The 51,109-nt window shown below is 32.9% G+C and carries 52 protein-coding genes and 2 pseudogenes (1 of these 54 only partly in view); 21 read left to right on the top strand and 33 right to left on the bottom strand.

Features of this window, described 5'->3' with window-relative positions; translation table 11 throughout:
• Positions 1-132 carry the end of an ATP-binding cassette domain-containing protein gene (locus tag ACJQQZ_RS10180; RefSeq protein WP_075778285.1) on the top strand. The gene continues 2,127 nt to the left of window position 1, outside the view, so only the last 132 of its 2,259 coding nucleotides appear in the window; the start codon falls outside the window, past its left edge; it ends in the stop codon at positions 130-132.
• 101 nt (positions 133-233) lie between these two features.
• On the opposite strand, the gene ACJQQZ_RS10185 is transcribed toward ACJQQZ_RS10180, so the two are convergent.
• Genes ACJQQZ_RS10185 through ACJQQZ_RS10195 form a run of 3 tightly spaced genes read right to left on the bottom strand, consistent with a single transcriptional unit; the run spans position 234 to position 1,713 of the window.
• Positions 234-734, bottom strand: a complete 501-nt coding sequence (locus tag ACJQQZ_RS10185) for a GNAT family N-acetyltransferase (protein ID WP_145506485.1) — start codon at positions 732-734, stop codon at positions 234-236.
• 26 nt (positions 735-760) lie between these two features.
• Entirely contained in the window at positions 761-1,306 is a 546-nt protein-coding gene (locus ACJQQZ_RS10190; RefSeq protein WP_145506488.1) for an NAD(P)H-dependent oxidoreductase, read from the bottom strand.
• On the bottom strand, positions 1,303-1,713 hold the full coding sequence (locus ACJQQZ_RS10195) for a MerR family transcriptional regulator (protein WP_145506491.1): 411 nt from the start codon (positions 1,711-1,713) through the stop codon (positions 1,303-1,305). The genes ACJQQZ_RS10190 and ACJQQZ_RS10195 overlap by 4 nt, the downstream gene beginning before the upstream one ends.
• Positions 1,714-1,949: 236 nt before the next feature.
• Here ACJQQZ_RS10195 and ACJQQZ_RS10200 point away from each other — a divergent pair, with 236 nt between their 5' ends.
• Positions 1,950-3,515 (top strand): YfcC family protein, encoded by a 1,566-nt coding sequence (locus ACJQQZ_RS10200; protein ID WP_145506494.1) that lies wholly within the window; start codon positions 1,950-1,952, stop codon positions 3,513-3,515.
• 59 nt (positions 3,516-3,574) lie between these two features.
• On the opposite strand, the gene ACJQQZ_RS10205 is transcribed toward ACJQQZ_RS10200, so the two are convergent.
• Both ACJQQZ_RS10205 and ACJQQZ_RS10210 read right to left on the bottom strand, forming a co-directional pair.
• Positions 3,575-4,387, bottom strand: coding sequence for an alpha/beta hydrolase (locus ACJQQZ_RS10205; RefSeq protein WP_107533065.1), 813 nt, complete (start codon positions 4,385-4,387; stop codon positions 3,575-3,577).
• 49 nt (positions 4,388-4,436) lie between these two features.
• Positions 4,437-4,967 (bottom strand): VOC family protein, encoded by a 531-nt coding sequence (locus ACJQQZ_RS10210; RefSeq protein WP_145506497.1) that lies wholly within the window; start codon positions 4,965-4,967, stop codon positions 4,437-4,439.
• A 222-nt stretch (positions 4,968-5,189) separates the two neighbouring features.
• On the opposite strand from ACJQQZ_RS10210, the gene ACJQQZ_RS10215 reads away from it, so the two are divergent.
• The gene (locus ACJQQZ_RS10215) at positions 5,190-5,705 is read left to right on the top strand and encodes a YceI family protein (RefSeq protein WP_002451375.1); all 516 of its coding nucleotides are present in this window, start codon (positions 5,190-5,192) and stop codon (positions 5,703-5,705) included.
• A 60-nt stretch (positions 5,706-5,765) separates the two neighbouring features.
• Here the strand turns inward: ACJQQZ_RS10215 and ACJQQZ_RS10220 are convergent, their stop codons facing one another.
• Positions 5,766-6,737 (bottom strand): SMP-30/gluconolactonase/LRE family protein, encoded by a 972-nt coding sequence (locus tag ACJQQZ_RS10220; RefSeq protein WP_002451376.1) that lies wholly within the window; start codon positions 6,735-6,737, stop codon positions 5,766-5,768.
• A 333-nt stretch (positions 6,738-7,070) separates the two neighbouring features.
• Between ACJQQZ_RS10220 and trhO the strand changes: the two genes are divergently transcribed.
• A complete protein-coding gene (trhO, locus tag ACJQQZ_RS10225; protein WP_145506500.1) occupies positions 7,071-8,033 on the top strand; it encodes an oxygen-dependent tRNA uridine(34) hydroxylase TrhO in 963 nt (320 codons plus the stop codon).
• Positions 8,034-8,144: 111 nt separating this feature from the next.
• Entirely contained in the window at positions 8,145-8,783 is a 639-nt protein-coding gene (pcp, locus tag ACJQQZ_RS10230) for a pyroglutamyl-peptidase I (RefSeq protein ID WP_002451378.1), read from the top strand.
• Positions 8,784-8,835: 52 nt separating this feature from the next.
• Here pcp and ACJQQZ_RS10235 read toward each other — a convergent pair whose 3' ends face one another.
• Positions 8,836-9,399 carry a tubby C-terminal domain-like protein gene (locus ACJQQZ_RS10235; RefSeq protein WP_075778292.1) on the bottom strand — a complete coding sequence of 188 codons (564 nt, stop codon included), beginning with the start codon at positions 9,397-9,399 and terminating at the stop codon, positions 8,836-8,838.
• Between the two features lie 159 nt (positions 9,400-9,558).
• Here ACJQQZ_RS10235 and ACJQQZ_RS10240 point away from each other — a divergent pair, with 159 nt between their 5' ends.
• Positions 9,559-10,029: a DinB family protein gene (locus ACJQQZ_RS10240; RefSeq protein ID WP_145506502.1), complete on the top strand. Its 471-nt coding sequence runs from the start codon at positions 9,559-9,561 to the stop codon at positions 10,027-10,029.
• Between the two features lie 219 nt (positions 10,030-10,248).
• A complete protein-coding gene (locus tag ACJQQZ_RS10245; protein ID WP_075778294.1) occupies positions 10,249-11,667 on the top strand; it encodes an anion permease in 1,419 nt (472 codons plus the stop codon).
• 69 nt (positions 11,668-11,736) lie between these two features.
• Here ACJQQZ_RS10245 and rarD read toward each other — a convergent pair whose 3' ends face one another.
• Both rarD and ACJQQZ_RS10255 read right to left on the bottom strand, forming a co-directional pair.
• On the bottom strand, positions 11,737-12,639 hold the full coding sequence (gene rarD / locus ACJQQZ_RS10250) for an EamA family transporter RarD (protein WP_002451384.1): 903 nt from the start codon (positions 12,637-12,639) through the stop codon (positions 11,737-11,739).
• 193 nt (positions 12,640-12,832) lie between these two features.
• Complete coding sequence (locus tag ACJQQZ_RS10255) at positions 12,833-13,042, bottom strand: zinc ribbon domain-containing protein (RefSeq protein ID WP_002466596.1); 210 nt, start codon at positions 13,040-13,042, stop codon at positions 12,833-12,835.
• Between the two features lie 189 nt (positions 13,043-13,231).
• On the opposite strand from ACJQQZ_RS10255, the gene ACJQQZ_RS10260 reads away from it, so the two are divergent.
• Together ACJQQZ_RS10260 and ACJQQZ_RS10265 are read left to right on the top strand one after the other, a co-directional pair.
• Positions 13,232-14,287, top strand: coding sequence for a HoxN/HupN/NixA family nickel/cobalt transporter (locus tag ACJQQZ_RS10260; RefSeq protein WP_026088946.1), 1,056 nt, complete (start codon positions 13,232-13,234; stop codon positions 14,285-14,287).
• 78 nt (positions 14,288-14,365) lie between these two features.
• Positions 14,366-15,223, top strand: a complete 858-nt coding sequence (locus tag ACJQQZ_RS10265) for an SDR family oxidoreductase (RefSeq protein ID WP_145506505.1) — start codon at positions 14,366-14,368, stop codon at positions 15,221-15,223.
• A 62-nt stretch (positions 15,224-15,285) separates the two neighbouring features.
• Here the strand turns inward: ACJQQZ_RS10265 and ACJQQZ_RS10270 are convergent, their stop codons facing one another.
• On the bottom strand, positions 15,286-16,314 hold the full coding sequence (locus ACJQQZ_RS10270) for an SDR family oxidoreductase (RefSeq protein WP_124228062.1): 1,029 nt from the start codon (positions 16,312-16,314) through the stop codon (positions 15,286-15,288).
• 210 nt (positions 16,315-16,524) lie between these two features.
• Here ACJQQZ_RS10270 and ACJQQZ_RS10275 point away from each other — a divergent pair, with 210 nt between their 5' ends.
• Together ACJQQZ_RS10275 and ACJQQZ_RS10280 are read left to right on the top strand one after the other, a co-directional pair.
• On the top strand, positions 16,525-17,574 hold the full coding sequence (locus ACJQQZ_RS10275) for an ABC transporter permease (protein WP_107533073.1): 1,050 nt from the start codon (positions 16,525-16,527) through the stop codon (positions 17,572-17,574).
• A 14-nt stretch (positions 17,575-17,588) separates the two neighbouring features.
• Positions 17,589-17,993, top strand: a pseudogene (locus tag ACJQQZ_RS10280) (ATP-binding cassette domain-containing protein); the annotation flags it as partial.
• Here ACJQQZ_RS10280 and ACJQQZ_RS10285 read toward each other — a convergent pair.
• The 6 genes from ACJQQZ_RS10285 to ACJQQZ_RS10310 form a co-directional block, all read right to left on the bottom strand.
• Positions 17,932-18,201 (bottom strand): hypothetical protein, encoded by a 270-nt coding sequence (locus ACJQQZ_RS10285; protein WP_369008235.1) that lies wholly within the window; start codon positions 18,199-18,201, stop codon positions 17,932-17,934. The pseudogene ACJQQZ_RS10280 and the gene ACJQQZ_RS10285 overlap by 62 nt on opposite strands.
• Positions 18,202-18,266: 65 nt before the next feature.
• Positions 18,267-18,467, bottom strand: a complete 201-nt coding sequence (locus ACJQQZ_RS10290) for a DUF5079 family protein (protein ID WP_315850215.1) — start codon at positions 18,465-18,467, stop codon at positions 18,267-18,269.
• A 107-nt stretch (positions 18,468-18,574) separates the two neighbouring features.
• Positions 18,575-18,967, bottom strand: a complete 393-nt coding sequence (locus tag ACJQQZ_RS10295; protein ID WP_145506508.1) for a DUF5084 family protein — start codon at positions 18,965-18,967, stop codon at positions 18,575-18,577.
• A 1-nt stretch (position 18,968) separates the two neighbouring features.
• Positions 18,969-19,358 (bottom strand): DUF4064 domain-containing protein, encoded by a 390-nt coding sequence (locus tag ACJQQZ_RS10300; protein ID WP_145506511.1) that lies wholly within the window; start codon positions 19,356-19,358, stop codon positions 18,969-18,971.
• A 21-nt stretch (positions 19,359-19,379) separates the two neighbouring features.
• Positions 19,380-19,754, bottom strand: coding sequence for a DUF4467 domain-containing protein (locus tag ACJQQZ_RS10305; protein ID WP_145506514.1), 375 nt, complete (start codon positions 19,752-19,754; stop codon positions 19,380-19,382).
• 13 nt (positions 19,755-19,767) lie between these two features.
• A complete protein-coding gene (locus ACJQQZ_RS10310; RefSeq protein WP_408023132.1) occupies positions 19,768-20,241 on the bottom strand; it encodes a DUF5083 family protein in 474 nt (157 codons plus the stop codon).
• A 326-nt stretch (positions 20,242-20,567) separates the two neighbouring features.
• On the opposite strand from ACJQQZ_RS10310, the gene ACJQQZ_RS10315 reads away from it, so the two are divergent.
• From ACJQQZ_RS10315 to ACJQQZ_RS10340, 6 genes are all read left to right on the top strand, one after another.
• A complete protein-coding gene (locus ACJQQZ_RS10315; RefSeq protein WP_145506520.1) occupies positions 20,568-21,179 on the top strand; it encodes a DUF5067 domain-containing protein in 612 nt (203 codons plus the stop codon).
• Positions 21,180-21,282: 103 nt separating this feature from the next.
• Positions 21,283-22,767: a DUF6583 family protein gene (locus ACJQQZ_RS10320; protein ID WP_145506523.1), complete on the top strand. Its 1,485-nt coding sequence runs from the start codon at positions 21,283-21,285 to the stop codon at positions 22,765-22,767.
• 154 nt (positions 22,768-22,921) lie between these two features.
• Positions 22,922-24,088, top strand: a complete 1,167-nt coding sequence (locus ACJQQZ_RS10325) for an ABC transporter permease (RefSeq protein WP_145506526.1) — start codon at positions 22,922-22,924, stop codon at positions 24,086-24,088.
• Positions 24,085-25,005, top strand: coding sequence for an ABC transporter permease (locus ACJQQZ_RS10330; RefSeq protein WP_145506529.1), 921 nt, complete (start codon positions 24,085-24,087; stop codon positions 25,003-25,005). Before ACJQQZ_RS10325 ends, ACJQQZ_RS10330 begins: the two co-directional genes overlap by 4 nt.
• Before the next feature lie 15 nt (positions 25,006-25,020).
• Entirely contained in the window at positions 25,021-25,695 is a 675-nt protein-coding gene (locus ACJQQZ_RS10335; RefSeq protein ID WP_145506533.1) for an ABC transporter ATP-binding protein, read from the top strand.
• A 24-nt stretch (positions 25,696-25,719) separates the two neighbouring features.
• Positions 25,720-26,634, top strand: coding sequence for a hypothetical protein (locus ACJQQZ_RS10340; protein WP_075778321.1), 915 nt, complete (start codon positions 25,720-25,722; stop codon positions 26,632-26,634).
• A gap of 179 nt (positions 26,635-26,813) precedes the next feature.
• On the opposite strand, the gene isaB is transcribed toward ACJQQZ_RS10340, so the two are convergent.
• A complete protein-coding gene (isaB, locus tag ACJQQZ_RS10345; protein ID WP_145506536.1) occupies positions 26,814-27,356 on the bottom strand; it encodes an immunodominant staphylococcal antigen IsaB family protein in 543 nt (180 codons plus the stop codon).
• A 109-nt stretch (positions 27,357-27,465) separates the two neighbouring features.
• Entirely contained in the window at positions 27,466-28,860 is a 1,395-nt protein-coding gene (locus tag ACJQQZ_RS10350; protein WP_145506539.1) for a YfcC family protein, read from the bottom strand.
• 267 nt (positions 28,861-29,127) lie between these two features.
• Between ACJQQZ_RS10350 and ACJQQZ_RS10355 the strand changes: the two genes are divergently transcribed.
• On the top strand, positions 29,128-29,994 hold the full coding sequence (locus ACJQQZ_RS10355) for a hypothetical protein (protein ID WP_145506542.1): 867 nt from the start codon (positions 29,128-29,130) through the stop codon (positions 29,992-29,994).
• 321 nt (positions 29,995-30,315) lie between these two features.
• Here ACJQQZ_RS10355 and pflA read toward each other — a convergent pair whose 3' ends face one another.
• The gene (gene pflA, locus ACJQQZ_RS10360) at positions 30,316-31,071 is read right to left on the bottom strand and encodes a pyruvate formate-lyase-activating protein (RefSeq protein ID WP_002466792.1); all 756 of its coding nucleotides are present in this window, start codon (positions 31,069-31,071) and stop codon (positions 30,316-30,318) included.
• A 19-nt stretch (positions 31,072-31,090) separates the two neighbouring features.
• Positions 31,091-33,337: a formate C-acetyltransferase gene (gene pflB, locus ACJQQZ_RS10365; protein ID WP_145506544.1), complete on the bottom strand. Its 2,247-nt coding sequence runs from the start codon at positions 33,335-33,337 to the stop codon at positions 31,091-31,093.
• Positions 33,338-33,675: 338 nt separating this feature from the next.
• Here pflB and ACJQQZ_RS10370 point away from each other — a divergent pair, with 338 nt between their 5' ends.
• A complete protein-coding gene (locus ACJQQZ_RS10370) occupies positions 33,676-34,344 on the top strand; it encodes a M15 family metallopeptidase (RefSeq protein WP_408023133.1) in 669 nt (222 codons plus the stop codon).
• A gap of 56 nt (positions 34,345-34,400) precedes the next feature.
• Here ACJQQZ_RS10370 and ACJQQZ_RS10375 read toward each other — a convergent pair whose 3' ends face one another.
• Both ACJQQZ_RS10375 and pbp4 read right to left on the bottom strand, forming a co-directional pair.
• Complete coding sequence (locus tag ACJQQZ_RS10375) at positions 34,401-35,039, bottom strand: NAD(P)-dependent oxidoreductase (RefSeq protein WP_145506550.1); 639 nt, start codon at positions 35,037-35,039, stop codon at positions 34,401-34,403.
• Between the two features lie 175 nt (positions 35,040-35,214).
• On the bottom strand, positions 35,215-36,453 hold the full coding sequence (pbp4, locus tag ACJQQZ_RS10380; protein WP_408023134.1) for a penicillin-binding protein PBP4: 1,239 nt from the start codon (positions 36,451-36,453) through the stop codon (positions 35,215-35,217).
• 394 nt (positions 36,454-36,847) lie between these two features.
• On the opposite strand from pbp4, the gene ACJQQZ_RS10385 reads away from it, so the two are divergent.
• The gene (locus ACJQQZ_RS10385) at positions 36,848-37,204 is read left to right on the top strand and encodes a DoxX family protein (protein ID WP_145506557.1); all 357 of its coding nucleotides are present in this window, start codon (positions 36,848-36,850) and stop codon (positions 37,202-37,204) included.
• A 64-nt stretch (positions 37,205-37,268) separates the two neighbouring features.
• Here the strand turns inward: ACJQQZ_RS10385 and ACJQQZ_RS10390 are convergent, their stop codons facing one another.
• The 11 genes and pseudogenes from ACJQQZ_RS10390 to ACJQQZ_RS10440 all read right to left on the bottom strand — a co-directional run bounded on the left by ACJQQZ_RS10390 (position 37,269) and on the right by ACJQQZ_RS10440 (position 46,047).
• Positions 37,269-37,832: a PepSY domain-containing protein gene (locus ACJQQZ_RS10390; RefSeq protein WP_145506560.1), complete on the bottom strand. Its 564-nt coding sequence runs from the start codon at positions 37,830-37,832 to the stop codon at positions 37,269-37,271.
• A gap of 125 nt (positions 37,833-37,957) precedes the next feature.
• Positions 37,958-38,824 carry an NAD-dependent epimerase/dehydratase family protein gene (locus tag ACJQQZ_RS10395; RefSeq protein WP_145506563.1) on the bottom strand — a complete coding sequence of 289 codons (867 nt, stop codon included), beginning with the start codon at positions 38,822-38,824 and terminating at the stop codon, positions 37,958-37,960.
• Entirely contained in the window at positions 38,824-39,381 is a 558-nt protein-coding gene (locus tag ACJQQZ_RS10400) for a sugar transferase (RefSeq protein WP_145506566.1), read from the bottom strand. The genes ACJQQZ_RS10395 and ACJQQZ_RS10400 overlap by 1 nt, the downstream gene beginning before the upstream one ends.
• A 1-nt stretch (position 39,382) precedes the next feature.
• On the bottom strand, positions 39,383-40,249 hold the full coding sequence (locus ACJQQZ_RS10405) for an ATP-grasp fold amidoligase family protein (protein WP_241004991.1): 867 nt from the start codon (positions 40,247-40,249) through the stop codon (positions 39,383-39,385).
• A gap of 92 nt (positions 40,250-40,341) precedes the next feature.
• Positions 40,342-40,551 carry a hypothetical protein gene (locus ACJQQZ_RS10410; RefSeq protein WP_145506575.1) on the bottom strand — a complete coding sequence of 70 codons (210 nt, stop codon included), beginning with the start codon at positions 40,549-40,551 and terminating at the stop codon, positions 40,342-40,344.
• A 176-nt stretch (positions 40,552-40,727) separates the two neighbouring features.
• A complete protein-coding gene (locus ACJQQZ_RS10415) occupies positions 40,728-41,354 on the bottom strand; it encodes an ABC transporter ATP-binding protein (protein WP_145506578.1) in 627 nt (208 codons plus the stop codon).
• Positions 41,329-42,072, bottom strand: coding sequence for an ATP-binding cassette domain-containing protein (locus ACJQQZ_RS10420; RefSeq protein WP_145506581.1), 744 nt, complete (start codon positions 42,070-42,072; stop codon positions 41,329-41,331). The genes ACJQQZ_RS10415 and ACJQQZ_RS10420 overlap by 26 nt, the downstream gene beginning before the upstream one ends.
• An 8-nt stretch (positions 42,073-42,080) precedes the next feature.
• A complete protein-coding gene (locus ACJQQZ_RS10425; protein ID WP_145506584.1) occupies positions 42,081-42,851 on the bottom strand; it encodes an ABC transporter permease in 771 nt (256 codons plus the stop codon).
• Positions 42,844-43,803 (bottom strand): ABC transporter permease, encoded by a 960-nt coding sequence (locus tag ACJQQZ_RS10430; RefSeq protein ID WP_145506587.1) that lies wholly within the window; start codon positions 43,801-43,803, stop codon positions 42,844-42,846. Before ACJQQZ_RS10430 ends, ACJQQZ_RS10425 begins: the two co-directional genes overlap by 8 nt.
• A 1-nt stretch (position 43,804) precedes the next feature.
• Positions 43,805-45,346, bottom strand: a pseudogene (locus tag ACJQQZ_RS10435) (ABC transporter substrate-binding protein).
• An 11-nt stretch (positions 45,347-45,357) separates the two neighbouring features.
• Complete coding sequence (locus ACJQQZ_RS10440) at positions 45,358-46,047, bottom strand: class I SAM-dependent methyltransferase (RefSeq protein WP_408023135.1); 690 nt, start codon at positions 46,045-46,047, stop codon at positions 45,358-45,360.
• 515 nt (positions 46,048-46,562) lie between these two features.
• On the opposite strand from ACJQQZ_RS10440, the gene ACJQQZ_RS10445 reads away from it, so the two are divergent.
• Positions 46,563-51,109 (top strand): lectin-like domain-containing protein (locus tag ACJQQZ_RS10445; RefSeq protein WP_408023136.1); only part of this gene is annotated, 4,547 nt, incomplete at its 3' end.

Here is a 51,109-nt window from a genome sequence, read left to right on the forward strand (position 1 = left end):
TGGTTTATCGATATCGGTCCATATGCAGGTGATAAAGGCGGACAACTACTTTATAGCGGCGAACCACAAGGCTTACTTGATGTGAAACAATCTGTAACTGCTAAACATTTAAGAAGATATATCGAACAATAGTATATCAACGGCACACGAAACCAGTACGTGAAGACAAAAACGTACTGGTTATTTTTAGCTAACATGATTTAATAACAGCTTAGTCAGAGTGAGCTTCTTTATTAACTTTTAAAAAGACATATGTCCCCTTTATTGATGATATCGTCCCATTCCTTATCCCTCTTAAATCCCAATCTTTGAGCCAGTTTAATGGACGGAACATTTTGTATATTGGTTCTGACAATATGCGTTGTCTCATTATCTCTACTTAGCATCCATTCATCAATTCGACTAATCGCTTCATATGCATAATTACGACCAGTATATTCTGGCAGTAATCGGTAATAAAGATTTAAAAAGCGTTGGTCATTTATCGTTCTATATTCATACCCCATGATACCAACTACCACATCTTTATCTTTAGGTTGAATCAAGAAATAACCAAATTGATTATCTTGCCAATGTTGGTCCCATTGTTGAATGTAATGTGCTGTATCTTCAATATCTTCATGGCGACCTAAAGGTGTATATCTTGTCGCCTCGTCATTAGTATGTAATTGAAATAAGTCCTCTACATATTTCATAGACGGTTGTATTAATTTTAAATGTTCTGTTTCTATCATTGCCATCCCTCCATTTATTAAATCAACTATAATACTTTTTCAATTTTTTTGATTACTTTATTTACATTCCTATCACTAGTGGATTTATTCAAATTGTCTATATAGAAATGTTTAATATTTTTAATGCCTGCAAGCTTTAATGGGTATTTCATGACTCTATACCCTAATCTACCTTGTAATATATGAAACCATTCACTACCACCTAAAGTATAAATAATGATTGCTCTTTTATCTTTCCAAAGTCCATTTTTAAAATATTTTTTCCGCTTAAAACTAAAGGCATATTCTGGCCAAAATACCATGTCAATAAACCCTTTTAATATCATTGGTAAATTCAACCAATATAATGGATAAATAAAAATAAGTAATTCACTTTTATTCAATTTTTCTATACTTCTAATTTGATATTCAGACATTTTCGTATGATATCCCTTGCTAAGGGAATAAATTTCATGTTGGTCATTTTGCAAATTAAATTTTTGATAGTTTTGATCTAAAAGTATTTTTTCAACACTTTGAAGAATTTCTTTACATTTACCTTTTTCATTTCCAGCATAAATTAAACTAATCATATATTTTCCTTCCATCCCGATAATTCATCTAAAATCTTAGATTTATTTTCTTCATATTTCATGTTTTCAGACATAATTTTTATTTTTTCTACTCTTTTTAAAATTTGAATTTGTTCATCAATATTATCTTTTATTATTTGGATTATATTATCCAGGAATATTTGAGATTCATCATTACAACTTTGTGTTACTGGTTTTTGAAATAATGAAATAATATATTCAATATCTTTCAATTTTAGATTCAGTCTTTTCAAATCATTAATTATTTTCAATAGTTGAATATCTTCTTCTTTGAAATCTCTATAACCATTTTCCTTTCTTTGAACTTTAATTAAATCCATTTCTTCATAATAGCGAATCTTGGATTTAGAAAGACCAGATATTTCGGAAACTTTATCAATATTCATAAAACCACTCCTTATTTTGTAATTTTACATTATCATTAAAGCATACTTTAAGGTCAATTGATTTTTTAAAAAGTATATGAATTATACTTCTAGCAATTCTTAAATATTTTTTCTTTGTAAATGTTAATTTTTCCTCATTATTTTTCATAATTAATGTTATGCTTAATTTGTTTGAAATTATATGTATATTTATTTATAATTATTCACTAACAAAGTATGTATAGGGAGGAGATTTAATGGAAACGGAACACACGATGAACGATGGTCATACATCTTCACCAAAAAGAAAGTTTAAGTTAAAAATGCCTGGTGCATTTGCAATTTTATTCATCTTAACGATTTTAGCTGTTTTAGCAACTTGGATGATTCCTGCAGGTTCTTACTCTAAATTATCTTATGATGATCATGTATTAAAGGTCGAAAGTCCGCAAGGTAAAGTTGAAACACACAAAGCTACACAACATGAACTAGATAAGATGGGTGTCAAAATTGATATTGATCAATTTACTTCAGGTGCGATTAATAAACCTGTATCCATTCCCAATACATATGAGCGCTTAGATCAACACCCTGCTCATTTGTCTGATATTACGAGTAGTATGGTAAATGGTACGATTGAAGCTGCTGATATTATGGTATTCATCTTAGTACTCGGTGGTTTAATTGGTGTCGTTCAAGCTAGTGGTGCATTTGAATCTGGCTTACTAGCACTAACTAAAAAGACTAAAGGCAGAGAATTTTTATTAATCTTCTTTGTATCTATATTAATGGTTCTAGGTGGTACTTTATGTGGTATTGAGGAGGAGGCTGTGGCTTTCTATCCTATACTTGTCCCTATCTTTTTAGCTATGGGTTATGACTCTATTGTTTGTGTTGGGGCTATCTTTTTAGCAAGTTCGATGGGCTCGACCTTCTCTACGATTAATCCATTCTCAGTCGTCATCGCATCTAATGCGGCCGGCACGACATTTACTGAAGGTTTGTATTGGCGTATTGCTGGTTGTATTATCGGAGCACTATTTGTTATTGGTTACCTCTATTGGTATAGTAAAAAAATTAAAAAAGATCCTACCGCGTCTTATAGTTACGAAGACAAAGACGAATTTGATCAACAATGGTCTGTAATGCAGCACGATACCACACAACAATCATTTACAATGCGTAAAAAATTAATTTTACTACTCTTTGTGATTCCTTTCCCAGTCATGGTATGGGGTGTGATGTCACAAGGTTGGTGGTTCCCAACAATGGCTTCTGCATTCCTTATCTTTACCATTATTATCATGCTACTCACTGCAACTGGCCCTAATGGTTTAGGTGAACAAGGTGTCGTAGATGAATTTGTCAAAGGTGCTTCCAGTTTAGTTGGGGTATCACTCATTATCGGATTAGCACGTGGCATTAACTTAGTATTAAATAATGGTCGCATTTCAGATACGATTTTACATTTTTCTTCTTCACTCGTAGAACATATTCAAGGTCCATTATTTATAATCGCTTTATTATTTATCTTCTTCTTCCTAGGATTTATTATTCCATCATCATCTGGATTAGCTGTGTTAGCGATGCCTATTTTCGCACCACTAGCTGATACAGTTGGTATTCCTAGATATACTATTGTATCTGCCTATCAATTTGGACAATATGCAATGCTATTCTTAGCACCAACAGGTTTAGTCATGGCAACATTACAAATGCTCAATATGCGTTATTCTCATTGGTTCCGTTTTGTATGGCCTGTTGTCGTCTTTGTACTTGTATTTGGTGGTGGCATGTTAGTCGCACAAGTTTTATTACATTAATCGATTTAATATAAAAATAACCGGGATATGTGCCCTCATAGCACTATCCCGGTTTCATTCTATTGTGATACATGATGGTTTAACCAGTCTACTATTTCCTGGAAAATACTTTGATTATATGATGATTCATTAAATATTTCATGTTTTAGTCCATCATAAATATGCATTGATTTATGTTCGGAACTAATATCATTAAACAATTCAAGAGAATCTTGATAACTCACAAGTCCATCTTCCTTGCCATGTAATATCAATATAGGATCAGTAAACGATGCTGCTTGTGCTTTTAATAATTTGACGCCATCAAGCAATGTATAAATTAATCCAAAAGAGATGTCTTTAGCAACTAAATCGTCTAATTCATACTTTCGAATCGTATCTTCATCTGAACATACACCATCACCAAGTTCATTCGGTAAATATTTATCTTCTGGTTGACTACGGTCAGGTTCTCCAAATAATTTCAGGTTATAACGTGTTAATGCACCTGAAGTGACAATACCATCGACAAGCCCAGGGTGTTTTGTACCATATAATGTAACTGTATATCCGCCCATACTATGTCCAATAAGATAAACATTACCTTTATATGTTTCTTTCACAAATTGAATCATTGCATCTAAATCTTCCACAATTTCATCTTTATTACTATAATATACAGGTTTTCCTTCTGAACGACCGTGTCCACGTTGATCGTAACGAATGACGTTAAATTGATTATCATTTAAAAATGTAGTGATATGATCATAGCGTTCAAGGTGTTCAGCTAAACCGTGAACAACAATGATATTGGCCTTTGGTTCCGATACCTCGTTGACCTTCGCATATAGGTTAGTACCGTCTGCTGATTGAATGTATTTAATATAATTCATTGTCATCCCCCTTTAGTCCACTTATACCCACTTTCGAACAATAATGACATCAATCATCAATTTTATTCGGAATAAATACATCCGCTTCACTATCAGGAGGATAATAATAACCATTTGGTATCGTTTGTAACTCAATTAAGCTTCCCCACGGTGTCTTAACATAAACCGTTTGATTATCTTTCGTATCTTCATAACGTGTATTTAGATGAGGTTCAGATATAGGTTGTCCACCTGCACGTTTGATTTGTGACAAAGCTTTATCAAAGTGATCTACATAGAATGAAAGATGAGTAAAACCTATGTCTTGTAAAGATACGGCTTGTTGTTGTGATGCATCTTTAAATTCAAATAGTTCAATATTTGGACCATTACCAAAAACCATCATTCTTTTTTTAATAATTTTGGCACCTTTCTCAAGACCTAACACCTCTTCAACAAACTCACCCTCTCTAGGGCTATCATTTTGTGTTTGACTGTCATAAGCCACTTTCCCGTCTAATCCTTGTTTGAAAAATTCTGTCGCTACTTCAATGTCTGGAACTGTTAACCCAATATGATTGATACCTCTTGTGATACTCATCTTCGATAACACCCCTGTTTATAATAATTTTCCATTTTGTATAATTTTTCCCATTATGCTTTCATTCGACACATTTAAGAGTTAAATATAATCGAGAGTAGTAAAGGCATGCCATTTTGAAGATTTAATCATAAAAAGTTTGCTTTTCTATAACTAACGTGGTATATTCTTTATATCAAATATAAATGATATATTTAAAAAGAGAAAACGGAGGAGTTAATTATGACTCAATTTACATTCGATAGCGTACACAGTGCATTAGATTTCCAAATCAAACATTTAATGGTTTCAAAGGTGAAAGGTGCATTCGAAAAATTCGACGTTAACGTTGAAGGCGATATTAACGATTTAAGTACTTTAAAAGCAACTGCAACAATTGATCCTGCTTCAATCAATACTGGTAACGAAGACCGTGACAACCACTTAAAAACAGGCGATTTCTTCGGTACTGATGAATTCGACAAAATCACTTTCGTATCTAAAGAAGTAAGTGAAAATAGTGTTGTTGGTGACTTAACAATCAAAGGCGAAACACACGAAGAAAAATTCGACGTTGAATATAATGGCGTAAGTAAAAATCCTATGAACGGTGAACAAGTAACTGGTTTCATCGTAACCGGTAAAATCGATAGAGAAAAATATGGCATTAGCTTTAACCAAGCATTAGAAACTGGTGGCGTAATGTTAGGTAGAGAAGTAAAATTCGAAGTTTCAGCAGAATTTTCTATTCAAGACTAATATATATTTAAAAGCGGTTTTCTACATATACGTAGAAAACCGTTTTTTTCATACTCTTATTTAATGAAATTGAAAACTATGATGACCTTTAGCAAATCCATTTACCGTATATAACATCGATCCCCCACTCATTTCGATGTCATTTGAACAAATAATAAGTTGGTTTGTACCAGGAATAAATTGTGGATGCGTAGAGCGTAGCATATGACCTTCATCTCGACCTGGAATTAAAATTTGTCCAATAGGATAGCCTTTTTTATTGAATACTAAGACTCTTCCTTGTCCATACATCGCAACATACAAATTATCATCACTATCAATACAACAAGAATCTGGACCTTCATGGCCAGTAAAATAATAAGGAATCGTCGCGCCGAATGGTGCAATTGTCACACCATCTTCCTCTAATTCAATACGGTGTAATCGGTTCGTAGTCGTTTCTGTCACCCAAAGCACACGTTCATCTGTACTTAAGGCTACACCATTTGCGACACTAATATTTTGAATCACAGGTATCACCTTTTGAAAATCTGGTGATACATAATATACACCGCCTTGCGGATGAGTTGAATAACCTCTAAAATCAGTAAAATAAAAGCCACCTTTACTATCAAATACCATATCGTCAATACAATATTCCGTATTTAATTCTGAAATAATCTCTTCAAATTGTTCTCCTTTGTCAGTTGTAGCAAATATGCCACCTGTCGATTTGAAATCCCCTAGATAACATATAAATAATCGACCGTCTTTATGAATTTTAATAGCTGCTGGATTTTCTTTTTTCGATTTAAATGGACGTGTCACTTCTTTAGTATCAGGATTAACTTTAAAGATATTACCTTCAAAGACATCGAGTAAGAATAATTGCCCATCACGATCAAAGTTTAAGCCCTCAAGTTGTAATCCTTTATCCGAGATTTCCACCCATGGTTCAGCTATTATCGTTTGCAATTCACTTTCCGAAACAATCGGCGCCACACTAGCCGATAGCCCCTCATACTTTAATGTTGGTAAACCATTATTTTCCATTTTCATACCCCTTCTTTCATATATAATGATATCATCACTATTTTATCTGAAATTAAATTTAAAGTCATTGAGGGGTATAACCAATTTGCTGATTCTGTGACATAAGAACATTTTCAAATCATTATTGCCTTATTTTGTCAGTTTTATATCTTAGTAAAATACATTTAAATACTCAGTCACTTGAATGATTTATAAGCTGAGATATTGAATCATTTGCTAATTTTGGTACAATATTATAATGGTGTAAAAATACGTAGACATTAATGAAACGTTTAACAATGAATAAATAATGATGTAAAACACATAGATTAAGAGATTAGAGGAGAATAGAAAATGGATTATAGAGTACTTTTATATTACAAATATACAACGATTGAAGATCCCGAAACATTTGCTGCAGAACACTTAGACTTCTGTAAAGAGAATAACTTAAAAGGACGTATCTTAGTATCAACAGAAGGTATCAACGGTACACTATCAGGTACTAAGGAAGATACAGACAAATATATTGAACATATGCATGCAGACGAACGTTTTAAAGATATGACATTCAAAATTGACGAAGCTGAAGGTCACACATTCAAGAAAATGCACGTACGTCCAAGAAAAGAAATTGTTGCACTTGATTTAGAAGAAGATGTAGATCCACGTGAAACAACTGGTAAATACTACTCACCAAAAGAATTCAAAGAAGCACTTGAAGATGAAAATACAGTCATCTTAGATGCTAGAAATGATTACGAATTTGATTTAGGTCATTTCCGTGGTGCTGTGCGTCCAGACATTACACGTTTCAGAGACTTGCCAGATTGGATCCGCGACAACAAAGACAAATTAGACGGTAAAAACATTGTCACATATTGTACAGGTGGTATTCGTTGTGAAAAATTCTCAGGCTGGTTAGTTAAAGAAGGCTTCGAAAACGTTGGTCAATTACACGGCGGTATCGCAACTTATGGTAAAGACCCAGAAACCAAAGGCCAATACTGGGATGGTAAAATGTATGTCTTCGATGAACGTATTAGCGTAGATGTTAACCAAGTTGAGAAAACAATGGTAGGTAAAGAACATTTCGACGGCACACCTTGCGAACGTTATATCAATTGTGCCAACCCAGAATGTAACAAACAAATCCTTGTTTCAGAAGAAAATGAAGAAAAATATTTAGGCGCATGCTCATACGACTGTGCAAAACATGAACGCAACCGTTACGTTGCAACACATGATATTAGTGATGAAGAATGGGAACGTCGTTTAGAAAACTTCAAAGACGTTCCAGAACATGCACACGCATAATTAAAATATTTAAAACAGGCCGTAAAACGATACGTTTTACGACCTGTTTTTTTATTGAGTCATTGGGTTTAAATGATACTATATAAATAAATCATATTAAGAGGTGGGCGTATGAAGATTCTAGTTACTGGATTTGATCCATTTGAGGGCAATCAAGTTAATCCTTCTTGGGAGGCGGTTAAGCAATTGCCTGACCATATCGGACAGCATGATATTACAAAGTTAGAAGTGCCAACTGTCTTTCATAAAGTGATGAATGTCATACAACAAGCGTTAGATTCTGAACAATATGATGCTGTAGTTGCAGTAGGTCAAGCCGGTGGTCGTGCAGAAATCACCCCTGAACGTATCGGGATCAATATAGATGATGCGAGAATAGCTGATAATGACGGACAACAACCTATCGATATTCCTATACAACCTAAGGGTGCACCAGCTTATTTTTCAAATTTACCTGTTAAACGAATGACAGAAAATATCAAACAACAAGGCATCCCTGCAAAACTATCAAACAGTGCAGGTACGTTTGTATGTAATCATATTTTATATCAACTCGGTTACTTAAATGCTACACGCTTTCCTAACCTGCTATTTGGATTCATTCATGTGCCTTATATTCCAGAACAAGTCGAATCAACATCTCAATCACCCTCATTGTCATTGGACACAATTGTTAAAGGTTTAATCGCAGCAATTGAAGCAATTGACAGAAATGATGACATCAAAATTGCTTTAGGTGAGACACATTAATTCATATAAAAATAGCCAAGAATGACCTACTACTATCATTCTTGGCTAATTTTTATATCGTAGGCGGTCCTATCATTGACCATCCTTTATGACGTGTATAGACATGATTCACTGCAAAGATATGAAGTATCGCAATGCACAAGATCTTATGATCTTCAAAAAACCGATCTTCTCCACCACGTATTTCTGCGTAGTCTCCAACTTGTTTCCAATATGCAATATCACGATCTAATTTAGCATCTTTCATGTGCGTCTGATTATTTTCATCAGCATATATATTTAAAATTCGATTATCTAATTTAATAATGCCATACGTATCCTTTGTTCCACTACTTTTCTTATCAAATAAAACCTTTTGTGTGCTGCCCTTGTCATGATAATACAACTCAAAATGTTTACCCTCTAACACAGACTTTGCACTAGCTTCGACAACGATTTCTCCTGCTGAATTCCTCAATTCATATCTTCTAAATCTTAAAGATAATGTGACTATACTTACGATTCTTTGAAATGGATTACGAAAAACTTTCTGTATATCAATAATATGTTGGTTCCCTTCATCATAAACTGGAGATGATTGGGTAGAAAAAGGATTCCTCTTTTTATACTTATACATCCTACTGCCACCTCTTTTAATACTGAATTTGTACTATTAAAATCATTTTACTATATATACTGAAGTCATCACACTCATTTAATAATGTCTAAGATATGATGATTCTGGGTAAACACAATTAGAACGATTAAGTATATTTTTTATACAGAGGAGAGATGGATGATGACGAATACGGTTTATGATGTTATTGATACGGGTGTTCATTATTTAGTAAATATGTATGATAGTTGGAAAGTTGAAGATATTTTAGATCAAGATAGTGATGTATTTCCTAATAATATACATTGGCAATTCGGTCATGTATTAACTGTTTTTGAAAATGCATTATCTAAAGGCAATCAACATGTGGTTGATTTAGAACGCTATAGACAACTATTTGCGCCTGGATCTAAACCAGCTGACTGGCCTCAAATTGAAGGTGATGTGCCGAATATCGATGAGATTTTAAAAGATATTCAAACTATTCCTGAACGTGCAAGACAATTAACAGATGAACAGTTAGCACAAACACTAGATCAACCCATTGCAGGATTCTCCACAGTGGAAGGATTATTAATGTTAAATGCTATTCATATCCCGCTTCACGCTGGTAAAATTGAAGAAATGGCACGTATTATAAAACAACAATAATTCAACAATGCTTTTTGATAGTCTGGTTGTTAAAACAGTATCTCAGGTTATCACCATTTAAAGGATGTCACTTGTTAAGTGAGGTCCTTTTTTATGTCCTAAATCACCGAAAATGATTCTCAATTAATTACTCAAACCCTCTGTACATTCACTATAAATAGGATTATCCTAGTGGTGTATTAATGAATCTCCTAATAGAAAGAAAGAAGGAAACTCATCTTGGAAAATAATGTAAAATACAAAAAGTTTATTCTTCCTATTGTAGTTGGTTTACTCATATGGGCATTAACCCCCTTCAAACCAGATGCACTAGATACTCAAGCATGGTATATGTTTGCGATATTTGTCGCTACGATCATCGCTTGTATCACACAACCTATGCCCATTGGCGCTGTATCTATTATTGGATTTACGTTAACCGTATTGGTTGGTGTTGTAGATATTAAAACCGCTGTCCAAGGCTTCGGAAATAATAGTATATGGCTTATTGCTATGGCATTCTTCATTTCAAGAGGCTTTGTTAAAACGGGTTTAGGGCGTCGAATCGCACTGCAATTCGTCAAACTGTTCGGTAAAAAGACCTTGGGCTTAGCTTATTCATTAGTAGGTGTCGATTTAATATTAGCACCTGCTACACCAAGTAATACTGCACGTGCCGGTGGTATTATGTTCCCTATTATTAAATCATTGTCTGAATCATTTGGTTCAAGTCCTAAAGACGGTACAGAACGTAAAATGGGTGCCTTTCTCATCTTCACTGAATTCCAAGGTAACCTCATTACAGCAGCAATGTTCTTAACTGCAATGGCAGGTAATCCACTAGCTCAAAACTTAGCCGAAAAAACTGCGCATGTACATATTACATGGATGAATTGGTTTTTAGCTGCACTTGTACCCGGACTAGTATCCTTAATCGTCGTACCATTTATTATTTATAAAATGTATCCACCTACTGTAAAGGAAACACCCAATGCTAAACAGTGGGCTGAAAATGAATTAGCCAATATGGGACCTATATCCATTGCTGAAAAATTCATGACAGGTATCTTTATTGTGGCATTAGCATTATGGGTAACAGGTAGCCTTATCCATGTTGATGCAACATTAACAGCATTTATCGCGTTAGCATTACTGTTACTTACAGGTGTCTTAACATGGAAAGATATTTTAAATGAAACAGGTGCATGGAATACATTAGTTTGGTTCTCAGTACTTGTACTCATGGCAGATCAGTTAAACCAACTAGGATTTATTCCATGGTTGAGTCAATTGATTGCACATAGCTTACATGGTTTAAGTTGGCCAATTGTCATTGTGTTACTTATACTATTTTTCTTCTATTCACATTATTTATTCGCAAGTGCAACTGCACATGTCAGTGCAATGTATGCCGCATTATTAGGCGTGGCAGTCGCAGCCGGAGCACCTCCATTATTCAGTGCTTTAATCCTTGGGTTCTTCGGTAACTTATTAGCGTCAACAACACACTATAGTAGTGGTCCAGCACCTATTCTTTATGGCTCAGGCTACATCACACAAAAACGTTGGTGGACAATGAATATCGTATTAGGATTCGTCTACTTTATCATCTGGATTGGCTTAGGCTCATTATGGATGAAATTAATCGGTATATTTTAATCAATTCAATATCAATTAAAAAAATCATCACCTATACCACATTTTCTTGGGTAAAGGTGATGATTTTTCTTATTCTGTAATTGGTCTTCTTTTCATTTTTAAATATTGAGATGTACTATATAACACAATACCTATCCAAATAAATATAAACGTAATCAACTGATTGATATCAAACGGTTCGTTAAATAAGAAGATACCTAAAACAAACATAATGGTCGGTCCAACATATTGGATGAACCCTGTTAAAGATAATGGAATACGTTTTGCGCCTGCTGAGAATAGTATTAAAGGAATCGCTGTAATCGCACCAGAGAATAATAACCAGAACGATGACATGTTCATACCAAAGCTAAGTTGGTGTTGTTGCCATAAATAACCAACATAGATTAATCCTGCAGGAGCCGTGACAATACATTCTACTGTAATACTACTAATCGCATCGATATGGACAACCTTTTTCAATAATCCATAAATCCCAAATGAAAATGCCAACATGAGTGAAACGATTGGGAATTCTCCTACTTTCAATGTCATGTAAAGTACGCCAATAAATGCAAATAGAATCGCTAACCATTCAAATTTATTAAATCGTTCTTTTAGGAAAATGAGCGCTAATAAGATACTCACTAACGGATTAATATAATAACCTAAACTAGATTGTAATACATGTCCATTCGTCACTGCCCATATAAACGTTCCCCAGTTAATCGTTATCACATAACCAGCAACGACGATGGCTACAAGTTGTATAGGATGTGTCACCAATTGATTGACATCTCGAATAAATGCTTGCCTTTGATTCTTGCCAATGATTAAAATAAAAATCATGAATATCGCTGAAAAGATAATCCTAAAGGCTAAAATTTCAAATGCACCAATATGATGAATCAATTCCCAATATATAGGCAAAATGCCCCATAAAACATATGCACCTAGTGCGAAAAATATGCCTTTTTTATATTCATTATTCATCAAAGTCCTCCCTTCACACATCTCAATCGTTATAATAATATCAGTCTACTAATAAATGAATCAGAAAAACAATAGTTTGTTTATAAAAATACACCCCAACATATTGAACGCTTAATTCAACAATTGGGATGTTCATTCATATACTCATTATCAACGATTAAAGATAGTATATTTAAGGACTCATAGTCAGTCACTAGCCACCGAAAAAGAGATCAATGATATCTGATTTTCTATTCTTATCATCTTTATAAAATTCCGTATAACCACAATTTTTACAAGTAATCGTTATAAAATTATTATGTTGTAAATCGAACACTTTTGAGAGTCCTGAACCTGTTGCAGATAGTGTACCTTCTTCGACTTCAGTATGTCCACATTTAACACACCCTTGATGTTCAACCATTTGTCATCTCCCCTTTATTTACAGACTTGCCATTAATCTATACCTGACAATGCAATCGATCAAACGTTTAATCTGTTGACCTTATTTCATTGCAATATCAATTAAATAATAATTAAAACTAATTTATTTTCGTCATAACATTTTTGTTACACTAATAAAATTTTCTATGCGTTTATCATTAATCGGAGTATGATTAATTATTATGTTTATCAGAAAGAGGGTATTATTTTGAAATCAATGCAACGACAATCATTAAGTTGGTTACCATACATAAGCATTGTCATCTTACTACACATTATTGGATTTAGCTTTTTATGGTTTGCAGGTAAAGATCATCATATTTTATTTGGCATGGGTATATTGGCATATACGTTAGGTTTACGTCATGCTTTCGATGCCGATCATATCGCTGCTATCGATAATACAGTTAGGAAGTTATTACAACAACGTCGCGATCCTGTCGGTGTCGGTTTCTACTTTTCAATCGGTCACTCTACAGTCGTATTTTTAATGGCTGTATTACTAGGTATCTCAGTCAAATGGGCTAAAAGTGAATTACCCCATTTCCAAGACATAGGTGGTACGATTGGCACGTTAGTTTCCGGATTTTTCTTAGTTCTAATTGGTATCTTAAATTTAATTATTCTAGTATCTCTAGTTCAATTATTTATGAAATTACGTAAACAAAAGGGCATTGATGATGAGGAAGTGAATGAGCTATTAGAATCTAGAGGCTTTATCACTCGATTTGTAGGACCTTACTTCAAAGTCATCAGTAGAAGTTGGCACGTATTACCATTAGGTTTCCTCTTTGGTTTAGGGTTTGATACAGCAAGCGAAATTGCATTGCTCGCGTTATCATCCGGTGCTTCTCAACAAGCTATTTCATTTATAGGTATCTTATCATTACCTATTTTATTTGCGGCGGGTATGAGTTTATTAGATACCTTAGATGGTGTAGTGATGAAATCTGCCTACAACTGGGCATTCTTTAATCCTATTCGTAAAATCTATTACAACATTACAATTACAACCATTTCAGTTATCGCAGCTTTAATAATTGGCCTAATAGAGTTGTTACAAATTATGGCTGATAAATTGGCGTTATCTGGTGGCTTTTGGTCACTAATTCAATCCATTCAATTTGACTATTTAGGTTATATTTTGGTTGGTTTGTTCTTAATCACATGGTTGATTTCAACACTGATTTGGAAATTCGGAAAAGTTGAGCAACGTTGGTCTTAAATCTTTGCTATTCCATTGATAACCACGTAAACTTAGCGCAACTAATCAATTAAATAAAAATAATCGGGGTATTCGTTCATGAATAAAAAAATCGCATTAATTACTGGGTCTTCAACAGGCTTAGGCTTAGAAACTGCTTCACTACTGGCTAAAAATGGATATAAAGTATACGCAACGATGCGTCATTTAGAAAAGCAAGATGTACTCATACAATTATCACAGCAAGACGGTATCGACTTAGAAGTCAAACAACTAGATGTTACAAATTTAGATCATATCAATCAAGTCGTTACTGACATTATCAATACTGAAGGTCGTATTGATATCCTTATTAATAACGCAGGTGCTGGCTTTGTTAAAACAACAGAACTTGCAACAGATGATGAAATCATGTGGCAATTGAATTTAAACTTAATGAGCGTTATCCGTATGACAAAAGCAGTCTTACCATATATGAGAAATCAAAGAGACGGTCGTATCATTAATATATCTTCTGTTGGTGGTCTTGTAGGTCAACCATTTAACGAAATTTATTGTGCAACTAAATTCGGTGTGGAAGGTTATACGGAAGCAATGGCAAGTTACGTTCAGCCGGAATTCAATATTAAATTCACTCTCATCGAACCAGGAGGCATTCAATCAGAATTTACAAATAATGTGATGGCACAGCTACAGTCTACGGGCGGTCTTAAGGACGATGAGTACAAGCCAGTTCTTGATTCATACTTAGGTGGTCTTAAAGAAAATTATGGCACGGGGTCCTCTCAAACTTCTGAAGAAGTCGCTACCGTCATACTTAATACGTTAGAAATGGAAGAACCACCTATTCGTACTCGTACATCAGACTGGTCTGAAGCATTTACCGAACTCAAAACACAAGCTGATCCAACGGGTAAAGAACAACAACGTCGTGTTGTTAAATTATTAGGAAAATAGATATACAACATAAAAGCAGTAGTAAGTCATTTTAAACACTGACCTACTACTGCTTTTTTAATTTATTTAATCAAGTTATATTTAGCCATACTATCAAGCGCTTCTAGAATTGCCTCTTCTTGTGTTCCAATTGGGCGCCAACCAAGTATTGATTTAGCGTGTTCGTTACTTACATTTCTATTCATATCAAGTAACAATTTACCTTCTTTAGCCTCTTTATTAAACTTCGCACCTAAACCTAATACAAAATTAGGCAATTTCTTTGTAGATGTTTGAGTAGCTAATTCAGGACGTTGATGTTTAATTAATTGGGCAATTTCTGGCATTGAAATTTGTCCGTCTGCCGTGGCGATAAATCGTTGGTTATTGGCCTCAGGTGTAGTCATCGCTAAAATGTGTAAACGCGCCACATCTCTGACATCAACTACATTTAATGGGATATTAGGCACACGTTTTAATGACCCGTCGACTAAATTTTTAATAATATTAAAACTTCCCGATACGTGGCTATCTAATGATGGGCCTAACATTGCTACAGGGTTTATCGTCGCAAATTCTAAATCATTATCCTTATTCTTAACAAAGTCCCATGCCGCATTCTCTGCTAATAACTTAGATTTTTCATAAGCTGACAATCCCGGTTCATCTTGGTTTGTCCAGTTTTCTTCGGTAGTGATACTAGATTGGTCTTTATTACTAAATCCGACAGCACCAAAGTTTGACGTCATCACTACACGTTTCACATTCGCTTTCTCCGCTGCTCTCAAAATTCGTTGGATACCTTCAATCGCTGGTCTAATGACTTCCGTTTCATCTTCTGGAATATCAAAGAATACTGGTGAAGCGACACTCAATACATATTTACAATCTTTCATCGCTTCATTCCAATGTTCATTCTTTGATAAATCCGCTTCTACAAATGATAACTTTTCAGTTTTTATGTGATGATCATTTAATGTTTTAATTACTTGTTTCTTTTTATCTAAAGAACGTAACGTCGTACGTACCTCATAGCCATCTTTTAATAGTTCACTAATGATACGCATTCCTAAGAACCCGCTACCACCTGTGACCAAGACTTGTTCATTCATATTTAACCTCCTCAGGTTAACTTATTTGAGCTTTGATTATAACAGGTTATATGACATTCAACTAATTATATGAATATTACCAATGTTTTGTTATTATTTTAAATCAACCGAAATTTTATGAAATAAGCGTAAAAAATGATATCTTAAAGTAATCTAATCACGATAAGCTATACAACGGCCTTATCTATTTACAAAGGAGGATACAATTTAATGTTCTTAGCCTGGAATGAAATTAAAAGAAACAAACTTAAATTCAGTTTAATTATTGGGATTTTAGTACTCATTAGCTATTTATTATTTTTATTATCTGGACTGGCAAACGGGTTAATCAAAATGAATACAGAAGGCATTGAAAAGTGGCATGCTGACGCTATTATTTTAAATAAGGATGCCAATCAAACCGTAGAACAATCTGTATTTGATCAATCCAAAGTGAAAGACGACTTCAAACAAGCAACACCATTGAAACAACAAGGCGTGATCGTTTCAAATAAACAAAAAGAAGAAAATGCCTTACTCTTCGGTGTGACATCTCATTCATTTTTAGTGCCAAAATTAGTTGACGGGCATCAAGTAAAAAAGACCAATGAAGTGGTGATTGACCAAACCCTTAAAGATAAAGGATTCAAAGTTGGCGATACATTATCATTGTCACAATCAGACGAAAAATTGAAGGTCGTAGGTATTACAGAAAGTGCGAAGTACAATGCATCACCAGTGATTTTTTCTAATAACAAAACGATTGAAAAGATCAATCCAGCGCTATCAAAAGATAAAACCAATGCCATTGTCGTGAAAGATAAAAATTGGAAAGATCATAAACTCGATAGTGATTTAGAAGGCGTATCTATCAATGCATTTATTGAAAATTTACCGGGTTATAAAGCTCAAAATCTAACTTTAAACTTTATGATTTCTTTCCTATTTGTGATTTCAGCAACGGTTATCGGTGTGTTCTTATATGTCATGACGCTACAAAAGACAAATCTATTCGGCGTCTTAAAAGCACAAGGCTTCACTAATACCTATCTAGCTAAAATGGTATTAGCACAAACCTTTATATTGTCACTGATTGGTACGGCAATTGGACTGATACTAACATTATTAACAAGCACTATCCTGCCTGATGCTGTTCCAATACAGTTTAATATGATTACACTACTTATATTTGGTGTAGTACTCATCATTATTTCATTATTAGGAAGTCTATTTTCAGTCTTATCTATTAGAAAAATTGATCCATTGAAAGCAATTGGATAGAAAGGAGTATGCAGATGTTACAATTTAAAGCTGTCACAAAATCATTTAAAGATGGTAACCAAACGATAGAAGCTGTTAAATCAACTGATTTGTCGTTTAATCAAGGCGATCTCATCGCCATTGTAGGGCCATCTGGTTCTGGGAAAAGCACTTTTTTAACAATGGCAGGTGCATTACAAACACCTACTACGGGTGACATATGGATTAATCAACAAAATATTACCCAATTAAAACAAAAGGCCCTTGCCCGTATTAGAATTCAAGAAATTGGATTTATTCTACAATCCACTAATTTAGTACCATTCTTAACGGTTAAACAACAATTTCAGTTACTTAAAAAGTATAAAAAAGATGTACTCAATAAAGATGAATATAAAGATTTACTAAATCAATTAGGCCTGACCGAAATAGAGAACCAATATATATCAAAGAAGCTAACCCCTTCAAAATAATGATAGCCACCATCTTATTCTCTTTTGACCAATTAGGAGTAAACATCATTAATAATATACTTAATATATGAGCAGTAGAACAAAATAATAATGTCATAATTCCAAAATACCAATAATTATCCAAATAATAATGATGCTCAGCAGCCACAAAAAAGTATAAATTGTAAAATGTCATATATACAGTATAACTACTTAATATGTTAATTATTAAATAACGCTTTGCTCTTTTTATAGGATTCGTCACTTTTTTTCTAAGAATTGTAAAAGGCCTAGAATATTAATTATAATTGCTATTATCGTAGTTACTACTAGGTAAATCGGTGTATTCTCTATAGTCAAATCAAAGTTATATTGTAAACATGAAAAAAATATAAAAATTAATGAAAATATATTTAAATATTGAATTGCCGGTTTTCTTAATTGATTCAATGATTCTTCCAATTTATTTAACCACCTTTATTTCATATATATCACTTTCTAACACATATATGTATATACAAATAGGACGACATTCTCATTAAACCGTCCTAAACTACATTCTATTCGTTTTATTGTCTTAATCGTGATTGTTGTATTTTAAATACAAGCCATGTACCCATAGTAAATAAAATAATGCCAATGACAAATAATGGTAATCCTAACGTATTAAAAGTTTCACCGTATAATTTTGTTCCTATATCATTAAAATCAGTTTTCATTACAAAGTAAAATAGAATAGACATCAACGTTATGAAAGCGTATGTTCCAATGATTGACAAATATATCGTTGGTTTTGATACAGATTCAAGTGCTTTTGAATTTTTATGTGGTGTGTAGACAAATAACCACATAACATTCAGTGCTACCATTCCAAAGCTACCTACACATAGAATAAATCCATATACACTTATTAAACTTAAAATACCTGCAATTGTTAAAAGTATCCACCAAGTATATTTCATACTACGACACTTCTTTTCTCGTTTTGTTATAACTTAAGATAGAAATACCACTGATTAACCAAGCAATAAATGTTAATAGATTAGCACTAATCACTGCTCCAATAATATGCAAAATACCGCTCATTTTATTATTCACAAATAACTTTTTCATAGCGAAAATACCTAATAAATCTGAAACTAATGAAATTACAAAGAAAATGGCAAATACCGTAACGAATGTCGTTTGAGCTGTTTCTGGACTTTGTACTGTTTCCTTTCCATTAACAGTTGTGGTTAAATCAGGTTGTATAATTCCTGTGGCTGATAAAATTAAAAATAATAAAAACAATAATGTTAAAAAGCTTTGTATGATAACGCCAATTAAAGACGTCACTTTAATTAATTTTTCCATTTATTTTCCGACTCCTTTAAATTATTTTACTTTAATATCCTTATAATCTGGGTGATGTTCTTTCACATATGTTTTAGGATCAATATCTCTCTTATAATAGATTTTGTCATCTTTAAATTCATATGATGCATAGAACAATTCATCTTTATCTTTAAATAGCTTATAACTAAGGATAATCAATTTACCATCTTCAAAAACATAAGTATTCACTTGATTTTTATTGAATTCAGGTGTAACTTGATCACTTTTTTTAACCATCTCTTTATGTGTTTCTTGTTGTATTTCCATTACTTTATCAATGTGACTTTGATATTTATTTTCTTTTTGGTCGTGACTACAACCACTATTGATGATACTCATCATTATAATTAACACTCCTATACAAAACTTTTTCATTAGTTACTCCTTATTATCTATTTTTAATAAATAAGTCTTTCAACTCAAATGGTTTTCTGTCAGCTTTTATAAAGCTTTCCCAAAAATGATAAGCAGGTTGTCCCGACTTTTTATTTTCTCTAAATGAGCGAACATGTAAAAATCTAAAATAAAATGGAATCGCATATAAACCTGGAATCATATATAAAATTGACAATACCTTTGTGACTTTAACTCTATTGGCTAATTCAACATTTGTTTGATCATATTGATAATTTTTCAGTATTTTAAAATAAAAAATAATTTCTAACAATATGGTAATAACATATACACTCATAATTGAAATATAAGAATATAAAGCAACTTTATCACTAAAATTCCAACCGTACTGCAAGCGATTATTCATTAATTCTGCTAACATCGGTGCAAACATCAGTAAAACTGTCATTATAAACGGAATAATTTCAAAAGATAAAAATAGCTTATTGTTTTTCTTTATATTTTCCATTGCTTCTCCTCTGCATTACTTTTTATTTTTTTACTAACTCTTAATATTATTAGACAAAATTCAATTTAACTCTATTAGATAATTGTGCTTTTAAAACAATTTGGTATTACAACTATACAAAAATTTAATTAATCATAATCCATGTAAATATACTGTTTATCTATATATTTTAAACTAAATATTTTCAAATAAAAGTATTACTATTATATCTAATAAATGCTATACTATTTACCATAAATATTCATTATTTTAATATACATTTAATATTAAAACTTGAATGTTTTATTACATACTTTTACTTTTATAAAATTTTGGAGGTTGTGACTATGAAAAAATTATTAGCTTTACTATTTGCGTCAGTTTTAATCTTAAGCGCTTGTGGTAGCAAAGATGATTCTTCTAAGGATTCATCAGATAGTGATTCATCAAACAAATCATCTGAAAGCAAGAAAGATTCTGGTAAAACTGATTCTGTTAAAGTTGATTCTTCTGACGATGATAAAAAGAAATCTGACTCTAAATTCGAAAATGATAAATTAACGAGTAAAGATTTTGACATTGAAATTTTAGATACTGAAATCGTTGATGCAAGTAAATATGCAGAAGATGACAAACCAAATATTGCTATTGTTTATGGTGTTAAAAAGAAAACTGATAAAGAAGATGTAACGGCATCATCAGCATTCGATCTAAGCTTTGAAGCTTACCAAGATTCTAAAGATGTTAAAAGAGAATTAAAAACTGGGGATGCTTACGATAGTGAATTAGATAAAAAATACGGCGATAACGATACTGACGAAATTAATAAAGGCGGTAAAGTTAAAGCAGTTAAATTCTACAAATTAAAAGATACTAAAACACCTGTAACACTAAAGGTTAAAGATCCTAACGATTATAGCAACGATAATCTTGCTAAAAAGGAAATCAAGTTAAAATAATACAAGTAAAGTGGCTGGATAGATTGTTCGCAATTATTTGGCCACTTTTGTTAAATAAATCAATTCTAATTGGGGATAACAGCAAATTTTGGGAGGATACGATATGTCGAAGAAACTTAAAATCATCTTACCTATCGTGGTCGGATTATTACTTGTACTGGGAATAGCTTGGGGCGTATATGCTTTTATTACTAATACACCCAAGAATACATATTTATTAAGTGAAAAGAAAACAGCTAAGAACTTAAATTCATATGTAAATGATCGTTTCGAAAATGAAATGAAATTCCAAGAAAAATATAACGATAATTCATTCTTATCTAAATTCGAAATTACTGCAGATGCCTCTAAAGATTTTATCGAAGATCTTGGATTACCTAAATCTGTAGTAGATGGTACAAAACTTAAAGGTACCGTTGGTCATGATCCTAAAAGTAAGAAAAGTACTGTCAGTTTGTCACCTACAATCGTTGATGAAGAAATCGGTAAATTCCAAACTAGTGCTGATGATAAAAATCAATATTATCAATCACCGTTCTTCAAAGATACTTATAGTATCAAAAACTCCGAAATCATTGATGGATTAGCTGAATTACAAGATGTTGATGCATCCGAACTTAAAGATAAAGGCTATTCAAATGTTAATTTCAACCTGAATAATCAACTGGGTGTATTGCAAACTCGACAAGATGATGTTGACAAAATAACTAAACGCTATACAGATTTAATCGCGGATAAGCTAGATGAAGATGATTTCAAAAAAGGCGATAAAGAAAAAGTGAAAATTGATGGAGAAACTAAGAAAATCAAACCTGTTACTTTAACTATTAGCAGAGAAAAAGCTAAGAAAATAACTGTCGCTGCATTAAAAAAAGCTAAGAATGACAAAGAACTTTTACGACTTTCAAACATGAATGAAAAAGAGTATAACAAATCAATAAAAGATGCACTCAAAGATGCTCAGGATGCTCAAGATAAAGATTTCCCTAAAATCGAATCTAAAATTTATCAAGAAAAGCATCAAATATTAAAACGAGATATTACAATCACTGATTCTGATGATAAAAAAATCACTATCAAAGGTACTAATAAAATTGATGATGACTTAAAAGTAAATTACAAAGTTAATGCAAAAGATAATACTTTTGAAATTAAAGGTACATCTAAGAAAAAAGATGATACTTACAAAGATAAATACACATTAACAAGCAGTATTGACTATGATCGCTATACACTTGATATCGACAATAAAGAGACCCAAAGTGATTCAAAACGTAAAGATGCTGGTACTGTAACTATAGATGATGGTACAGATAACTATGATATTGACTATGAAAATAATTTAGATACTGATACAAAGAATAATCAACAAAAACAGAAGCTTAATGTAGAGTTTAAAATAGAAAATGAACCTATTAACATCATTTTAAATGCAGATACCAAATTAAAAGAAAAAATTGACTTTGATACAAAAGGTGCTAAAGATTTTAATGATTTATCTGAAAAAGACAAAGAAAAACTAGCCAAAGAAATCAATAAAAGTTATAAAGATAATTTCAAAAAAATAACTAAAAAATTAGAAGATTAAGTAGCTAGAGAATGATATATCAAATGCATTTTCAAACTATTGATTGGCTCATACCCCTATCCATTTCAATATAGGATATCGTAGCCAATACAACCATACGGGGTGGGACATAATTTCCACCCCATTTTTCATATCATTTAATAGGAGTGGGTATATGAAAGCATTAAAATTGTTTCACATCTACCACTCTTTTTTATTGAAGAAGTGGTATTTATTTTTATATTTATTACTGATGATTATGGCTTTAATCACGACACTAACAATTCTACAACAACTTAACCAAGATCAGTCATCTTTCAAGATAGGCATCGTCGACAAGGATCATTCCAAAGAAACTCAACTTATTTTAGGGTCTGTCGGTAAAGGGAGTCACTTAGGTAAAAATGTCTCTCTCAAAAAGCATGACGAACATCAAGCACATCAATTATTACAACAACAGAAATTACAAGGCTATTTTGTCTTTGATAAAGGTATGACTAAGGCTTTTTATAAAAACGGCAGTCTTCCTATTTCAGTTTATACATATGACAAACAGTCCACTAAAAGTGTAGTCATTAACCAACTCACTCATTCTGTGTATGACCGCTTAATGTTGTCAATGGGAGGCATTCTAAGTTTCACTCATCTTGCGGATAAGCCTTCTGACAATGAGACATTAATGACGATGACTGACATGCTATTTACAGGTCTCAATCGTACTGGTGCCTTCGATTATGAACCTATCAATATCTATGACACTGGTAGTTATTATGTGGTGACTGTTTATTTACTTTCAATATATATCCTATGTCTCTCACTCTATACTGTACTTAAAATGAACCAAGAATCTGCATTAAAAGAGCGATTACAAATGTTTCACTTTTCCTATGAGAAACTCACACTTGTCCGTGGGTTTATCGCTTGGTTTTACACGCTACTATGGTCAGCTATAGGGTTTATTTGGATTCATCATGCACTAGATAGTCCCTTTAGAAAATACAATTGGCCTACAGTAACTATTGAATTACTATACTTTGTAACAATGATGATCTTATGCTTAATCATAATCGATTTATTAGCTAAATCATGGTTGAATCTACTATTAAAAGTCGGTTTAAGCATCATAATTATTGGATTTTCTGGTATCACTGTCCCAACCATTTTCTTCCAACATATATTTAATAATATGATAGTCAGTCAACCATTTAGTTTAGTCACTAATCAGATGCTAGAAATTACATTAAATAATTACATTTTAGATACACACCCTGCTTTTTATTCTAGTTTGGTTGTATTGATTGTGATGTTAATACTTGTACTTGTTTGGAGGTATCGCCGATGAAACCTTATATTCAACTTGTGATTAAAAAACAATGGCTAGCTTATTTGATCTTGATATTGACGATTGTCTTAACATTAACTGCCTTATGGTTAGGTCAAAAATCTGCAAACCAAACATTTAAAATTCCAATAGCAGTACAAGATATGAGTCATACCCAATCATCTAAGCAACTCATACATCAAATTAATCAAAGTAAATATGTTGATGTTCGTCAACTATCTGAAGACGACTTTTATATCGATGATTTAGTAAAGAAAAAGGAAGTCATGGCAAGCCTACAAATTCCTAAAGACTTTGATCGCAAACTTAAAGACAACAATTTAAAAGCTGCCTTGCCGTTATATGGACGTGATGATTTCATAGGTAGTATCGCCATTGAAATCATAAGTCGTTCCTTATATGAACAGCAAATTCCAAATATTATATATGAACATTTAAGTGATATAAAACAATCTAAAACAATGTCAGACATTCAAAAGCAATACAACAAAGACACGCCCAAATCACAAATGACTACGCATGCAATCAATCATAATGCCAATCAATCTATCTCTATCGGCATTGTATTTGCCGTTGTGATATGGGTCAGTGTGATTCAAATTCTATTACATCAACGTCTTAAGCAAGATGCACCACTTCATCGACTATTCCTGACTAACAATAGTCAGCACAATCTCTACAGTACCTATATCATCACGCACGTTCTGATTTTATTAGCTGTATTATTACTCATTAGTATAGGCATGCACCAACCTTTGAGTATATGGTTTTACTTGAAATCAATCATTATATTAGTAGTTTACGAGTTCGGTATGGCATTACTTCTATTTAAAGTAAATGTCTTAAGTCATCGTCTATTTATGGCGATTGTGTATGCCATCATATTAAGTGTGGTTTATATATGGATTCAATTATAAAGGAGTGTGATAAATATGATAGACGTTCAAAACGTAGCGAAACATTATAAGAAGAAGCACATTTTCGATTCACTAAATATGTCATTTCAGAACAATCTCATCACGATTCTATTAGGTGAAAATGGTGCAGGTAAGTCTACGTTATTGCGCTTAATTGCTGGTATTGAAAAGGTCGATGCAGGTAGCATTCAATATTTTGGAAAGGCATTAACTAAACGTCAAATCAGACAATTAGTGGGTTATGTACCACAAGACATCGCATTATTTGAACATATGACTGTCGAAGAGAATATTCAATTTTTCAAATCATTATGTGAACATCCAATATCAGAAGAGACGATTCAATGTTATTTAAAACAACTTAATTTTGATGAAACCAAAGCTAAAGTTTCGAAGCTATCTGGTGGTAATAAAAGAAAAATCAATATATTAATCGGACTACTTAGCCAACCTAAGATTTTAATTCTAGACGAACCAACTGTCGGTATCGATCTCGAATCTAGATATGATATCCATCATTTATTAGAACAATTAAAATCTCAATGTTTAATTATTATGACCACACATCATTTAGATGAGGTTGAAGTATTAGCTGATCACATTAAAATTATCGGTCAAAATCCTTTTTATCGTCATGTTCTTGAAGACAAAGGGATGGCTTATGAAAAATATAATAATGCATTAACTTAAAACATAGTTAAAGGAGAATTTATTATGAAAAAATTAATTAGTGTATTTATTTTAGCCTTAGTATTATGTTTAGCAGGTTGTAGCAATAGTAATAATGATAAAGATTCACATAAAAATGATGAGAAAAAATCAGAATCTAAAGCTAAAAGTAAAAGTGAACGTTTTAAAGAATACGATGACAATAGTGAAGCGTATGAAGAAGCTAAGAAAAAGTATAATAAACAAAAACCAATCTCTATGCTTAATAAATTAGATCCAATAATGACAGATAAAACTTTTACTAATCAAAAAGGAATGCAAGGTTGGAAAGATTATAAGAAATTAATGGATAAAGTAAAGCTTGCTGATTATAAATATACTAAAGAATCTAAGGGTTCTTCATTAGACGATGTTGATGCATTTTTCAAAGATAAAAAAGATGTAAAACGTCAAAAAATGGATGCAGGCGAAGATGGTATTAAGCAAGTTAATTATTGGTATGTCACTGGCTCTGGTAAAAAAGTCGGCAACACTAATTACCCAGAATATTATACTGAAATCATGACTAAGTATAAAGACGGTAAACTTATTTATGCTTCTGTTGAACCAGGTCTATATCATGTAAGTTTCAGTGATGCTGTAGAAAATAAAGATTTCACTAAAGTTAAAAATTTAAACCAATTATTAAAACTTAACCAATCAAAACCTGTACCATATAGTGTAGCTCAAATGAATTATGAAGCACTTCCAGTTACTAATGTGTCAATCTTAGTTAAAGGTGAAAAGGAAAAAGACGATTCTAACTATTTAGCTTATTTTAATTTCTCACCTGTTAAGTATGATAAAGATAAAAATCATGAAGTAGTGAGTGTTAATGGCGCTCCGTTTGAAAGTGCACAAGCAGACTTTGGTAACTATGCTTATGTCGCTATGCAAAAAGGCATGAAAGACGCCGAGTAATATAAAAATATCCTCAACTTAAATGGATGAACATCATTGAATATAGAGTGATGATTGATTCACACTTTTCAATACTATTCATACCACAAGTTGAGGATTTTATATTTATGTTTCTTCATTTAGAGTTCTTTTTTTATATAATAATCTACCTTTAGACAAACCGCAGACTTACCCTTACCTTATCCTTCTGCATTCACTTGACCGACTGTTACAGTTGATACATAGCCTTCTTTAACTACAAATTGTAACCTTGTAGCATCACTTTGATAAACATAAATACCATCATCAGGATATTGTGCATCATTACTTGTATGTGGGATATGTTTTAGCTTTGATGAATCATATACGTCCTTCATCTGTTGTAATGACACACTTGGATTTGCTACTGAAAATCTCACACTCGATGCTGAATGGGAATCGATAACTGTGATATCTTGATCAAACACATGCTTGTTATACGTTGATTTTCCATCATCGTTTGATACAACTTGGTAACCATTAAATGAAACAGTTCCTTTATCTAGTGATTTTAGAAATGATTCATCTAGTAAAAATTGTGCGTGATTACCGACATTTCCCGATTGTTTAAACTGAGTATCACGAGTATCAGTATTTACAGATGACATATTTGTTTGATTAGTTTGCGCATGTGCTGAACCATTCATCGGTATCACAGTTAACGTACAAATTAACACGAGACCTGACCATCGAATTAACTTCATTTTCAATCTCCTTTACATTAAATATATTGATACATTTAATGTAACAATAACTTGATAATCGGAGACCTATCTTCCCCAGTTGATGGTTAGCAATGCCTATACGTCTAATCTAGTAACCTATCATCAAGGCGATAGACATTGCTGTAGCACAGATAATGATCCATACAACAATGAGTTTCCATGCAAATTTTAGCCATTGTGTATATGAAATGCGCGCAACTGCTAAAGCACCCATCAGTGTTGCTGATGTCGGGAATAATATATTACTAATGGCGTCTCCATATTGGAAGGCTAGCACTGTAATTTGTCGATTGATGTGTAGTAAATCTGAAATAGGTATCATGAGTGGCATTGTTGTTAAAGCTTGTCCTGAGCCTGACGGAATAAAGAAATTCAATATAAATTGTAAAACAAACATCACCATGATGACTAATGAAGCAGGTACGTCAGATAATAGTGTTGTCATACCATGTACAATCGTATCGATGATTTTACCATTTTCTAATAACACGACAATCCCTTTAGCAATACCCACGACTAAAGCACCATAGAGAATATCTTGCATCCCTTTAACTAGTGCATCAAATGTTCCGTTAAATCCAAGTCCAGCGACTAATCCAGCTACGATACCAGCCAATAGAAAGTTGGCACTCATTTGTGTAAACGTCCAATCATACTTAAAAATACCAAATACATTAAATAAAATCGCACCAAGAATCAATGCTAGACTGAAAGCTTGCCTCTTACTAAAATGTTGATATTCAATTTCTGTATTAAGTTGTCCTTCTTCTTTTTCCAACTCATAAACAATACTCTTCGACTTATTCTTTTTAACTTTATGACCGTAAAGCATGACTGTAGTAATAGCTGCAGTGAGTATAAAGACGTATATAATCGTACGTAATCCCCAACCAGAGAACAATGGTAACTCAGCTACTTTTTGCGCAACACCAACAGTAAACGGATTAAGCATACCACCCATAAATCCGCTTCCGGCTCCTAATATGACTACCGCTGCACCTGTTAATGCATCATAACCAAGTGTACGAGCAATCAACACTCCTATAGGTACAAAAATAATCGTCTCCTCTGATAAACCGATAGAAAACCCTAAAATTGAAAAGGCCGTCATCGTCAGTGGAATCATTAAAAAATTGGCTTTGCCTAATGTACGCATTGCTTTGTTCACACCATTTTCAAATGCACCTGTTTGGTGAACTATCCCAAATGCGCCGCCTACTAAAAATACGTAAAATACAATTTCTCCGCCACTTACCAAACCTTCTGGCACTGCTCTAAAAATATCTAAAAATGATAAATGCTGATTCGCAACTTCATGATAAGAACCAGAAACAACTACTGTTTGACCACTTTTCTTTTCTCGAGCATATTCCCCCGCTGGTATCACATAAGTCATTATCCAAGCAAATATAATAACCATTAATAATAAAGCATACGTATGAGGTGTTTTAAATTTGAACTTCTTCGATTTTTCTTTTTTCATATAATTAATCCCCTTTTTAAATCATTGAAGTTAATATTTTTATACCGATACCCTATTCTCAGAAAATTAACAATAATTTATTGATTACGTCTAAAATATTTAATTACACGCTTCACAAATCAATAATTTATGTCATGCATACTATAGTCCAAATAATACACCTCATTTTGCGTATTACTTTCGTATCCATATAAATACATATCGAAAAATATAAAATAATTATTTAAATTTATATTAGTAAAAACACTTTAGAAAGGAGTCATAATGATGAAACTTATTTTCATTTTATGTTTATCAGTATTTCTAGTTTTAGCTGGTTGTAATTCAGACGATAAAGTATCTACTAAATCTCAGAAAACTAAAACTGATATAGACTCAAAAAAACAGGAAATTCATAAAGACCAAGGAAATAGTAAAAAAGACACAAATAAATCGGCGATTCATTTATCAGATAAACAAAGATTGGCATTAGCTTTTTATGCTGACGAAGCAGGTCAATATACATTAACAAAAAATGAAATCCTAACAGGTATATATGAATATAAAAAAGGAACAGAAACTGAAAAAGCACAAACAGAAGATATACTGTTAGAAAAAATGCCTCCGATAAATAATGCACCAACTGGAATGCATTTTTATTATGTGTATCCTCCTAAAGGTCAATTTGCTTCAATTATAGGTATGAATAAGAATAAAATTTTTATGTGTGGTACTCAAGGTGCTGTAACTGATTATCAACTTTTATTGAAGTCAGGGATAGAATTAGATATTAATAATCTATATCAAAAAAATAAATATAATAAATCTTTACCTGAAATGGAAAAGAAAATAAAAATTGTTAATAGAGATGAAAGCATTAAATTATTTGACCCCGATAAAAATAATATCGGTATGATGGCTCATATGAGAAGTCAACTATATAGAATGATTCGTGAATTTGGTGGAGAATTAAATAACAATGCATATCTTTGGGATAACATTAGATTAGACAAAGATGGTAATTGGACTGTTAATTATCGTAATCATGATGGTGAAATTTTGGGAACATACAAATTTGTAAACGATAAACTTATTAAATTAGATCAAAATGGTAATAAGATAAAAGAAAAGAAAATTACTATTAGAGAAGAATAATACACCAAATATAGGGATTTAGTAGATACATATAACTACTAAATCCTTCTTTTAATTACTAATTTCTTATTTCACGATCTATATTTCTTCATTTTCTTCACGATAATCTACTAATAATCTTGGAAGATTAATATCAACATTATTAATTAATACATCAATCTTATTATCTTTATTCATAATCGTTTCCACAGACATTTTTACTTTTGAGTACTGACCTACATAGGTTGTCTAATAGAACTTATTATTATAAAAAACACATCAATTCCAATAAGGAACTGATGTGTTTGTGAAGGGTGTTTAGTGTTATGGGTTTATTTCTTTTTATAATGTAACTGGGATCTTCCCTTTAAAATTGACGTAACGGTATGCTTTTTTGACCGCTTCATCGTCGGGTGGTTCAACATTTTCTAATTGATATGGGATGCCTAAATTTTTCCACTTATGCACGCCGAGTTGATGATAGGGTAAGATTTCAAATTTTTCTACGTTATCTAGAGAATTAATAAATTCTCCAAGTTGGATGAGGTCTTCTTTATCATCTGAGATACCTGGCACTAGGACGTGACGAATCCATACAGGTTGTTTCATATCTGACAATTTACGGGCAAATTTGAGTATATGTGTATTGGGTTTGCCTGTTAATTTAATATGTTTCTCATTATTAATATGTTTGATGTCTAATAATATAAGATCCGTATGTTTCTGTAGTTCATCAAAGTGTCGATTAAACGCTGGTGTATCATTGACGCATCCTGCAGAGGTATCAAGACACGTATGCACACCATTTGCTTGTAGTTCTTTGAATAACGCTTCTAGAAATGGCATTTGTAGTAATGGCTCGCCACCACTTACGGTCACGCCGCCACCAGATGCATCAAAGTAAGGTTGATACGGTAATATTTCATTAACCATTTCATCTACAGTAACTTCTCTTGATGGTTCATTGATTTTCCAAGTGTCTGGATTATGACAATATAAACATCTTAATAAGCAACCTTGTGTAAATAATATATATCTAATACCTGGTCCATCGACTGTGCCCATACTTTCGACGGAGTGTAAGTGTCCTTTAAGCATTTTGCTCCCACCTTATTTTCTACATTTGTTCGTGGAATGTACGTGAAATGACATCCAATTGTTGTTCGCGTGTTAATTTAATGAAGTTAACTGCATAACCAGATACACGGATTGTTAATTGTGGATACTCTTCTGGATGTTCCATTGCATCTAATAATGTTTCTCTGTTAAATACATTGATATTTAAGTGATGACCATGTTGCATTGCATAGCCGTCTAACATACTTGTTAAGTTTTTATTCTGAGCTTCTTCTTCTTTACCTAATGATTTTGGTACGATACTAAATGTATTTGAGATACCGTCTTTACAGCAATCATAAGGAATTTTAGCAACAGAACTTAATGAAGATAATGCACCTTTTTGGTCTCGACCATGCATTGGGTTTGCACCTGGTGCAAATGGTTCGCCTGCTTTACGACCGTCTGGTGTGTTACCTGTTTTCTTACCGTAAACAACGTTAGATGTTATTGTTAATACACTCATTGTATGTTCTGAGTCACGGTATGTTTTATGGCTACGTAATTTTGTCATGAAGCGTTCAACTAAGTCGACTGCGATATCATCCACACGGCTATCATTATTACCATATTTAGGGAAGTCGCCTTCGATTTCAAAGTCTGTAACTAGACCTTCTTCATTACGGATAGGTTTTACTTGTGCATATTTGATTGCTGATAAAGAGTCAGCTGCTACTGATAATCCAGCAATACCTGTTGCCATCGTACGAATAATATTTGTATCATGTAACGCCATTTCAATACGTTCATAACTATATTTATCGTGCATGTAATGAATGATATTTAATGAATTAATGTATACACCTGCAAGCCAGTCCATCATTTTTTCAAATTTCTCAAATACTTCATCATAATCTAATACGTCTGAATGGATACCTTCATAACTTGGACCTACTTGTTTGCCAGATTTTTCATCTTTACCACCATTGATAGCATATAATAATGTTTTAGCTAAGTTAGCACGAGCACCGAAGAATTGCATTTGCTTACCGATTTTCATTGCTGATACACAACATGCGATACCATAGTCATCGCCATAGCTTTCACGCATTAAATCGTCGTTTTCATATTGAATTGAGCTTGTTTTAATACTCATTTTTGCACAATAGATTTTAAAGTTTTCAGGCAATCTTACTGACCAAAGTACAGTTAAGTTTGGCTCAGGTGCAGGACCTAGGTTATCTAATGAATGTAAGAAACGGAATGAGTTTTTCGTAACTAATGGTCTACCATCAATACCTACACCACCGATAGATTCAGTTACCCAAGTTGGATCACCAGAGAATAATTCGTTATAGTCTGGTGTACGTGCAAATTTAACGATACGTAATTTCATAGTGAAGTGGTCAATAATTTCTTGTACTTCACTTTCTGTAATGTCACCGTTTTTCAAATCACGTTCAGCATAAATATCTAAGAATGTTGATGTACGTCCTAAACTCATAGCAGCACCATTTTGTTCTTTGATTGCTGCAAGATATGCTAGGTATAACCATTGCACCGCTTCTTTAAAGTTCGTAGCTGGTCGGCTTAAATCAAATCCGTACATTTGTCCTAGTTCTTTTAATTCATTTAAGGCACGATATTGTTCGGATAATTCTTCTCTTAATCTAATCACATCTTCTGACATTTCAGTAGACATTGTATTAAAGTCTTTAAGTTTTTCTTCCATTAAGAAGTCAATACCATATAATGCCACACGACGATAGTCACCGATGATACGTCCACGGCCATATGCATCTGGTAATCCTGTAATTATTCCAGCTTTTCGACAATTTAACATTTCTCTGGAATATGCATCGAATACTCCTTGGTTATGCGTTTTACGATAGTCTGTAAAGATTTTTTCTGTTTCTGGATCTAATTCATAACCGTATGCTTCACATGCTGCTTTAGCCATACGAATACCACCGAACGGTTGCATTGAACGTTTAAATGGTTTCTCTGTTTGCACACCGACAACTGTTTCTAAATCTTTGTCTAAATATCCAGCGTCATGTGATGTGATTGTGGATGCTACTTTCGTATCCATATCCCACATGCCACCGCGTTCACGTTCTTCTTTAGATAATTGCATCACTTGGTCCCATAATTTTGATGTTGCTTCAGTTGGACCTTCTAAAAAGGCATCGTCACCTTCATATAATGAATAATTTAGTTGAATAAATTCTCTCACGTCTACATGTCTATTCCAACGACCATTTTTAAAACCTTGCCAAGCACTAGTATGATGATTTGTTTCTAACATACTGTTCGCCTCCATTTCGTTTTGTTAACGTTTTCACATGTAGTGTAGCATGTTTATTGTGATTATTTTCACATTATTTATGACTAATTTTCAACTAAAATATGGCTGATTAGCGAACCTGTATCTTAAATTAATACAGAATTACATTTTTATTCACTGTTACATAACAGATTTATAAATATCATAAATTCAAAATTAAAATACTTACATAAAAATCAAATGAATTCATTTCTTATATACCATTATTATACTAATAAAATATGTTAAACTTATTTCGTGTACAATTAGTTGGTTATTTGGTAAATCACGTTAACAATATAAAAGGAGTTTTGTGTGATATGAAAAAGTTGTGGACTGTGCTATTGATGGGATTACTAGTACTATCAGCATGTTCAAATCATCATTCTGAAGGAAAAAATGAAGCGAGCAAACAAGATGGTAATAAGCAGAATCAATCTCACAAGAAAGTTAAAAAAGATGGTAAAACTTATATTGACGGTATCTTAATGGTGAATAAGCAAATTAAATTACCAAAAGACTATAATCCTGGGGAAAATCCTAAAGCAGTGAAAGCATTAAATAAAATGATTGCTGACGCGAAAAAAGATCATATCAATTTATACAAAATTAGTGGCTTCAGAAGCTATCAAACTCAAATTCAATTATTCAATAATTATAAAGCTAGAGACGGTGAAAAAGCAGCTAATAAATATAGCTCTAAACCAGGTCATTCAGAACATCAAACTGGTTTATCATTCGATGTGGGTGCACAAAGGTCTGATAAAAACCTATACCGCAGTTTTGGTAAAACCAAAGAAGGTCAATGGATTAAACGCCATGCAGATGAATATGGCTTTATTATTAGATACGGTAAAGGCAAAGAAAATGAAACTGGCTATCAATATGAGCCATGGCATTTACGCTATTTAGGTAAAGAGAAAGCCAAAGAAGTCAAAGATTCAGGCCAAAGTTTAGAATCTTATTTAGGTTTATATCCTAAAAAATAATAAAAATACGGCTGAGATATTCATGAGGAATGAGTATCTCAGCCTTTTTAATTCTATTATTTTGCTTCTCCCACAACAGTAAAGCGTTCATTGATGTGTTGAGGATTTTCAATTTCGTCTACTAATGCAACGGCATAATCCACATAACTGATATAGCTATTTCCTTCAGAATTAACAATTAATTGATCTTTACCAGATTGGTAATGACCTGTTCTAACACCCTCTGGATCAAATTCTGCAGCAGGGCTAAGGAATGTCCATGTTATACCTTCTGAGTTGCGTAATTCTTTAAGGTTTTGTCCCTGACCACTTGCTGAAGGTTTAACAATATCAGGAAATTCTGGTGTGTCGATTAATTGAACTGTATGTGCATCATCTATATATAGACTTCCGGCACCACCAACAATAATTGCTCTTGTATCTGTTCCTTTTAAAATATCAATTAAATGACGGCCTGCATTGATATGTCCTTCTGAATCTCCTAATGGTGCACCAAACGCATTAACAACAACTTCAAATGATGCTATGTCTTTAGTTGTTAAATCATGAATGTCTTTCTCGATAACTTCTACTTCCGTATTTGTTATTTTTGATGCATTTCTCACGATGGCAGTTACTTGATGCCCTCTATCTAAAGCTTCTTTTAACACAAGTTGTCCTACTTTACCTGAAGCGCCAATAATTCCTATTTTCATTGTTAAACTCCTCCATTTATCTCTTTTAAGATTAATTACATTTTGAAATATGTTCGCTATGTTTGCAAACGTAACAGTTGCAGTTACACTTTTATCTTTTATCAATATGCTTAATTTTTAATTAAAAAAAGCTAGCACTTTACACTTAGCGCTAGCTTTATACGTCATCATTTGATTAAAACTTTTTGTAATACATTTTGATACCTATGATGGTCAACATACCTAGTAATACCAGTCCGGCAATTGCCATACATACGTATAGAAAAATCATGCCCCAATGTGTCGTAGGTTTGACTTCCACAGTAGGCGCTTTATGTCCTTTCATAAATTGACGATTGTAATCTACATATAATTGATTATCGTCAGACACTTTTAATTGATATTTACTTTTATCTTTAGGTACTAAATCATATAAATCTTTTTTCACTTCGTATTTTTTACCATCTATTTCATGCTCACCTTTTGAAATGACTTTACGGTAGTCGTATTGCTTAAATGCATGTTCAGTTAAAGCATTCGCAAGTTTTTGGCGGGCATGCTTCGCTTGTTCATCAGGGTACGGCTTAACATTAAATATACCTGTTACGATTCTTAAATGATTTCGTTTAGCAGTTAATTCTAAATTGTATCCATTGTCACTTGTGCCTGTTTTTAAACCATCAACATCTTTCATACCATCTGCTTCATTAGGTAATGATGTATTGGTATTATGTAATTCTTGATTTGACTGTTTATCTTTAGATAGTTTTGTAATTTTTAAAACATCTGGATGTGCATTCAATATATGATTACTTAATAATGACATATCACGTGCAGTTGTATGTGAAATTGTATCATCTTTATAACTTTTTGGCTCATATGGTTTTAATATTTTATTATTAGCACCACTTGGATTCGTAAACTTTGTATCCTTCATGCCTAAGTCTTTAGCTTTTTGATTCATTCTATCTGTGAATTTCGAAGAACTACCATCAATATGTTCTGCCAATACTAATGTCGCAGCGTTACTTGATTCTAATGCAGCTTGCTTCAATAATTGATTGATTGTAACGGTTGTTCCTTCTTTAAGTGGAAATGTAGTTAAATTAGGTAATTCTGACATTTTTTCATATCGTGATGTTATTTTCACTTTATCATTCATTTTAATTTTGCCTGATTTAATATCATCATAAACCAAATTCATCGTCATCAATTTAGTAGTAGATGCTGGATCTACTTGAGTATTTCCATGATAATCATAAAGTATTTGACCATCTTTAGTTGTTACGATCATCCCTTTTGGATTGTATTGCTTATCAATATCTTGATGTTCTTGTTTAGCAACATCGACTGGAGACTGTTCAGCAAAAACAGTTGGCGATATTAAGACTAAACACATCATAATCATCATTAAACTAGTAAAAACTTTTTTCAACGATGCTCCCCCTTTAGTTTGCTTTACGCAATCATTCTTAAAACTAGATGTAAGTTGCATTAATATACATTACTGAAGTCATTAACGTTTTTCGCACAAAACACTTTTAAATCCTCAAATTAAATTAATTATATGTATATTGCATACGCATAAGTATTATAACGCAAACTTATATCCAATTTAAAATCAAAATCAAATTTATTCGTTTTTATTAATTTAATCATTTGAACCGGACATCATGTGTCCTCTTAAAAGCTTTATTACTACTTCTATATGCAATGCCTTTGAATTTATTTCAAAAAATCAAATACGTGGTTGCATTGAAAATAATCTTATTGTAGTATACTAACCATATCTAGTATATAAAATATATTTAAAGGGAGGGTAAGTATTTATGCGCTTAGGATTACTATTAATTAGACTGATGTTAGGTATTACATTTACAATACATGGATCACAAAAGGTATTTAGCGGATTTAAAGAGCCTATGGAAATGATGTCTGGGTTAGGATTCCCTGCATTTTTAGGAATTATATTAGGATTATTTGAATTTATCGGTGGTATTTTAATGATTATCGGATTATTTTCAAATTACGTTGCTGCTGGATTTATCGTCATTATGTTAGGCGCCCTATTTACAGTACACTTATCACAAGGTTACATGGCTTCTGAACTCGTCATCTTGTTACTAATTATGAGCATTGCGGTTATGGTTTCTTATAACTGGAAGAAATTATTGGAAATATATTAAAAAAATTGAAGCCTGAGACATTTTACTTATGTCCCAGGCTTGATCTTCATATAGAGGATTTATTTTAATCGTCTTTTTGATTGTCTAATACTTTTCCAGTTTTAGCATCGACAGTCACTTCATGCTTTTCTTTACCTTTTTGTAGATCAAAGTTATAAACTAACTTGCCATCATCTTTTGATAATGACCACTCTTTCACATCTCCATCAAAGTCTTTTTGCGCTGATTTAATAGCATCTTTATAATTCTTCACATCACTGTATTTAAATGCGTCATTCGACTGATTAGATTCACCTTTTTCAGTTTCTTTGTGAATCACTTTTTTATCTTTATCATTGATGATAACTTCAGACTCTTTATTATTTTTCGTATCTTGTTGTTCAACTTTATAGACCCAGTCACCATTTGATTTCTCATAAGAAATATCTTTTAAATCTTGGTTTTTATATGTTTGTTGTGCCTTTTTAATTGCATCTTCAGGCTTTGTCTCAATATCTTTAACCGCTACAGTGGCGTCTTTCGTACCTTCATCTTTCTTATTTGAAGCAGAATCACTGCCACCGTTACCGCACGCACCTAATAAAATGGCTGCTGATGATAATAAAGCTATTGTTTTAGTATGTTTCATTACTAATCTCTCCTTTATATTAGATAATTTTTCATTCCCGCTCCCAATATAAAGAAACTAATAGTAAACAAATGTAAATAATCTGTAAAAAATCAAATGCGTGTTGTCAAATTCCTATTTATACATTATTTGTTTACAGTTTCATGAATTGTTTGTTTAAAGGACTTAGTATGTGTTGCTACTAATTCATCATCTATATCCATTGTATATGTCAAATTACCATATATTTTATTCATAGCTCTATTTTGGGATAAATATTTTAATATTAATCTTGGTATTGGTATTTCAATGATATTTATTTTCTTTCCAAGTTCTTCTCTGATAAATGACAAAGCTTGATTAGTTGCCATATATGATTCGTTTTGTGGATGAGTAATTGTATTAAAGCGAATGTTCATTAAATGTTGTATATGTTGACACAATGTATCTATATACAACACACTCCTTTCGTTATTTATTTTAGGAAAGACTGGTAGTAGCGAAGCAACTTTAATCAATTTCATAAAATTTCCTGGTGCATTTTTTCCATATACCATTGGAGGCCTAACAATGTTTACAATAAAGTTCTCATCATCATACGATTTTATTTTTTCCTCAGCTAACCATTTTGATTTTCCATACATAGTTTTCGGTTTACATGGTGTATCTCTAGATATTTCTACAGATTGATTTAAACTACCTTCTTCTCCATAAACGCTCATAGTACTAAAGAATATAAATTGCTTTACACCTTGTTCTTTAGCTTTATTCACTAACTCTATAGACATATGATAATTAACATTCATATAATCTAACATAGATGCATTTGGCATATTATTATGGACAAGTGCAGCTAAATGTATGACCACTTCTATTTCAGTAAAATCCTTTTTCTTCCAATTAATTGATTTCATATTTAAACGCTCTACTTGATAGCCACAACTAGAAAGGTATCTCTCTAAATGATTACCAATATAACTTTTCTCACCTGTAATTAAAACTTTTTTTCTCATTAATGACTAATCCCTTCAGAAGAAATAGTATTTTGTATTGTTTTATAGATAATATACATATCTAATTTAAAAGATTGATTATCTAGATAAAACTTATCATATCTTACCTTTTCATCGTCTGAAATATCATCACGTCCCATTACTTGTGCTAACCCTGTCAAACCAGGTTTTATAGTATGGATTTTTTCCTTAGTTCTTTTTTCTATCAATTCATATTGATTATATAGAGCTGGACGAGGACCAACTACTGACATATCCCCATTAATAATATTAAAAAGTTGGGGTAATTCATCTAATGAAGTTTTACGTATAAATTTGCCTGTTTTAGTAATATAATCTGTAGGATCTAATAAATCTGTCGCTACATTCGGTGTATCTATTCTCATTGATCTAAATTTATAAATATTAAATAGTTTATTATATAATCCCGGACGCTTTTGTTTAAAAATTACATCCCCTTCAGTCTCTAATTTAATTGCAATCGAAACAATGATTAATATAGGTGAAAGTACTGTAATTGCAAATAACGAACTAAAAATATCAAAAAATCGTTTCATTTTAATCCCTCTTTTTAATAAATTGATTAGGAATATTATTAAGATTTATTTTCTTACCATATTCATAATCTTTAGATAACGGATAGAAGACTAATTCTCCTCCATTAGGATGGAAGGTCATTTCTCCGAATAAAAATTTGGATTGACTTACTAGAAAATCCACTCTTACAAATGGAAATGGCGAAGCCAAATCTTCTGAAATATCTATCATTTCTTTTATAAAAGGACTAAATTCAAAGTTTGTATCATCAAAAGTTTTTCGCTTTACATCAACATTCAGTGGCTTTAAGTCTAAATCATATAAATTAAATTGACTTTCCAAAGATTGATTCCCAGTTTCATCAATAATATCTTTAATTACAGCAAAGAATTCAACCTTCCCATTAAATACAAAGAATTTATAATCTAGATATTCTGACATATCTAAGTAATGTTCTACTAACAGTTTAGGTTTAATATTTTTATAGTTCCATTCCCGTGAGAACTTATAATAATTTTGTTTTAGTGATTTGTTAAAGTTATGTTTTGCTTTATCTAAATCTGTTGAACTTCTAGTAATTACTTGGTTCATGCCTGAAGAATGATTAGTTTTTACAAACACTTTACTGGGCATTCTAGAAAACTGTATATCTTCAAACTTTTCATATACACCTATCAGTGGTGGTAATATATATTCATATCCTTTAGCTATAAGGTTAGTGCGCATTTGATACTTATCTGTATACGACGTTTGAAGTGGGTTCCGATAATTTAATTTCAACCAATTTAATTTTTCAACATACATTTTTGGATTTTCTAAATTTATTTTAATACCCGTATTAAAATATACATTTAGTTTTACAAATTGTTCATCACTTAATATGCGCATTACATTTACCTTAATGTGCCTCAACTTCTTATATAAACTCATTGTTGATTTTCTTAATAATAATTTTCTTATAAATATTTTTAATTTATTTATCATATATCATCAACTTCCCTATTATTTACTTGTTTTGAAGCAGTGTCTAATTTAACAAATATAACTATCTCTACTACAGCTTTCATCACAAATGTTACTAATTGAGCAATAGCAATAGCTAATAACCCTTCATACAATTCTACAAATGAGATTGAAAGTATAACAAAAATGATTAATGTCATAACATCTATAATAGCTTTCCGTTTCAAAGAGTAGTATTTCAAAAGGAAACTGCGAATGACATAATCGATACATTCATGACTACGACCTCCACTTCTGTTACAAACATTGTAAACCATGGAGCGTGCTCAAGGGCAATCCTTTTTTTCATACAAAAAGCCATATCATAGTGAATCATGTTCACTACAATATGGCTCAATCAATTTTATAAATCCAAGTCGAGTCTCTGACCCTTAAAGTAATCTAACACATATGAATCGTGTGAGATGATAATCATTTGAATCTGTGTTAATTCCTTTAGCATGTTGAGAATCGTTTCTTCATTAATAATGTCTAAATTCGTAGTTGCTTCATCAAGTATTAATATTTGTGGTTCCATAATAAGAGCTTTAGCAATCCAAAGTCGCTGAAATTGGCCACCACTCAATGTACTTACACGTTGATCTAAAATCGACTGAGGTAAAATACATTGTTTAAGTACTGTCGTGATTCTCTCATGATAAGTTGACGGATCAAAATGATGATTTTTCAACGGCGTTAATAAGATATCACGTACTCTTTTTCGATGATCTAATGTATTGCTTTGATATTGTGGTACATATTGAATCTGTTTCATCCATCTTTTCGTTTGAGTGTCTTTTCTTGAAATGCCATTGTACTTGATTTGGCCAGTATAATCTAAATCTAATCCAGCTATCATTTTCGCTAAAGTAGACTTCCCGCTACCACTTTTTCCACATATCAGTAAATGACCTTCTGTTAAATCTAATGTTATATCTTTTAAAATCGGTTGATGTTGAATACTTTTAGACAGTTGTTTGATTGTAAGCATATTGCTTTCTCCTATGCGCAATGTCGATTAATTTCTTCGTATAATCGTCTTTGGGATGTTGAAGTATCTCCTTAGCAGTACCATTTTCTAGGAGATGACCTTCTTTCATAATGCTAATATGTGTCGCATAATCTTCTACTAAATTAAGATCATGTGTGATAAATATCATCGTCATCTGTTTTTCCTTCATTATCTTCGAAAGATAACGCATTACCTTTTGACTATTTTTCTGATCGAGTGCACTTGTAGGTTCGTCTAAAACTAAACATTGAGGCTTGCTAATCAATGCCATCATTAGCGCAACTCTTTGAGCCATACCACCACTCAATTCGAAAGGATAAGATTTTAATAAGCGTTGTGGTTCTTCTAAACCAAAGGCTGTCATCATTTCAATCAACTGCACACGTCGCTCTGACTTGGTCAATTTCGATGATTGCGCTTGATATAACATATCAAAGTGTTTATCAAGGGGAATATTTTGAAACATGTTACTCGTTGTATCTTGAAACACTGCATCAACGTTGGCCAAATTGATATCAATTTGCCCTTGATACGATAATTCTGAAGAAGTCATATTTAATATTGTACGAATTAACAAGGACTTCCCACTACCACTTTCACCTATAACACAATGAAACGCACCCTTTTGAATATCTACAGAAATTGAATTTAATAATGTGCGCGCATTGTTAAAAACACTTAAACAATCGACACTCACAAAGGTTGTTATTTCATTATTTTGTTGTTGAGCATTTGAAATAATAAAGCATAACCTCCTAATAGTAGTCCCGGGAAGAAGAATAACCACGGTGCCGCACTAAAGTAACTCTTACCATCAAATAATATTGTCCCTAATTCAGGTGTGGGTGGTTTAATCCCTAGACCTAAAAAGGCTAACCCTGAAATGCTTAACATAATTTTACCTATATCTGCAGTAATTAGGGCTAGTACATTACTCATTAGATGAGGAATAGTATGCACTAATGTTGTTTTCATCTTAGAATTACCACTTAATACTGCGTAAGTAATAAAAGGTTGCTTTTGTAAATCTCTAGTTAAATTTCTAAAGTAACGTAAGTAGCGTCCTAACCATCCTATTGTGAGTGCAAATAGTAATCCTAGCATTGAATCACTCACTAAACTTAAAACAACTAAAGCAATAATAAACGATGGGATAGCTAATAATAAATCCGCTAAAAACATACAACTTTTATCAAACCAACGTCCTTCTATACCTGCAATTAATCCCAGTATTAAACCGATACCGATACTTAACACGATTACTGTCATCGTTAATCCAATCGTCACGATACTTCCCTGGATAAGACGCAATAGAAAATCTCTACCTAACTGATCTGTTCCTAATAAATGATTGAAACTAGGTGGACGTAATCCTAATGCTTCATTCAACTGTTGTGGTATCAAACTAACAACTATAGCTACAATCATCATGAATATAAAACCTACTATTATATATACAGATTTATGTTTATTCATGATTACCCACCCTTACTATATTAGGTTGAGTTAATTGCTTGTGCTGAATTCGAGGTTCATTCTTAATCATTAGTATATCTCCCAAGTAATTCGTAATCATAATTGCGACAATTACTAGCATGATAATACCTTGAATTACTGGGTAATCACGTTGATTGATTGCAGTAATCAATAATTTGCCTATACCTGACATACTAAAAATCACTTCTAAGATAACAACCTTACCAAACAAATGAATCATACTATTAATCATGATCGTTACTAATGGTGCGATAATATCTTTAATCTGCACATAGATTCGATGTTTTAGTTTAAAACCACGTAATAAGGTTAATTGGTAAGCATCACTTTTAAGCGTTCCTTCTATTAAATGTGCTGTCATTAGAATAATATGACAACCTTCTACTATGACTAGCACTGTAACAGGTAGCACAAAGTGTAACCACGTACTGCTTCCTACAAAGGGTAACAACTGCAAGCGAATGCCAAAGTAATACACGAATAATATCGCCAACCAATATTCCGGCATTGAGGTTAAGATTTGAGCGATACTTCTAAGCATTAACCCCCATTTATGACCTGGATTGACGCCAACCACATAACCAATAGCGAATCCTAACGGTAATAAAATGGCCGTTGCTACTATCATTAATGTCAATGTAGGCGTTAATGATTGAATAATCATAGAAGTCACTGGCTCACTTGTACTAAAGCTATAACCAAGATCCCCTGTAAAAGCATGTACAACCCAATCTAGATACCTTAATATCATATGATGACCTAGACCTAGTTGATGTTGTGCTGCTTCTATATTTTCCTGGGAAATATGTGTGTACCCATGTCTTTGTAAATACAAGATGGCAGGATTTCCTGATGTCTTTTCCACTAACAGAAATATAATGAATGAACTCATAAATAAGTACAGCAATAATTTCAAAGTACGTTTAAACATTTTATTGCTTAACTTTCAGATGTTTATAGTCGATAGGCGCATCAGTAAGACCTGAGAATTTAAATGATTCAATCTTATGACTCGTCACAAATGTTTCATTTGGATAAGCAATCGGCACACCATAATAACTACTATTAAAATGTTTAAATATATCATCCATTGCCTGTTGTTGCTCATCACGGTTAATCTTTTTAGGGTAAGCATCTAACTTCTCTGATAACACTTTATCGTTTGCAAGCACCCCTGATTTACCATCAATATTTTTAAATACTGAATTCATAAAGTTATAAGGCATTAAGGCATCTGAGTAAGTTCTATAGAAAATGAGATCAAAGTCTTTTTTCGTCCATAACGTGTCATAATACGATTGCGAATCTAATGTTTTAATCTTTAATTCGATACCTGCTTTTTTCAATTGATCTTGAACTTGTTCTGCTTTATCTTTCCAATTTGGAAATTCTGCAGTTTGAATAACAAGATTGAATGATAATGGTTTACTATCCTTTTCATAAATGCAGTTATGATTTTTCTTATAGCCTTCTTCTTTAAGAATTTTTTCAGTATCTTTAATATTATAGTCATGCTGTTGTTGGTTCTTATCATTTACATATTGAACATCCTTTTGGAAAATGCCGCGCATATGTTGATCTGATAATTGTTTTGTATTGATGGCTTTACTTATTGCTTCTCTTATTTTGGTATCTTTTAATGTCTTATGATCTGGATTAAAGGCCATAAAATGACTAACTGTACTTGGTCGGTCTTCTATTGTTAAGTCTTTATTTTTCTTATCTTGTTTTAATTGTTGGTCTGATAACATTCCTAATGAACCACCAGAAATATCTACAGAACCACTCTGTATAGCTGAATTTCTAGAATCACCATCTTCTATCGTTTGGAAAGATAAGTCATATTTAACTGGATGCTCGTGATTGTAATACTTATTCGGTTTCATTGTCGTTTTTTCCTTACCTGCTTTATCTACAACGAATGCACCAGTACCAATTGCCTTCTTAAACTTGCCATCGACCTTGCCACCTTCAAGCGCATGCGGACTCATAATACGCAACGGTCTCACTTGTGTTAGTTCATTCAGTACCTGATTAGATGGTTATTTCAATTTTATCTGTACTGTTTGTGAATCTTTTACCACCACTTGATCTAATTGCTTTAATGTTTCAACAGTCGTTTCTTTATTCATCTTTTTAGCACGGTCAATTGAAAATTTAACTGCTTTAGCGTCTAGTTTGGACCCATCAGAGAATTTCACATTTTCTTTCAAATGAAATTCATATTCTTTTCCTGAGTTATCAACTTTCCATCGATCTGCTAAACCTGCTTTGATGCCTTTCTTCTTATCGTACTGAACAAGTGAATCGTATACTGCACTATAAACCGGCATCGCAGCATCATAACCTTGTGCATCTAATTTATCTGCTTTCGCCTCTGTTGGTAATGACACATTAATATTGTGATCATCCTTAGTATGACTTGAACAACCCGCTAGTAGTAACGTCGTTGTAGTTACCACCGATAATAATATTCACTTTTTCATTATTTTGTTCCTTCTTTCAATGTAGCTTTAATTAAAAATGATTCTTCAAATAATGTACGTAAATAGTCACTCGGAGATAAATAAAAATCACTATAGTTTGTAAGATTGATAACGTCAGGTACGCTTTCTTTTATCACTGCTACTTCAAAACCTTCTGCGACAAAGCTATCAACGATATATTTTAATGAATGATCTTGAGATGGCGTCGCACCATATTTATCGATGGTTTCTTTCATAAAATATCTACTTGGATTATTCGTATGATCTGCAAATGTGGCGTAATAAACACCCTTTTCTTTTAAAACTGCTTTTAAATCTCTTGCATGTTGAGGGACATCTTCAATAAGATATAACACTGACGTACTTATAGCTGTATCAAACTTATATCCCGTTGTTTGAGGCTTATCCGTTAAAAAGTATTCGAGGGGGAGTTGTTCTTTTAATGTGTTTGCTTTTTCTAATGAGTTGTATGCTAAATCGATGCCCACACCTTTTTCAAATTCATATGTCTGATACAGTTGTCGTAAAAAACCACCCTGATTACAACCAAAGTCTAAAATTGTTTGTCCCTTAATATGGACTGGATCAAGCATCTGAATGATTCTTTGCCAAGACTCTTGATGGTCCCTTGCCATATCATCATCCGTTTCTTCTCCCTTTTTCCACCAAATATCGTATGTATTTCCCATATTATTATCCTTAACCTTTCAAATCGTAATTATTTCGTTTTAAAGATTACTATAAAAAAGTAAATAATACAATATAAATTTATAGCCACAATTAAATTAATTAAAAAAGCCTAATTGATAACATAACAGCATATCAATTAGACTTTGAAGACTTATTAAGTTCATTTATCTTTATATTACAATCATTAAGACCGATGTCAGATTGACCTCAGACAAACCAGAGTGTGCCCTTATCAAACATTTTCCTATTTACTTGCAAATTTATAAAAATAAGTTTTCTCAAAAACATTTAGCTTAATTATAATTGTCGACAGAAACATTGCTAACACAATATTATTTAATTTAGCTCTATTCGTTACCAAAAAGTAACAAATTTATTTTCCAAATAATATTATTATTTATTATTCTTTATATGTGGTATATTTGTATTGTAATATTGAAGTTATTTATTAGTGTATTATTACATTGAGACTAACCCATTCTTACAAAGCAACATTTAAAAGGAGTATGGTTCAATGTCAAAAAGACAAAGAAATTTAAAACACAGTTTAGAAGAAGAAAAATCACGGGTTAAATTATATAAATCAGGCAAACACTGGATTAAATCAGGTATCAAAGAAATTAAACTCATGCAAATCATGGGATTACCTATCTTTTCTAATCACACAAGTGAAGGTCCTGATGAAACACAAGACAAAGGTAATTTCGTAAAAAGAAATGCTATAAAAGCTACAACCATAGCTGGTGGTGCTTTTACAGTGAATATGTTACATAATCATCAAGCTATGGCGGCTTCTGAATTGCCTATAACTTCAGAACTTTCCACGCAAAGTGAAGCTGTTGCAAATCAAAATTCAACAGAACTTAAACATGCAAGCACCAACGAAAATCCTTCAAATAGCGAATCGGTTTCCTCAGAAAAAACACAAAGTTCAGAAAAAAATGACAATGCTGATAGTACTCAATCTACAGATAGTCAAAGTGATCAATCAAACACACAATCAAGTGAGAGTGTGAAAGATCAAACTGAACAACAAAGTGAATCCGATCAATCACATAACGACAGCCACTCAGAACAATCATCCAAGCAAGATCAATCAGAACATAATAGTACGACATCTAGTGAAAGTGAAGGCGATAGTAAAGATGCTAAAAGTACAACATCTTCTACTAACGACAAATCAACTGATACACAATCACAGAAATCTACATCTACTTCACAAGACCAACAACAAAGTACGTCTAGTAAACCTAAAGTAGATACGAATGAAGGTCAGTCTCAATCATCAACACAAAGTAAAGATAGTCAAACACCAAACAATGCTACAACTAGTGAATCATCATCTAATCAAAATAACATTGTTAAAAGTGAATCGATTACAAATCAAACGTCCTATGTGAATGAAAGAATGACACATACTGCTTCTGAAAGTGTAGTCACAACACCCGTTGCAAGTGAGTCTACTAAACCAACTAATACTACTAAAGTACGTGCTTTTAGTCGATTAGCGGTCAATCGTTTAGCAGCAGCTGCAACACCAACACCTATTGCACCAACAACATCACAAGTTGTTGTTGATAAAAATAACTTTACCGACCATTTCACAACAGTTGGTTCTGCAACTTTTGATAAGAACACTGGTATTGCTACACTGACACCGGATGCAAGTAGTCAAAAAGGTGCCATTTCACTTGGTACTAAAATCAACTCCAATAAGAGTTTCCACTTCACTGGTAAAGTTAACTTAGGAACGCGTTATGAAGGTTTTAGTCCTGATGGCGTTACTGGCGGAGATGGAATTGGATTTGCTTTCTCACCTGGTACTTTAGGCCAAATCGGTAAAGAAGGTGCAGCTTTAGGTATCGGTGGCTTAAATAATGCGTTCGGATTTAAACTAGATAGTTATCATAATACCTCTCAACCAAACGCATCAGCAAGTGCCAATAAAGACCCTGCGAATGTATCAGGCGGAGGCGCATTCGGTGCATTTGTAACAACCAACTCAAGTGGTGTCGCATCGACATATACGGATAGCACTAAGACAGCAAACGCAGCGAAATTAACAACACAACCTAACGGTACCTTCCAAGATTTCGTCATTGATTATAATGGTGATACAAAAGTGATGACAGTCACGTATGCTGGTCAAACATGGACACGAAATATTTCAGATTGGATTAAAGCAAGTAATAATACCAATTTCTCTTTATCTATGACTGCTTCTACAGGTGGTGCACGAAATTTACAACAAGTTCAAATTGACTCATTCACCTATACAGAATCTGCTACAGCACAAGTTCACTATGTTGATGCTAATACTGGTAAAGAAATCATTCCACCTAAAACATTGGCTGGAGACGTTGATAATACTGTAAACATTGATGATCAACAAAGTAACTTAACATCTAAGGGTTATCAGTTAGTCAATGTAGATAGTACATATGCACCGACATACAATGCTACAAATAAAACAGTTAAGTTAACTAATGCTGGTCAAGCTATCACCATCTTCTATAAAGATGTTAAAGCGCCAACAATTAATATGACGAATCAAACTAAAGAAATTAATAGTCCTATTTCACCAATCACAGTGAATAGTACAGATAATGGTACCGGAACAGTAACTAATACTGTCACTGGACTACCTGCTGGATTATCTTATGATTCAACATCAAATACAATCACAGGTACGCCAACTCAATTAGGCAATAATACGGTGACGGTTACTTCAGTAGACCAAGCAGGTAATTCATCATCATCTACTTTCACTATCAATGTCGTAGATACTACTAATCCTGTGATTGATATCGGTAATCAGTCTAATCAAGTTTTCACACCTATTAACAATGTCACTATCAATACAAGTGATAATAGTGGTTCAACGACTGACACAGTAACTGGGTTACCTCCAGGATTAACATATGATCCATCTACTAAAACAGTAAGCGGTACACCATCACAATTAGGTAGTTATACTGTGACAGTTACTTCAAAAGATGCAAGTAACAATACAACAACTAAAACATTTACATGGAATATAGAACGTAATGCAGCTAGTGATTCACTATCCAACTCCGAAAGCACGTCTACTATAACTAGTACAAGTACCTCTAATAGTACATCAAATAGTAATAGTATTTCGGCTTCGAACAGTACAAGTACGTCATTGAGCGATTCGAAAAGCAACAGTTTAAGTGCATCGACTTCGACGAGCGCTTCGACTTCTGATAGTACAAGTGCGTCATTAAGTGGTTCTCAAAGTGCAAGCACGTCTGCAAGTACTAGTAGTAAATTAAGTGATAGCGCAAGTGCTTCAACAAGTGCCAGTGATTCTACTTCTTCTAGTACATCCGCAAGTGATAGTGCGTCGACTTCTAGCAGTACAAGTGCGTCATTAAGCGGTTCTCAAAGCGCAAGCACGTCGACAAGTACTAGTAGTAAATTAAGTGATAGCGCAAGTGCTTCAACAAGTGCGAGTGATTCTACTTCTTCTAGTACGTCTGCGAGTGATAGTGCATCGACTTCTAGCAGTACAAGTGCGTCATTAAGCGGTTCTCAAAGCGCAAGCACGTCGACAAGTACTAGTAGTAAATTAAGTGATAGCGCAAGTGCTTCGACAAGTGCGAGTGATTCTACTTCTTCTAGTACGTCTGCGAGTGATAGTGCATCGACTTCTAGCAGTACAAGTGCGTCATTAAGTGGTTCTCAAAGCGCAAGCACGTCGACTTCGTTAAGTGATAGTACGTCTACAAGCGACAGTACTTCATTGAGCGATTCTGAAAGCACAAGTACATCCACTTCATTAAGTGACAGTACTTCAACAAGCGACTCAACGAGTACGTCGCTTTCTGATAGTTCATCTACAAGCGGCAGTACGTCATTGAGCGATTCTGAAAGCACAAGTACATCCACTTCATTAAGTGACAGTACTTCAACAAGCGACTCAACGAGTACGTCGCTTTCTGATAGTTCATCTACAAGCGGTAGTACGTCATTGAGCGATTCTCAAAGTACAAGTGCTTCAACTTCGTTAAGTGATAGCACTTCAACAAGCGACTCAACGAGTACGTCACTTTCTGACAGTTCATCTACAAGCGGTAGCACATCATTGAGTGACTCCGAAAGTACAAGTACGTCGACTTCATTAAGTGACAGTACTTCGACTAGCACTTCACTTTCTGATAGTTCGTCAACAAGCGGCAGTACGTCATTAAGCGATTCTCAAAGTACAAGTGCTTCTACTTCGTTAAGTGATAGTACTTCAACGAGCGATTCAACGAGTACGTCTCTATCTGACAGTTCATCTACGAGCGGTAGTACTTCATTAAGCGACTCTGAAAGTACAAGTGCTTCAACTTCAATGAGTGACAGTACTTCAACGAGCACTTCACTTTCTGATAGCTCGTCTACAAGTGGTAGTACTTCATTAAGTGACTCTGAAAGTACAAGTGCATCATCATTAAGTGACAGTACTTCTACTAGTGACTCAACTAGTACGTCACTTTCTGACAGCTCATCGACGAGTGGTAGTACTTCATTGAGTGATTCTCAAAGTACTAGTACGTCTACTTCTTTAAGTGACAGTACTTATACGAGTGATTCAACGAGCACGTCGCTTTCTGACAGTTCATCTACAAGCGGTAGTACATCACTAAGTGGTTCTGAAAGTACAAGTGCATCATCATCATTAAGTGACAGTACTTCATTAAGTGACTCAACTAGTACGTCACTTTCTGACAGCTCATCTACAAGTGGTAGTACATCACTAAGTGGTTCTGAAAGTACAAGTGCATCATCATCATTAAGTGACAGTACGTCAACGAGTGATTCAACGAGTACTTCTCTTTCTGATAGTTCATCTACAAGTGGTAGCACGTCATTGAGTGATTCTGAAAGCACAAGTACATCCACTTCTTTAAGTGACAGTACTTCTACTAGTGATTCAACAAGTACTTCTCTTTCTGATAGCTCATCGACGAGCGGCAGTACGTCATTAAGCGATTCTGAAAGCACAAGTGCTTCTACTTCATTAAGTGACAGTACTTCTACTAGTGATTCAAC

The organism is Staphylococcus sp. KUGN1 (assembly GCF_045984185.1).
Lineage (GTDB): Bacteria > Bacillota > Bacilli > Staphylococcales > Staphylococcaceae > Staphylococcus > Staphylococcus warneri_A.

Excerpts from the sequence above, each read along its gene's own strand:
- ACJQQZ_RS10430 (WP_145506587.1), bottom strand. The coding sequence starts at position 43,803 with ATGTTTAAACGTACTTTGAAATTATTGCTGTACTTATTTATGAGTTCA.
- ACJQQZ_RS10255 (WP_002466596.1), bottom strand. The coding sequence starts at position 13,042 with ATGGTTGAACATCAAGGGTGTGTTAAATGTGGACATACTGAAGTCGAA.
- ACJQQZ_RS10320 (WP_145506523.1), top strand. The coding sequence starts at position 21,283 with ATGTCGAAGAAACTTAAAATCATCTTACCTATCGTGGTCGGATTATTA.
- ACJQQZ_RS10190 (WP_145506488.1), bottom strand. The coding sequence starts at position 1,306 with ATGATTAGTTTAATTTATGCTGGAAATGAAAAAGGTAAATGTAAAGAA.
- ACJQQZ_RS10240 (WP_145506502.1), top strand. The coding sequence starts at position 9,559 with ATGATGACGAATACGGTTTATGATGTTATTGATACGGGTGTTCATTAT.
- ACJQQZ_RS10275 (WP_107533073.1), top strand. The coding sequence starts at position 16,525 with ATGTTCTTAGCCTGGAATGAAATTAAAAGAAACAAACTTAAATTCAGT.
- ACJQQZ_RS10205 (WP_107533065.1), bottom strand. The coding sequence starts at position 4,387 with ATGAATTATATTAAATACATTCAATCAGCAGACGGTACTAACCTATAT.
- ACJQQZ_RS10395 (WP_145506563.1), bottom strand. The coding sequence starts at position 38,824 with ATGAGAAAAAAAGTTTTAATTACAGGTGAGAAAAGTTATATTGGTAAT.
- ACJQQZ_RS10415 (WP_145506578.1), bottom strand. The coding sequence starts at position 41,354 with ATGCTTACAATCAAACAACTGTCTAAAAGTATTCAACATCAACCGATT.
- ACJQQZ_RS10305 (WP_145506514.1), bottom strand. The coding sequence starts at position 19,754 with ATGAAAAAGTTTTGTATAGGAGTGTTAATTATAATGATGAGTATCATC.
- pcp (WP_002451378.1), top strand. The coding sequence starts at position 8,145 with ATGAAGATTCTAGTTACTGGATTTGATCCATTTGAGGGCAATCAAGTT.
- ACJQQZ_RS10340 (WP_075778321.1), top strand. The coding sequence starts at position 25,720 with ATGAAAAAATTAATTAGTGTATTTATTTTAGCCTTAGTATTATGTTTA.
- ACJQQZ_RS10375 (WP_145506550.1), bottom strand. The coding sequence starts at position 35,039 with ATGAAAATAGGAATTATTGGCGCTTCAGGTAAAGTAGGACAACTTGTG.
- ACJQQZ_RS10220 (WP_002451376.1), bottom strand. The coding sequence starts at position 6,737 with ATGGAAAATAATGGTTTACCAACATTAAAGTATGAGGGGCTATCGGCT.
- ACJQQZ_RS10260 (WP_026088946.1), top strand. The coding sequence starts at position 13,232 with ATGATTAATTATTATGTTTATCAGAAAGAGGGTATTATTTTGAAATCA.
- ACJQQZ_RS10310 (WP_408023132.1), bottom strand. The coding sequence starts at position 20,241 with ATGGAAAATATAAAGAAAAACAATAAGCTATTTTTATCTTTTGAAATT.
- ACJQQZ_RS10330 (WP_145506529.1), top strand. The coding sequence starts at position 24,085 with ATGAAACCTTATATTCAACTTGTGATTAAAAAACAATGGCTAGCTTAT.
- rarD (WP_002451384.1), bottom strand. The coding sequence starts at position 12,639 with ATGAATAATGAATATAAAAAAGGCATATTTTTCGCACTAGGTGCATAT.
- ACJQQZ_RS10335 (WP_145506533.1), top strand. The coding sequence starts at position 25,021 with ATGATAGACGTTCAAAACGTAGCGAAACATTATAAGAAGAAGCACATT.
- pflA (WP_002466792.1), bottom strand. The coding sequence starts at position 31,071 with ATGCTTAAAGGACACTTACACTCCGTCGAAAGTATGGGCACAGTCGAT.
- ACJQQZ_RS10385 (WP_145506557.1), top strand. The coding sequence starts at position 36,848 with ATGCGCTTAGGATTACTATTAATTAGACTGATGTTAGGTATTACATTT.
- ACJQQZ_RS10270 (WP_124228062.1), bottom strand. The coding sequence starts at position 16,314 with ATGAATGAACAAGTCTTGGTCACAGGTGGTAGCGGGTTCTTAGGAATG.
- ACJQQZ_RS10265 (WP_145506505.1), top strand. The coding sequence starts at position 14,366 with ATGAATAAAAAAATCGCATTAATTACTGGGTCTTCAACAGGCTTAGGC.
- ACJQQZ_RS10235 (WP_075778292.1), bottom strand. The coding sequence starts at position 9,399 with ATGTATAAGTATAAAAAGAGGAATCCTTTTTCTACCCAATCATCTCCA.
- ACJQQZ_RS10350 (WP_145506539.1), bottom strand. The coding sequence starts at position 28,860 with ATGAAAAAAGAAAAATCGAAGAAGTTCAAATTTAAAACACCTCATACG.
- ACJQQZ_RS10215 (WP_002451375.1), top strand. The coding sequence starts at position 5,190 with ATGACTCAATTTACATTCGATAGCGTACACAGTGCATTAGATTTCCAA.
- ACJQQZ_RS10195 (WP_145506491.1), bottom strand. The coding sequence starts at position 1,713 with ATGAATATTGATAAAGTTTCCGAAATATCTGGTCTTTCTAAATCCAAG.
- ACJQQZ_RS10300 (WP_145506511.1), bottom strand. The coding sequence starts at position 19,358 with ATGGAAAAATTAATTAAAGTGACGTCTTTAATTGGCGTTATCATACAA.
- ACJQQZ_RS10440 (WP_408023135.1), bottom strand. The coding sequence starts at position 46,047 with ATGGGAAATACATACGATATTTGGTGGAAAAAGGGAGAAGAAACGGAT.
- ACJQQZ_RS10315 (WP_145506520.1), top strand. The coding sequence starts at position 20,568 with ATGAAAAAATTATTAGCTTTACTATTTGCGTCAGTTTTAATCTTAAGC.
- ACJQQZ_RS10185 (WP_145506485.1), bottom strand. The coding sequence starts at position 734 with ATGATAGAAACAGAACATTTAAAATTAATACAACCGTCTATGAAATAT.
- ACJQQZ_RS10200 (WP_145506494.1), top strand. The coding sequence starts at position 1,950 with ATGGAAACGGAACACACGATGAACGATGGTCATACATCTTCACCAAAA.
- ACJQQZ_RS10390 (WP_145506560.1), bottom strand. The coding sequence starts at position 37,832 with ATGAAACATACTAAAACAATAGCTTTATTATCATCAGCAGCCATTTTA.
- ACJQQZ_RS10425 (WP_145506584.1), bottom strand. The coding sequence starts at position 42,851 with ATGAATAAACATAAATCTGTATATATAATAGTAGGTTTTATATTCATG.
- ACJQQZ_RS10295 (WP_145506508.1), bottom strand. The coding sequence starts at position 18,967 with ATGAAATATACTTGGTGGATACTTTTAACAATTGCAGGTATTTTAAGT.
- isaB (WP_145506536.1), bottom strand. The coding sequence starts at position 27,356 with ATGAAGTTAATTCGATGGTCAGGTCTCGTGTTAATTTGTACGTTAACT.
- trhO (WP_145506500.1), top strand. The coding sequence starts at position 7,071 with ATGGATTATAGAGTACTTTTATATTACAAATATACAACGATTGAAGAT.
- ACJQQZ_RS10285 (WP_369008235.1), bottom strand. The coding sequence starts at position 18,201 with ATGACATTTTACAATTTATACTTTTTTGTGGCTGCTGAGCATCATTAT.
- ACJQQZ_RS10325 (WP_145506526.1), top strand. The coding sequence starts at position 22,922 with ATGAAAGCATTAAAATTGTTTCACATCTACCACTCTTTTTTATTGAAG.
- ACJQQZ_RS10210 (WP_145506497.1), bottom strand. The coding sequence starts at position 4,967 with ATGAGTATCACAAGAGGTATCAATCATATTGGGTTAACAGTTCCAGAC.
- ACJQQZ_RS10400 (WP_145506566.1), bottom strand. The coding sequence starts at position 39,381 with ATGAAACGATTTTTTGATATTTTTAGTTCGTTATTTGCAATTACAGTA.
- pflB (WP_145506544.1), bottom strand. The coding sequence starts at position 33,337 with ATGTTAGAAACAAATCATCATACTAGTGCTTGGCAAGGTTTTAAAAAT.
- ACJQQZ_RS10405 (WP_241004991.1), bottom strand. The coding sequence starts at position 40,249 with ATGCGCATATTAAGTGATGAACAATTTGTAAAACTAAATGTATATTTT.
- ACJQQZ_RS10355 (WP_145506542.1), top strand. The coding sequence starts at position 29,128 with ATGAAACTTATTTTCATTTTATGTTTATCAGTATTTCTAGTTTTAGCT.
- ACJQQZ_RS10370 (WP_408023133.1), top strand. The coding sequence starts at position 33,676 with ATGAAAAAGTTGTGGACTGTGCTATTGATGGGATTACTAGTACTATCA.